This is a genomic window from Ligilactobacillus aviarius subsp. aviarius DSM 20655 (assembly GCF_001436315.1).
In the GTDB taxonomy this organism is placed as follows: Bacteria; Bacillota; Bacilli; order Lactobacillales; family Lactobacillaceae; genus Ligilactobacillus; species Ligilactobacillus aviarius.
Map to the genome: position 1 here is coordinate 139,532 of NZ_AYZA01000019.1, position 57,671 is coordinate 197,202.

Annotated in this window: 51 protein-coding genes and 1 riboswitch (2 of these 52 running past the window's edge); of the genes, 44 read left to right on the forward strand and 7 right to left on the reverse strand. The window is 40.2% G+C overall.

Annotated elements, in window-relative coordinates; all coding sequences use genetic code 11:
• Positions 1–15, reverse strand: the 5' end (the start) of a protein-coding gene (gene plsY, locus FC33_RS04475) for a glycerol-3-phosphate 1-O-acyltransferase PlsY (protein ID WP_057827421.1). Its footprint begins 612 nt before the window's first position; the window shows 15 of its 627 coding nt (coding positions 1–15); it begins with the start codon at positions 13–15; its stop codon lies beyond the left edge, outside the window.
• Positions 16–242: 227 nt separating this feature from the next.
• Here plsY and parE point away from each other — a divergent pair, with 227 nt between their 5' ends.
• From parE to FC33_RS04495, 4 genes are all read left to right on the forward strand, one after another.
• Entirely contained in the window at positions 243–2,297 is a 2,055-nt protein-coding gene (gene parE, locus FC33_RS04480) for a DNA topoisomerase IV subunit B (protein WP_057827422.1), read from the forward strand.
• A 48-nt stretch (positions 2,298–2,345) separates the two neighbouring features.
• Positions 2,346–4,751 (forward strand): DNA topoisomerase IV subunit A, encoded by a 2,406-nt coding sequence (gene parC / locus FC33_RS04485; RefSeq protein ID WP_057827544.1) that lies wholly within the window; start codon positions 2,346–2,348, stop codon positions 4,749–4,751.
• Between the two features lie 156 nt (positions 4,752–4,907).
• Entirely contained in the window at positions 4,908–5,660 is a 753-nt protein-coding gene (locus FC33_RS04490) for a LytR/AlgR family response regulator transcription factor (protein ID WP_057827423.1), read from the forward strand.
• An 87-nt stretch (positions 5,661–5,747) separates the two neighbouring features.
• Complete coding sequence (locus FC33_RS04495; protein WP_057827424.1) at positions 5,748–6,785, forward strand: ribonuclease H family protein; 1,038 nt, start codon at positions 5,748–5,750, stop codon at positions 6,783–6,785.
• 197 nt (positions 6,786–6,982) lie between these two features.
• Here the strand turns inward: FC33_RS04495 and FC33_RS04500 are convergent, their stop codons facing one another.
• Entirely contained in the window at positions 6,983–7,375 is a 393-nt protein-coding gene (locus tag FC33_RS04500; protein WP_057827425.1) for a hypothetical protein, read from the reverse strand.
• Positions 7,376–7,544: 169 nt separating this feature from the next.
• Here FC33_RS04500 and FC33_RS04505 point away from each other — a divergent pair, with 169 nt between their 5' ends.
• Positions 7,545–8,009, forward strand: coding sequence for a hypothetical protein (locus tag FC33_RS04505; RefSeq protein WP_057827426.1), 465 nt, complete (start codon positions 7,545–7,547; stop codon positions 8,007–8,009).
• 38 nt (positions 8,010–8,047) lie between these two features.
• On the opposite strand, the gene FC33_RS04510 is transcribed toward FC33_RS04505, so the two are convergent.
• On the reverse strand, positions 8,048–8,917 hold the full coding sequence (locus FC33_RS04510) for an MBL fold metallo-hydrolase (RefSeq protein WP_057827427.1): 870 nt from the start codon (positions 8,915–8,917) through the stop codon (positions 8,048–8,050).
• 4 nt (positions 8,918–8,921) lie between these two features.
• Positions 8,922–9,698 (reverse strand): sulfite exporter TauE/SafE family protein, encoded by a 777-nt coding sequence (locus tag FC33_RS04515; RefSeq protein WP_057827428.1) that lies wholly within the window; start codon positions 9,696–9,698, stop codon positions 8,922–8,924.
• A gap of 280 nt (positions 9,699–9,978) precedes the next feature.
• On the opposite strand from FC33_RS04515, the gene FC33_RS04520 reads away from it, so the two are divergent.
• The 20 genes from FC33_RS04520 to FC33_RS04615 all read left to right on the forward strand — a co-directional run bounded on the left by FC33_RS04520 (position 9,979) and on the right by FC33_RS04615 (position 33,082).
• Complete coding sequence (locus FC33_RS04520) at positions 9,979–11,421, forward strand: basic amino acid/polyamine antiporter (protein WP_057827429.1); 1,443 nt, start codon at positions 9,979–9,981, stop codon at positions 11,419–11,421.
• 15 nt (positions 11,422–11,436) lie between these two features.
• Positions 11,437–12,222, forward strand: coding sequence for a DNA repair protein RecO (recO, locus tag FC33_RS04525; RefSeq protein WP_057827430.1), 786 nt, complete (start codon positions 11,437–11,439; stop codon positions 12,220–12,222).
• Between the two features lie 77 nt (positions 12,223–12,299).
• Positions 12,300–13,889, forward strand: coding sequence for a bifunctional aspartate transaminase/aspartate 4-decarboxylase (locus tag FC33_RS04530; RefSeq protein ID WP_057827431.1), 1,590 nt, complete (start codon positions 12,300–12,302; stop codon positions 13,887–13,889).
• A gap of 24 nt (positions 13,890–13,913) precedes the next feature.
• Entirely contained in the window at positions 13,914–15,437 is a 1,524-nt protein-coding gene (gene gadC, locus FC33_RS04535) for a glutamate/gamma-aminobutyrate antiporter (protein WP_057827432.1), read from the forward strand.
• Positions 15,438–15,449: 12 nt separating this feature from the next.
• Positions 15,450–16,856 carry a glutamate decarboxylase gene (gene gad, locus FC33_RS04540; protein WP_057827433.1) on the forward strand — a complete coding sequence of 469 codons (1,407 nt, stop codon included), beginning with the start codon at positions 15,450–15,452 and terminating at the stop codon, positions 16,854–16,856.
• A gap of 75 nt (positions 16,857–16,931) precedes the next feature.
• Positions 16,932–17,618, forward strand: a complete 687-nt coding sequence (locus FC33_RS04545; RefSeq protein ID WP_057827434.1) for a DUF554 domain-containing protein — start codon at positions 16,932–16,934, stop codon at positions 17,616–17,618.
• A 296-nt stretch (positions 17,619–17,914) separates the two neighbouring features.
• The gene (gene glyQ / locus FC33_RS04550) at positions 17,915–18,832 is read left to right on the forward strand and encodes a glycine--tRNA ligase subunit alpha (protein WP_057827435.1); all 918 of its coding nucleotides are present in this window, start codon (positions 17,915–17,917) and stop codon (positions 18,830–18,832) included.
• 1 nt (position 18,833) lies between these two features.
• Positions 18,834–20,918: a glycine--tRNA ligase subunit beta gene (glyS, locus tag FC33_RS04555; RefSeq protein ID WP_057827436.1), complete on the forward strand. Its 2,085-nt coding sequence runs from the start codon at positions 18,834–18,836 to the stop codon at positions 20,916–20,918.
• A 156-nt stretch (positions 20,919–21,074) separates the two neighbouring features.
• The gene (gene dnaG, locus FC33_RS04560) at positions 21,075–22,964 is read left to right on the forward strand and encodes a DNA primase (protein ID WP_057827437.1); all 1,890 of its coding nucleotides are present in this window, start codon (positions 21,075–21,077) and stop codon (positions 22,962–22,964) included.
• Between the two features lie 15 nt (positions 22,965–22,979).
• The gene (gene rpoD / locus FC33_RS04565; RefSeq protein WP_057827438.1) at positions 22,980–24,113 is read left to right on the forward strand and encodes an RNA polymerase sigma factor RpoD; all 1,134 of its coding nucleotides are present in this window, start codon (positions 22,980–22,982) and stop codon (positions 24,111–24,113) included.
• A 72-nt stretch (positions 24,114–24,185) separates the two neighbouring features.
• Complete coding sequence (gene rpoD, locus FC33_RS04570) at positions 24,186–25,286, forward strand: RNA polymerase sigma factor RpoD (protein ID WP_057827545.1); 1,101 nt, start codon at positions 24,186–24,188, stop codon at positions 25,284–25,286.
• Positions 25,287–25,299: 13 nt separating this feature from the next.
• Positions 25,300–26,007 (forward strand): tRNA (adenine(22)-N(1))-methyltransferase, encoded by a 708-nt coding sequence (locus FC33_RS04575; protein ID WP_057827439.1) that lies wholly within the window; start codon positions 25,300–25,302, stop codon positions 26,005–26,007.
• Positions 25,994–27,112 carry a Nif3-like dinuclear metal center hexameric protein gene (locus tag FC33_RS04580; RefSeq protein ID WP_057827440.1) on the forward strand — a complete coding sequence of 373 codons (1,119 nt, stop codon included), beginning with the start codon at positions 25,994–25,996 and terminating at the stop codon, positions 27,110–27,112. Before FC33_RS04575 ends, FC33_RS04580 begins: the two co-directional genes overlap by 14 nt.
• Positions 27,113–27,231: 119 nt before the next feature.
• On the forward strand, positions 27,232–28,479 hold the full coding sequence (gene pepT, locus FC33_RS04585; RefSeq protein ID WP_057827441.1) for a peptidase T: 1,248 nt from the start codon (positions 27,232–27,234) through the stop codon (positions 28,477–28,479).
• A 159-nt stretch (positions 28,480–28,638) separates the two neighbouring features.
• Positions 28,639–29,421, forward strand: a complete 783-nt coding sequence (locus tag FC33_RS04590; protein WP_057827442.1) for a DeoR/GlpR family DNA-binding transcription regulator — start codon at positions 28,639–28,641, stop codon at positions 29,419–29,421.
• Between the two features lie 15 nt (positions 29,422–29,436).
• Entirely contained in the window at positions 29,437–30,204 is a 768-nt protein-coding gene (gene murI, locus FC33_RS04595; protein WP_162257619.1) for a glutamate racemase, read from the forward strand.
• Positions 30,205–30,216: 12 nt separating this feature from the next.
• The gene (gene yaaA / locus FC33_RS04600) at positions 30,217–30,993 is read left to right on the forward strand and encodes a peroxide stress protein YaaA (RefSeq protein ID WP_057827443.1); all 777 of its coding nucleotides are present in this window, start codon (positions 30,217–30,219) and stop codon (positions 30,991–30,993) included.
• Positions 30,993–31,790: an alpha/beta fold hydrolase gene (locus FC33_RS04605; RefSeq protein ID WP_057827444.1), complete on the forward strand. Its 798-nt coding sequence runs from the start codon at positions 30,993–30,995 to the stop codon at positions 31,788–31,790. The genes yaaA and FC33_RS04605 overlap by 1 nt, the downstream gene beginning before the upstream one ends.
• Before the next feature lie 67 nt (positions 31,791–31,857).
• Positions 31,858–32,619: a DUF1003 domain-containing protein gene (locus FC33_RS04610; RefSeq protein ID WP_057827445.1), complete on the forward strand. Its 762-nt coding sequence runs from the start codon at positions 31,858–31,860 to the stop codon at positions 32,617–32,619.
• Between the two features lie 256 nt (positions 32,620–32,875).
• Positions 32,876–33,082 carry a crAss001_48 related protein gene (locus FC33_RS04615; protein ID WP_057827446.1) on the forward strand — a complete coding sequence of 69 codons (207 nt, stop codon included), beginning with the start codon at positions 32,876–32,878 and terminating at the stop codon, positions 33,080–33,082.
• 89 nt (positions 33,083–33,171) lie between these two features.
• On the opposite strand, the gene FC33_RS04620 is transcribed toward FC33_RS04615, so the two are convergent.
• Together FC33_RS04620 and FC33_RS04625 are read right to left on the reverse strand one after the other, a co-directional pair.
• Positions 33,172–33,447: a hypothetical protein gene (locus FC33_RS04620; RefSeq protein WP_057827447.1), complete on the reverse strand. Its 276-nt coding sequence runs from the start codon at positions 33,445–33,447 to the stop codon at positions 33,172–33,174.
• A 6-nt stretch (positions 33,448–33,453) separates the two neighbouring features.
• A complete protein-coding gene (locus tag FC33_RS04625) occupies positions 33,454–33,780 on the reverse strand; it encodes a hypothetical protein (RefSeq protein WP_057827448.1) in 327 nt (108 codons plus the stop codon).
• 146 nt (positions 33,781–33,926) lie between these two features.
• Here FC33_RS04625 and FC33_RS04630 point away from each other — a divergent pair, with 146 nt between their 5' ends.
• The 6 genes from FC33_RS04630 to FC33_RS04655 all read left to right on the forward strand — a co-directional run bounded on the left by FC33_RS04630 (position 33,927) and on the right by FC33_RS04655 (position 41,840).
• Positions 33,927–35,405 carry a DUF5677 domain-containing protein gene (locus FC33_RS04630; protein WP_057827449.1) on the forward strand — a complete coding sequence of 493 codons (1,479 nt, stop codon included), beginning with the start codon at positions 33,927–33,929 and terminating at the stop codon, positions 35,403–35,405.
• A gap of 3 nt (positions 35,406–35,408) precedes the next feature.
• Positions 35,409–35,675, forward strand: a complete 267-nt coding sequence (locus tag FC33_RS04635) for a hypothetical protein (RefSeq protein WP_057827450.1) — start codon at positions 35,409–35,411, stop codon at positions 35,673–35,675.
• Between the two features lie 183 nt (positions 35,676–35,858).
• Entirely contained in the window at positions 35,859–37,607 is a 1,749-nt protein-coding gene (locus FC33_RS04640) for an ABC transporter ATP-binding protein (protein ID WP_057827451.1), read from the forward strand.
• Positions 37,588–39,462: an ABC transporter ATP-binding protein gene (locus FC33_RS04645; protein ID WP_057827452.1), complete on the forward strand. Its 1,875-nt coding sequence runs from the start codon at positions 37,588–37,590 to the stop codon at positions 39,460–39,462. Before FC33_RS04640 ends, FC33_RS04645 begins: the two co-directional genes overlap by 20 nt.
• Before the next feature lie 24 nt (positions 39,463–39,486).
• Positions 39,487–40,869 carry a class II fumarate hydratase gene (locus FC33_RS04650; RefSeq protein WP_057827453.1) on the forward strand — a complete coding sequence of 461 codons (1,383 nt, stop codon included), beginning with the start codon at positions 39,487–39,489 and terminating at the stop codon, positions 40,867–40,869.
• A 449-nt stretch (positions 40,870–41,318) separates the two neighbouring features.
• Entirely contained in the window at positions 41,319–41,840 is a 522-nt protein-coding gene (locus FC33_RS04655; protein ID WP_420864654.1) for a Bax inhibitor-1 family protein, read from the forward strand.
• Positions 41,841–42,188: 348 nt separating this feature from the next.
• Here FC33_RS04655 and FC33_RS04660 read toward each other — a convergent pair whose 3' ends face one another.
• Entirely contained in the window at positions 42,189–43,361 is a 1,173-nt protein-coding gene (locus FC33_RS04660) for an SAM-dependent methyltransferase (RefSeq protein WP_057827455.1), read from the reverse strand.
• A 159-nt stretch (positions 43,362–43,520) separates the two neighbouring features.
• A riboswitch (SMK box riboswitch) is annotated at positions 43,521–43,614 on the forward strand.
• Between FC33_RS04660 and metK the strand changes: the two genes are divergently transcribed.
• The 13 genes from metK to FC33_RS04720 form a co-directional block, all read left to right on the forward strand.
• The gene (gene metK, locus FC33_RS04665; protein WP_057827456.1) at positions 43,612–44,808 is read left to right on the forward strand and encodes a methionine adenosyltransferase; all 1,197 of its coding nucleotides are present in this window, start codon (positions 43,612–43,614) and stop codon (positions 44,806–44,808) included. It overlaps the preceding riboswitch by 3 nt.
• 179 nt (positions 44,809–44,987) lie before the next feature.
• Complete coding sequence (locus FC33_RS04670) at positions 44,988–46,292, forward strand: uracil-xanthine permease family protein (protein ID WP_057827457.1); 1,305 nt, start codon at positions 44,988–44,990, stop codon at positions 46,290–46,292.
• Between the two features lie 183 nt (positions 46,293–46,475).
• A complete protein-coding gene (locus FC33_RS04675) occupies positions 46,476–47,708 on the forward strand; it encodes a NupC/NupG family nucleoside CNT transporter (RefSeq protein WP_057827458.1) in 1,233 nt (410 codons plus the stop codon).
• 110 nt (positions 47,709–47,818) lie between these two features.
• Positions 47,819–49,201 (forward strand): DHA2 family efflux MFS transporter permease subunit, encoded by a 1,383-nt coding sequence (locus FC33_RS04680; RefSeq protein ID WP_057827459.1) that lies wholly within the window; start codon positions 47,819–47,821, stop codon positions 49,199–49,201.
• Positions 49,202–49,215: 14 nt separating this feature from the next.
• On the forward strand, positions 49,216–49,827 hold the full coding sequence (locus FC33_RS04685) for an NADPH-dependent FMN reductase (protein WP_057827460.1): 612 nt from the start codon (positions 49,216–49,218) through the stop codon (positions 49,825–49,827).
• 62 nt (positions 49,828–49,889) lie between these two features.
• Positions 49,890–52,766: a DEAD/DEAH box helicase gene (locus tag FC33_RS04690; protein ID WP_057827461.1), complete on the forward strand. Its 2,877-nt coding sequence runs from the start codon at positions 49,890–49,892 to the stop codon at positions 52,764–52,766.
• Positions 52,767–52,933: 167 nt separating this feature from the next.
• A complete protein-coding gene (locus FC33_RS04695; RefSeq protein ID WP_057827462.1) occupies positions 52,934–53,134 on the forward strand; it encodes a helix-turn-helix domain-containing protein in 201 nt (66 codons plus the stop codon).
• Between the two features lie 134 nt (positions 53,135–53,268).
• Positions 53,269–53,436, forward strand: coding sequence for a hypothetical protein (locus tag FC33_RS08295; RefSeq protein WP_155519394.1), 168 nt, complete (start codon positions 53,269–53,271; stop codon positions 53,434–53,436).
• An 87-nt stretch (positions 53,437–53,523) separates the two neighbouring features.
• Positions 53,524–54,027 (forward strand): YbhB/YbcL family Raf kinase inhibitor-like protein, encoded by a 504-nt coding sequence (locus FC33_RS04700; RefSeq protein ID WP_057827463.1) that lies wholly within the window; start codon positions 53,524–53,526, stop codon positions 54,025–54,027.
• A 149-nt stretch (positions 54,028–54,176) separates the two neighbouring features.
• Positions 54,177–55,289 (forward strand): ATP-binding protein, encoded by a 1,113-nt coding sequence (locus FC33_RS04705; RefSeq protein ID WP_057827464.1) that lies wholly within the window; start codon positions 54,177–54,179, stop codon positions 55,287–55,289.
• A gap of 159 nt (positions 55,290–55,448) precedes the next feature.
• Positions 55,449–56,222, forward strand: a complete 774-nt coding sequence (locus FC33_RS04710; RefSeq protein WP_057827465.1) for an ABC transporter permease family protein — start codon at positions 55,449–55,451, stop codon at positions 56,220–56,222.
• On the forward strand, positions 56,219–57,058 hold the full coding sequence (locus tag FC33_RS04715) for an ABC transporter permease family protein (RefSeq protein ID WP_057827466.1): 840 nt from the start codon (positions 56,219–56,221) through the stop codon (positions 57,056–57,058). The genes FC33_RS04710 and FC33_RS04715 overlap by 4 nt, the downstream gene beginning before the upstream one ends.
• Positions 57,059–57,084: 26 nt before the next feature.
• On the forward strand, positions 57,085–57,671 hold the 5' portion of the coding sequence (locus FC33_RS04720; protein ID WP_235803891.1) for an ABC transporter ATP-binding protein. Its footprint extends 4 nt past the window's final position; 587 of the gene's 591 nt are visible here — the first part of the coding sequence; its start codon is at positions 57,085–57,087; its stop codon lies off the right edge, out of view.

Genomic DNA, 57,671 nt, shown 5'->3' on the forward strand with positions numbered 1-57,671 from the left:
AATTTTCCAGCTCATTCGGTAACCTCCTTTTAAGAATATCAAACTCGATTTTAACACTTTCCAACACTTCCGGCAATTATGTTGAAAACAATTAGCTTAATAAAAAATGAACAATTTGAATTTGAATCATCATCCCGGAACGGCAGTGAATGTGCTATAATCTTTAGCGTGTCAATTTAACTAATTATTAGAATTAAAGAATAAAAAAGAAACTAGAAATCATTAAAGAAAGGTTGAAGCGCATGGCAAATAATAACTATGGCGACGATTCAATCCAAGTTTTAAAGGGACTTGAAGCTGTTCGGAAACGTCCCGGGATGTACATTGGTTCAACTGATTCACGCGGACTACATCACTTGGTCTACGAAATCGTTGATAATGCGGTTGATGAAGCATTATCAGGATACGGAAAAGAAATCGATGTGACGATCCATGCCGATGAATCAATTACCGTTTCAGACTATGGCCGGGGAATGCCGGTCGGAATGCATGAAATGGGGATCCCAACAGTCGAAGTTATTTTTACCGTTTTGCACGCTGGCGGAAAATTCGGTCAAGGCGAATATAAGACATCCGGTGGACTCCACGGGGTTGGGGCCTCGGTTGTTAATGCTTTGTCTGAAAAATTAACGGTCAATACGGTCCGCGATGGCGTTGAATACGAAGAAGACTTTGTTAACGGCGGCCAACCAGTTGGAACTTTGCGTAAAATCGGTAAAACTTCAAAGAAGAGCGGAACAACCGTTACCTTTAAGCCAGATCCAACGATTTTTTCAACGACCCATTATAATTACGATACGCTGGCTGAACGGTTGCGTGAATCAGCTTTCTTATTGAAGGGCGTTAAGATCACGTTAACGGATGAACGTGACGGCGGGGAACAGGATGTTTTCCATTTCGAAGAAGGAATCAAAGAATTCGTTACGTACTTAAATGAAGATAAGGATACATTGGGCGATGTCATGTACTTTGAAGGTTCAAAGGACGGCGTTGAAGTTGAAGTCGCAGCCCAATACAATGACGGCTATTCAGAAACGATCATGTCGTTCGTTAACAATGTGCGGACGAAGGATGGCGGAACGCATGAAGCCGGAATGAAATCAGCATGGACAAAGGCATTTAATGAATATGCCCGTAAAGTGGGATTGTTAAAGGAACGTGCGCGGAACTTAGACGGTAGTGACGTTCGCGAAGGCCTTTCAGCAATCGTTTCGGTTCGGATTCCAGAAGAATTATTGCAATTTGAAGGCCAGACGAAGGGAAAATTGGGAACTCCCGAAGCCCGGTCAATCGTTGATGGCGTCGTTAATGAGCAGTTGCAATACTATTTGATGGAAAATGGAGAGTTTGCCCAAGACCTTGTTCGAAAAGCAATGAAAGCGCGGGATGCCCGTGAAGCAGCGCGGAAAGCCCGCGATGAAAGCCGAAACGGAAAGAAACGGCGGAAAAAGGATCAATTGCTTTCAGGGAAACTGACGCCTGCGCAATCGAAAAACGCGAAGAAGAATGAATTGTTCCTTGTCGAAGGGGATTCTGCCGGCGGTTCAGCTAAGCAAGGCCGTGACCGAAAGTTTCAAGCAATTCTTCCGCTTCGAGGTAAGGTTTTAAATACTGAAAAGGCCAAGCTGCAAGATATTGTTAAAAATGAAGAAATCAATACAATGATTTATACGATTGGGGCCGGCGTTGGTGCTGATTTCAAACTTGAAGATGCCAATTACGATAAGATCATTATTATGACCGATGCGGATACCGATGGCGCGCACATTCAAACGTTATTACTGACATTCTTCTATAAGTACATGCGGCCGTTGATCAATGCTGGTCGAGTATACATTGCATTGCCACCATTGTATAAGTTGCAAAAGAAAGTTAAGAAGAAGTTAAAGGTTCAATACGCATGGACCGAAGATGAATTGCAACAGGCAACGAAAGAATTTGGCAAGGGTTATACGTTGCAACGGTTTAAGGGGCTTGGTGAAATGAACGCTGATCAGTTATGGGAAACGACCATGAATCCTGAAACGCGGACGTTAGTACGGGTAAAGATCGACGATGAAGCAGTTGCCGAAAAGCGGGTCACAACGTTGATGGGTGATAAAGTTGAACCCCGACGGAAATGGATCGAGCGCAACGTTAAGTTTTCACTTGAAGAAGATGGCAGTCTGTTAGATACGGTTGCTGCTGAAGGAGCTCACGGAACTGGAAATGCAGATTCGGCTAAGGAAGCAGAATATTATTCAGAATCCCTTTTTGATGATGATTTTCTTAACAATCCAGATGAAAAGGAGGACTAGCAGTTGAGTAAACAAAGCAACATTCAGGAATTATCCCTTGAAGCGGTTATGGGTGAACGGTTTGGCCGGTATTCAAAATATATCATCCAGGAACGGGCACTGCCTGATATTCGGGATGGATTGAAGCCGGTTCAACGGCGGATCCTCTATGCAATGAATGAAGATGGAAATACCTATGACAAAGCTTTCCGCAAGTCAGCGAAGTCGGTCGGAAATGTTATGGGGAATTTTCACCCGCATGGCGATTCCTCAATTTATGAAGCATTAGTTCGGTTAAGTCAGGACTGGAAATTGCGGGAACCGTTAATTGAAATGAATGGAAATAACGGTTCAATGGACGGCGATCCGGCGGCTGCAATGCGGTATACTGAAGCGCGGTTATCTGAAATCGCATCTGAAATGTTGAAGGACATTGATAAGGATACGGTTGAAATGGTTCTGAACTTTGATGATACCGAATACGAACCAACCGTTTTACCGGCGCGCTTTCCAAACTTATTGGTTAATGGAGCAACCGGAATTTCTGCCGGTTATGCAACTGAAATTCCAACCCATAATCTTGCCGAAACGATTCAAGCAACGATCTATTTAATGGATCATCCCGATGCAACCCTTGAAGATTTGATGAAATTCGTTAAGGGGCCTGATTTCCCAACCGGGGGAATTTTGCAAGGAATTGATGGAATTAAGAAGGCTTATCGGACAGGCCGGGGACGAGTTGTTCTTCGTTCACGGACTTCGATTGAAAAAATTAAGGGCGGCAAGCAGCAAATTGTTGTCACTGAGATTCCGTATGAAGTTAATAAGTCATTGCTAGTCAAGAAAATCGATGAAATTCGCCTTTTGAAGAAGGTTGAAGGAATCGCGGAAGTTCGAGACGAAAGTGACCGTGAAGGATTACGGATCGTGATTGAGTTGAAGCGCAATGCGCAAGCTCAAGGAATTTTAAATTACCTGTTTAAAAACACCGACTTGCAAATTTCGTATAACTTCAACATGGTGGCAATCAATAATAAGCGGCCGGAACATGTTGGCTTGAAGCAAATTTTAAGTGCTTACGTTGATCATCAACGGGAAGTTACTGGCCGCCGGACCAAGTTTGACCTTGATAAAGCTCAGGCCCGGAAACACATCGTTGATGGATTGATCAAGGCCTTGTCGATTCTTGATGAAGTGATCCATACGATTCGGCATTCTGAAAACAAGAAGGATGCAAAGGATAATTTAGTTTCAAAGTATGATTTCACTGAAAAACAAGCGGAAGCAATCGTTTCGTTGCAATTGTATCGCTTAACCAATACTGATGTAACGGCGTTAGAAAAGGAAGCTGCTGAATTAACCGAAAAAATTACGCGGTTCCAACAAATCTTGAATGACCCGCAAGAACTTGATGGGGTTATTAAAACTGAATTACAAGAAGTGGCTAAAAAATATGGTTCTGCGCGGTTGACCGAAATTCAGGATGAAATTTCAGAATTGAAGATCGATACCAAGGTTACGGTTGCCGAAGAGGACGTAATGGTCTTGATCTCGAAGCAAGGTTACGTCAAACGTTCATCGGTTCGATCATACACGGCTTCAGGTGAACAGGACAATGGGTTGCGTGACGAAGATCAGCCCGTTTTCCAAGGAAAAGTCAATACTTTAAATCATGTTTTAATGTTTACGAACAAGGGAAATATGATTTATCGGCCAGTTCACGAAATTACGGAAATGCGCTGGAAAGATACGGGCGAACACCTTTCCCAAACGATTGGCTTGGATGCAGATGAATTTGTTTTGCACGTTGAAGTTTTGAAATCCTTGAAAGCAGATGGCAAATTTGTAATTGCAACGAAGGAAGGGCTGATTAAACAGACCAAGTTAGCTGATTTGCAACCAGGGCGAACATATCGCTCACGGGCCAGCATGTATATTAAGTTAAAGACCCCAACGGATGAAGTTTTAACCATTGAATTTGTCAACGATGACCAACCACGGCAAGTCCTTGCGATTACTCATGGCGGTTATGGTTTACGTTATGATTTAAGTGAAGTCTCTGTTTTAGGGGCTAAGGCCGCCGGAGTTAAGAACATGGATCTGCGGGATGATTACTTGAGCGCAGTTAAGTTAGTCAATGACGATGCAGTAATCGGCATTATTACTCACCGCGGAGCATTTAAGCAAATGAAGGTCAGCGAAATTCCACAAACGACCCGGGCACGGCGCGGGGTTCAAGTTCTACGTGAATTGAAACGCAATCCGCACCGCGTTGCAGCGGTTGTACTGATCAAACCGGGTCAAGAAATTCACGTGATCACCGATCATAATGAGATTGTCTCAATTGATCCTGCTGATCATCCGTTAAGTGATCGTTACTCAAATGGTTCATTTGTTTTAGATACTGAAACGCAAGGAAACGTAATGCATGCTGAATGTATTTTAAAGGATGAACCTGAAGAAGATAAAGAATAGCAAGGTATTAATCTAATTGAAAGAGGTTGTGACATAAGAGTCGCAGCCTTTTTATTAGTTCAAGAATTTTAAAAATCTTAATCTTTTCTTATAAATTATTTTGTATAATAATCTTTATTGTTTGAATTCGAAACGAAGAGGAGCGTATTTGGAAACATGGAATATCCAATTATTCTTTGTGAAGATAATCCAGAACAATTAGCAAATTTGACCTCGATTATCAATGATTTTAATATGTTTCATCCAAACCAATATAAGTTGGTATTTAAATCATCAGATCCGCATGCGATTGAGGAATACATTAAAGAAAACTCAGTTGAAAAAGGGGTCTATTTCCTTGATATTGATCTTGGATCAGATATTAACGGGATCGATCTTGCTCAATGGGTTCGGAATCACGATATTAGCGGAAAAATTATCTTTGTTACAACCCATACAGAGATGGCGCCGTTAACCCTTCAACGCCAGGTTGAACCGCTTGGATTTATCACGAAAGATATGGGTTATGAGCAAATGCGCATCGAAATCGTTGATACGTTGAATTTGGCATATGAACGGATCGAAAAAAAGGCTCTTGAAAATGACAAGATGTATTCATTTTCAATTGGCAACCAAGTATTAAACTTCGAAGAAAAGAAAATTATTTATATTACATCATCAGATAAAGCTCACCGGGTAATTTTGGTTACGCAAGATGGGCAGTATGAATTTTTCGACAATATTGCTAATTTGGAAAAAGAAACTGGATTATTGAAAGTTTCACGTTCATTATTGGTTAATCCGAAAAATATTGAACGTGTCGACTACAAAATGCGCGTAGTCTATTTCAAAAACGGCGATGAAGAGGTCTTTTCATTAAGTAAGACGAAAGCACTGAAGCAAGCACTGTTAAATGAGAACGAAGAGTAAAAGGCTGACGAAAGTCGCCTTTTTTATTGATTATTATCGAACATGTGTTCTTTTTATGGTAAAATAATGCATGCGAGGTGAGAAAGAATGAAATATTATGCGGTTCGGCGAGGGCGAATCCCCGGAATTTATTCGAATTATCTTGATGCATGGAAGCAAACTCAAGGATTTTCGAATGCAAAAATGAAAGCTTTTAAAACTTTAGGTGAGGCCAAGGCGTTCGTCGGCAAGGTGCCAAATCGATCTCAGAAGAATATAACTGGCAATTTTTATGTGGTTGACTTTAAAGAACAGGAAACGGTTTTCCTTTCAACTGAACGAGTCGTGAATTTTTTAATTGGACATCCCGGAGCAACTCTGCGGCGGTACCTTGATTTTGGGGAATTATTACAAAATATTCGTAAAAAAGGAATTGTTTTATACACGGATGGTTCATTCATTGAAAGTTATGGTTGTTATAGCGGGGCGTTTGTTGCGGTTGATGCGGAGAAGCATGTTGTTCATGAAGAACGATTCACGGGACAGCAAACGCGATTTATTGAAGCGCGGAATAATGCTGGAGAAGCATTAGCAATCGTGCGCGCGTTAAAGTGGGCGGTTGCGAACCAGTATCAAGAAATAATGATCGTAACGGATAGTGATAATATCGTTCGGTGGATCAACGGCAATCGTTCAAACTTACCGATTTATAATTATTTTATCAATCAGCTTAAACATTTTCGCCAAAATTCGCAGATTGAAATTCATTTTAAAGTTGTCAAAGCCCACGCCCAAACATATTATAATAACTACGTTGATCAGCTTACCCGTGAAGTGATTTACAAGGAAAAGGCTGATAATCATTTATGTTACCAGTTGATGAATGATGATCAGTTTTTGCGTGACTTTTTAAATAATCATCCATCTGCGTTCACTGCTTTACAAACCGAAACATTTCATTTTTATCGAGCAAAAGAATTGAATACGCAAGCAATTAACTGGGTTCCAGCTGAACAGGCAGTTGTGATGATTGGAGATCTTCCAAATACATATGGCACGTATTTAATGTTGTTGTATAATCAAGGATCCCGGTTAAAACAGATGGTGGGGAAGATCCATTCCCGAAACTTATTTGTTAAAAATTGAATGTTTGGAAATATAAAAAAGAATAAGGTGTGATAAAACGTTAAAACGAGCGTGATGGAAGCAGAAAAGCGAACGAATCGCGCCAGCATAGATTCGGAGGTTTCGAACTTCCAAGTAGCTCGTTTGTTTTGGAACCCGATTATGCGGAAATAACAAAGAGACTGCAACTTATGTCACAGTCTCTCCTTAATACTTAATTATTTGCTGAATTCTTTGATGATTGATTTGATATCACCAATCACTTTCTTTTGTTCAACATAACTTTTGATTTTTGAATCATCATCGCTGACATTTGAAAGGGTTCCAATCAAATCATCAACTTTACGTTCAATTTTGTTAACGGTGCTGTTTTCGTCATTGATCCAATTTTGGACTTCTTTTTCGGATTGCTTTTCGGCCCGTTCTTCGACATGGTCAATTTTCTTTCCATCGCGAATGATGCTGTGCAGATCATGTAACGCTTTTTCTTGATCGGCGAAATGAGCAAGCTTATTTTCAGCACTTCCCATCTTGGATAAATTGATATCAAGTTTTTCAATTTGATCATTGATCTTCGTTAATAACTTTGCTTCTTCCTTTGCGTAATCCATAAGTGATAACCCCTTATAATTAGTTTATTTGTAAAATTCTCTTTACAAGTTTATTGTAATAGCTATTGAATTTAAAGTATAAGAAAACGGCTTTAAATAATTACGATTGGCGGTTTCTTAAGCAAAAAGCAAAATAATTTAGTAAGATTTACAAATCTGGAGGTTAAAAATGGGCGAAATCGATTTTAAAAATGTAGATATTGAAGGGTTAGAAAGTTCACCATTTACTGAGGAGCTTGCCGGATTAAGGGCCAATGAAGCCCGGTATTATTGGAATCATTTTAAAACAAAGTTTGTTACTTTCCCAGCATCTGAGCGACCAGACATTATTCAAATGATTGATCGAATCGTTGCTGAACGGGATTTGAAATTTAATTATCAACCACTTGAAGTGGCTGACTTTACGACTGAACGTGTCCGTCACTTATACGTGTTTTATCAAAATGGATTGTCGATCAATGTAATGTATGATCTCGATGATCCGCAAAAGCGGGCCGTGGGCTTTAAATTAAGCGACCACATGGACGTTCCGAAAGAGTTTGAAGGTAAATTCAAATTTGCGAAAATGCGGTCCAAACTGGCGGGGACGATTCGCGGCAGTTACTTTAAAATTAAACAGGAGTATCCACTTTAAACAAAACGGGGTTGTATCCTTGGACCACAACCTCGTTTTCATTTAATCACCGTTAAAATATCAGATAAATAAAAATAATCGTTTAAACGTGGAAAGTAACTGTAAATCTCACGAACTGCTGAATCATAGTCAGAAAATGAAAAAGATTGAGTGATTCGTTGATGAATCAGTTGTCGAAGTTTTTGGTATTTGTGGTTGACCTTAACTAAACTCGAAAGGTTCATTGAATCGCCATGCCCCGGGCACCACGTTTGGATTTTAAACGTCGTTAAAATCTTCTTGATATTCTGTTCGTATTCCTGGTTCAAAAGGCAAAGTTTTTGGTTAACCGGATCAATGTCTAAAAGAACGTTAAAGTAAATTCCTTTTAAAATCAGGTCCCCGCCAAAAAAGAAATTATCCTTTTGAAAAACAATGTCGGCCGGTGAATGACCGCGTAAACGGTGAATCCGAATAGAAGAAACAGGTAACCGATTCAAATCTTTAAAGTTAACGTTTTCTAGGAAAGGTAAAAAACGCTTTTGAAGCTGAGCCTTTATCTGATCAATGGCATGCGGCGGAATGCCCAAGATTTGCAGTTGTTGGGTTTGTTCTTCAATTGCATTTAAATATGCAGTTGTTCCGTAGTATCGGACTCCTGAATCAGCATAGACTGCGGTTTCTTCAGGAAAGTACTTTAACAATCCGACATGATCTGGATGGTGGTGGGTTATAACCACGGATACCTGTTTAAGGTTGATTCCAAGGCTTTTCAAATTTTGTTGTAATTCCAAATAACATGGGTAGTTATCAGGACCTGCATCAATTAATAATTTTTCATTTTTGAGAAAATAAACATTAACTTGTGGGGCACGGGAATCTGTTTGAGCCATTTTCATTAAATAGACGTCAGATGTAATTTGTTTCATTGAATTAACCTACCATTTGCACAAGCATGATAATGCCGATAATAATGAAGAAAATATCAAGGAAAACAGCTAACTTTTGATCATTGATCTTGTTGGCATACTTTGATCCGAGCATTCCGCCGATAACAGCACCGATAGCTAGTAAGATTCCATAAAGGAAATTAATGTGTCCATGCGTAAAATATCCTACGTCAGATGAAAGGGCCGTGATGGCCATGATCAAGGTCGATGTTCCAACCGCTGTATGCATTGGGTATCCAAGAATTACAACCAACGCAAGCAAAATCATGACGCCGCCACCAGCACCGAAGATTCCGCTAATAATTCCGATGGCGATCCCGATTAAAACGGCGGTTAAAATCTCAGTCCATTGATGTTTAAAATTGATTTGTTTTTGCGGTTTTTGATTTCCTTTTTTCGCTTTCCGCAACTGACTGATTCCAGAAAAAATTAATAAAACACCGAACAGGCCGGAAAGGGTAATGCCTTTAGTTTGGTTGGCGATGGTTGCTCCAATTTGCGCTCCGATAATTGACGCAATTGCGATCCAAAGACCGGATTTTAATTCAACATGGCCCTTCCGATAATAATTGTACGATACAACGATCGAGGTTACGATATCAACGAAAAGACTGGTTCCAATTGCAGTATGAACATCAACGTGAAAGAGCATTGAAAGGGTTGGTACAATCAGGGTAACCGCGCTGGCACCAACAAGACTCGTGATTCCGCCAGTGATCAAACCGATAATAATTAGGACCCCGTATAACAGATAAGTCATTTAATTCACCCCAATAATTATTGTTTTCTATCGAGTAAGTCTAGCATAACTGCGAGATGAAGGTTAATAATTCGGTTGGTTTCGAAATTAATAGGTGTAATCTTGATTAATAATTGGTATAATTTGAAATAAAGTATTGAAAGGACTGTGGATGACATGAAAATTTTTCTTCAACAAATTCAAATAAAACGCCTTGTTTTCGCCCATCGACATCCACGAATGCATGAAATTGAAAAATAATGAACCAGAAAGAAAAATTTGAAAGAATGGACGAAGTTAAATGGAAAACAACAAAACAAAGAAACTCGGATTATTAAGCCTGGCAAGTGTCGTTTTGAGTGCGATGCTTGGGGGCGGAATTTTTGATTTACCGAAAAACATGGCATCGGTTGCAGGAGCAAAAGCTCAAATTATTGCTTGGATCGTTGTCGGAATTGGAATGTGGTTTGTAACCTCAATGTTTTTGAAACTGACGGAATTAAAACCGGATTTAACGACGGGGTTATACAAGTATGGCGAAGCCGGTTTTGGAAAGTTTACAGGCTTTTTTGTTTCATGGGGTTACTGGATTTGTGAGTGTTTCTCAAACGTTGCATATGCGGTTTTGATTATGAGTACGCTGAATTATTTCTTCCCAGAAAAGTTTAGCGGCGGAAATAATTGGCCATCAGTTATTGGCGCCACGATTATTTTGTGGGGAATGACGTTTATCATTGCATACGGAATTGAACAAGCCGGCTGGGTAACGGTTGTTGGAACGGTTGTCCGGGTGGCAGTTATCGTATTGATCATCGTTGCATTGGCAATTCACTTTAAGTGGGTCACGTTTACAACCAACTTCAGTGCATCCCAATCAATTCCAGCGTTGCATGATCAATCGTTGGGAAGCATCCCCCACCAAGTTTTGAAGACCATGACCGTTACACTTTGGGCGTTCGGTGGAATTGAAGGCGCGGTTGTCTTATCAGATCGAGCCAAATCGCAGCTTGAAGTTAAGCGGGCAACGGCAATTGGTTACTTTATGTGTCTTGCATTGTACTTCATTGTTTCATTGTTGCCGTTAGGATTATTGTCATATGGTGAGATTGCCCGAATGGTATCACCATCAACGGCTCAATTGTTGACGTTGGCGATGCACTGTTCAGCCGGCCGGTTGATCATTGCAGCCGGGCTGATCGTTTCAGTTTTGTCATGCTGGTTGTCATGGACAATGATGTTAGCCGAAATGCCGTTTGCTGCTGCCAAGGATGGAGCATTTCCAAAGATTTTTGCAAAGGAAAATAAGAAGCATGTTCCAGTCTTCTCGCTTTTTGCGGCAACGGTCGTGATGCAACTGATTATTCTGCTATCACACTTTGCAAACGATGCCTTTCAAATGGCATATACGATCGTGGCAACAATGACGGTTCCGCCGTACTTTATCAGTGCACTATATTTGATCAAACTTTCAATCAAGCAAGCAAATTATCCGGGACAAAAAGGACGGATCAGTGCATTAATAACTGGGATTTTGGCAGCTTTGTTTACCTTGATCATGGGAATTTCAGCTGGAATTAATTACGTGACGATTGCGTTTATTGCATACGTGATTGGAATTCCGTTGTTTGTCAAAGCCCGGAAAGAACAAGCTCCTGGGGAACCGATTTTCACCCGGTATGAAAAATGGTTTGCCGCTGCAATTGTTGTCGTTGCCATCGGCGGGGTTATTTTACTTTTGAAATAGTAAGCAGGTGAATTAGTGGGAAGTTATTCAGACGAAGAGTTTACGGGAATTGTTGTTAGTCGACAAGATTACCGGGAACGCGACATGTTAGTAACGATTTTAACTGACCGCTTTGGCTTTAAGACGTTTTTTATTCGGGGAGCGCGAAAACGTGGTTTTCGAATGCAAGCTGCCATTTTACCGTTTACTCACGGAACTTATATTGGAAAAATCAATGATGATGGGTTGTCATTTATTACGACGACGAGGGAAGTTGCTCAGTACCAAGAAATTTCGCAAGATATTGAGCTTAACGCGTATGCCTCATATATTCTTGGATTAGCTCGCCAAGCATTTGGTAATCAGCCAGACTTGGCGAGTTTATGGTTTACTCAGCTTGCAACCGCGTTACAATTAATTGACGAAGACTATGATCCAGCCATCATTACCAATATTATCGAGGTTAAGTTACTTGGATGCTTTGGAGTCCAACCGAACTGGCAGGCATGTGCAGTTTGCGGGCGCGATGATCTTCCGTTTGATTATTCTGAAATGTATGGCGGACTGTTATGCCAGGAGCACTGGCATTTAGATGAGCACCGGTTACATTTAGATAAACGGACGATTTACTTTTTGCGGCAATTTAGCGTTGTTGATCTAACGAAATTGAATTCGATCAGCTTAAAAGAAACGACGAAGCATAATTTACGGCGGGCGCTGGATGAAATTTATAACAGTCAAGTCGGCGTTTACGTCAAAGCGAAAAAATTTATCGATCAGATGGGATCATGGGATAAAATTCTTAAAAATAAAAATAATTAAAAACTTATTTATTTTATTTTAAACACTGGTATAATTTCTAGGTGTATTTTAAAAAGGCAGAAGGGATAGATTTTAATATGGATGCTGGCCAAGAAAAAGCTTTAGAAAAACTTGGGGCTTTTGAAATCAGTAGTCTAATGCTTAAATTAGCAAAGAAAAACAATCATAAATTTTTAAATGCAGGGAAAGGAAATCCAAACTGGATCAATACCAAGGCGCGATTAGCGTTTGCCCGGTTAACGGAGTTTGGAATCGATGAATCGCAACGGACGATCAACCGGCGTGATTTAGCAGGTTTCGTTGAAAAGAAAGGAATCACTGAGCGCTTAAAAGATTTTCTTGATCCGCAAGCTCATGAAAATGACCAATTTATTTTGGACATTTTGGACTATGTTTCACAAAAGTTGAACTTGGATTTGGATGATTTCGTTGCTGAATTAACAAACGGAATCATGGGAAATACTTATCCAACGCCGAACCGGATTTTGAAAAATACCGAAGTTATTTTGAATAAGTACCTCGAATCAACGTTATATAACGGCGTGCAACTTGCAGATTCAACGAAGTTAATGGCAACTGAAGGCGGAACGGCTGCGATTGTATATCTTTTCCACTCATTGGCTGAAAACCATTTGATCAAGCCCGGGGATAAGATTGCAATCAATACACCGATCTTCACGCCGTATTTGCAAATTCCAAAGTTAAACGATTATGAATTAGTTGAAGTTAAGCTTCAAGCTGATCCAAATAATGATTGGAAGGTTAATCCGGACGAATTGGATAAATTAAAAGATCCTTCAATCAAAGCATTATTTATCGTTAATCCAACTAACCCAGCTTCACGGGCATTTGACGACGATGTTTTAAATAAGATTCGGGAAATTGTAACGGAAAATCCAAACTTAATGATCATTACCGATGATGTATATGGCACGTTTGTTGATGGCTTCCAAACCGTTTACAGTGTTGCGCCAGAAAATACGTTATTGATTTATTCATTTTCAAAACTTTACGGCGCAACCGGTTGGCGGTTAGGGCTGCTTGCAATGAATGAAAATAACATTTTTGACCGGTTGATTCATGAATTGCCGGCGGATGAACAAGCTGCAATCAATGACCGGTACCGGTTAGTTGAAACTGATCCGGATAAGTTGCCGTTTATCGAACGGATTGCCGCTGATAGCCGTTCAATTGGACTTTATCATACTTCCGGACTTTCAACGCCGCAACAAATGATGGAAGTTCTGTTTGCATTGACCCACTTAGTTTATGCAAACGGCTCAACGGATGCGTATATCGATGAATGTCGGTACGTGGTTAACCGGCGGTATACTGATTTAGTTAAGGGCCTTGGAATTGAAGCGGACAATTCACGGACAAATGCTAAATACTATACTTTGATCGATATTTACAAGCTTGCCGAGGAGAAGTACGGCAAGCAATTCAGAAAGTACTTTGAAAAATCATTTGCTCAAATTGATTTCTTGATGAAGCTTTCTGAGGACAATGGGGTTATTTTAATGGACGGAGTTGGTTTCGGAACTCAACCAGGGATTATCCGGGTTTCAGAAGCCAACTTACCAAGCAAGGCCTATGGGGTTATTGCTGAAAAGATCAACGAATTGCTTGAAGAATACTATGAAAAGTATTTAAAGACCAAGAAGTAATTCATTTTAGGGGAAGATTTTGATATGGGAAAAAGTCGAAAATTATCGCTGTTTGATTTTCTTTCGTTAACGGCGTTGATGGTATTAACGGTTTACGAGTACCCGACCTTTGCGACGGCTAAATTACATTTATTATTTTTTGTAATCATTTTCGGAATTTTTTGGTTCTTGCCGATTTCACTGGCAGCAGCAGAAATGGCAAGTGTAAAAGGATGGGAAGATGGTGGCGTCTATGGTTGGGTTAGCAATGCGTTAGGCCAGCGATGGGGTTTTGCCGCCATCTTTTTTGAATGGTTTCAAGTTACGGTCAGTTTTGTAACGATGAGTTACTTTATTTTAGGTGCTTTAGCATCCATTTTTAACTGGTCAGCGCTAAATACCGATCCAGTAATCAAGTTTATTGGGGTCTTAATTATCTTTTGGGGATTGACGCTGACGCAATTGAAAGGCACCAAGCGGACGGCCCAGATTGCTCAAGGAGGATTTGTTGCCGGAATTTTGGTTCCATCAGTTATTTTTTTAGGGCTTGCCATTTTATATTTAGTAAAGGGCGGGCATAGTCAGATTCCAATTAGTTGGCATGCGTTTGTGCCGAATTTTACGCAACTTTCAACGCTGGTTGTAGCGTCTTCATTTATTTTAGCGTTTGGCGGCATTGAGGCCTCAGCCCCACATGTTAATGAATTGAAAAATCCGCAACGAAATTATCCGTTAGTGATCATTATACTGGTGGTATTAACGATTTTTCTGGACGGAACTGGCGGCTTAAGCGTTGCGATGGTTGTTCCACAAAAACAGCTTTCATTAAGTGCGGGTGTCATTCAGGCGTTTAATACGTTGATGCAGCATTTTACAAGTCAAATGACGTGGTTTGTAAAGCTGATGGCATTCTTGATTGCCTTTGGGGTTGCAGCTGAAATTGCATCGTGGATCATTGGCCCGTCAAAGGGAATGTACGTCGCTGCGCAAAAAGGGATGTTACCGCAGACCTTCCGTAAATTGAATTCGAATGGGGTTCCTGTTCCAGTTTTGATTATGCAAGGAATAATTGTTACCGTTTGGGACGCAATTTTAACTTTTGGTGGCGGAACGGATAACGTTTCATTTTTGGCGGCTGTTTCACTGACCGTGGTAATTTACCTGTTGTGCTATATTTTGATTTTTATCAGTTACTTTAAACTGATTTACCGGTATTCAACGAAAGAACGGACATATAATGCTCCCGGCGGTAAAATCGGTAAAACGATGCTTGCCTTTTCAGGATTGGCATTGTCGATTTTCGCACTGATTGTTTCGTTCGTTACGCCGGCAACATTATCACCGCTTCAGGGGCGGAAGTATCAAGTTGTACTGACTGTAAGTTTTGTGATCGCGGTCATTATTCCATTTGTAATTTATGCGTTTCGTCATCGGTTTGGCGAAGCCAATCATCAATTCAAACTGCATCATGTTCGCAGTGAAGACGTCAACCGATTTATTCATCCGATTGGCCGGGGTGAATTTTTGACAGAACATGATTTAAAATTAAAACGTCAGCAAAAGAAATAGGAGGAATGTTTTATGTTATTTGGAAAGAAAGATCAGGAAGAGTCAAAGTACTTGGATCCCATTTTTGGGAATCCAAATGAAGATGCTGATTTACCGAAATATAAACTTGCGCGGAAATCAATGCAGGCCGACGTGGCATACCGGATGGTTAAAGATGAACTGGAAGATGAAGGAAATGCCAGGCAAAATCTTGCAACTTTTTGTCAAACGTACATGGAACCTGAAGCAACCCAATTGATGGCGGAAACGCTTGAGAAAAACGCAATTGATAAATCTGAGTATCCGCGGACAACGGAAATCGAAAACCGGTGTGTCAATATTTTGGCTGATTTATGGCATGCTCCGAAAGATGGCAATTATCTTGGAACATCAACGGTTGGTTCATCTGAAGCATGCATGCTTGGCGGCCTGGCAATGAAATTTGCTTGGCGGAAACGGGCTGAAAAGCTTGGACTGGATTTGAATGCTCACAAACCGAACCTTGTAATTTCTTCAAGCTATCAGGTTTGCTGGGAAAAGTTCTGTACATACTGGGATATTGAATTACGAGAAGTTCCATTGGATGAAAATGATCTTTCGTTGAATATGGATACCGTAATGGATTACGTTGATGAATATACGATTGGGATCGTCGGCATTATGGGAATCACCTATACGGGACGCTACGATAACATTAAGAAACTCAACGATTTAGTTGAAGAATATAACAAACATACTGATTACAAGGTTTATATTCACGTTGATGCGGCTTCAGGCGGTTTTTACACACCGTTTGTTGAACCTGAAATCGAATGGGACTTCAAGTTGAAAAATGTCGTTTCAATCAATTCATCGGGACACAAATACGGCTTAGTTTATCCTGGAATTGGTTGGGTATTATGGCGGGATGCAAAGTTTGTTCCGCAAGATTTGATTTTTAATGTTAGTTATCTTGGCGGTGAAATGCCAACGATGGCAATTAACTTCTCACGCAGTGCCTCACAAATCATCGGTCAATACTATAATTTTGTGCGTTACGGGTTTGACGGTTATCGTGAAATTCATCAGCGGACGCATGAGGTAGCAAAGTATATTATTAAAGAAATCAAGAAGACGGGCAGATTTAAGGTTGTCAACGGCGCACAGCATTTACCGATCCTGTGTTACGCATTGAAAGATGACCACGCTCAAGAATGGAATTTATACGATTTATCTGACCGGTTACGGATGCGCGGCTGGCAAGTTCCAACGTATCCAATGCCGGATAACCTCAACAATCTGATCGTGCAACGGATCGTTTGCCGGGCAGATTTAGGAATGAACGTTGCCATTGAGTTTATTGAAGACTTTAAGGCCTGTCTGGAAGAACTTGATCACGCGCACGTTTTAGCTCATCACAGCGATGAACAGAAGAAAACGACCTATGGCTTTACCCATTAATTAAAAATTAGCTTGCATTTATTGCCAATTAACTTGATAATTATCTAAGAATAAAAAATGATTTAGGTGAAATAAATGTTTTATGTTTTTCTGGATCTAGTCGGAATTACAGTCGGCGGATTATTGAGTAAACCGTTACAACGGTTCTTGTCGGATAAACAAATCAGTTCGATGATGGAAATTGCAACGTTATGTGTTGGCATCATCGGAATCCAGGGCGCAATTGCAACGAAACAGCCGCTGCTAATGCTTGTCAGTTTAGTTGTCGGTTCGGTTGTTGGTGTTTGGCTGGACATTGATGGCAAGTTCAATCATTTTGGTGATTGGATGAAAACGAAATTTAAAACTTCTGACCCGCATTTTGCGGAGGGATTTATTACCGTTTTCATGATTGAATGTGTGGGTTCAATGTCGATCGTCGGGCCGCTCGACGTCGCGCTTGCGGGAAAAACAAGCCTAATGCTCTTTAAGGTGATTTTAGACTTGATTACTTCCTTAGTCTATGGCGCGATTTTTGGATACAGTGTATTGCTGTCTGGACCATTTGTTTTTCTGTATGAAGCAATCATTTACGGATGCGCTTCGTTTATTCAACCATTGTTGAATGCAGGCACGATCAATGAAATCAGTGCCGTTGGTTCGCTTTTGATCGTTGCATTGGCATGTGATATTTTAGAGATCAAACACTTTAAAGTCGCGAACTTTTTACCTGCGCTTTTAGGGCCAATTATTTATGAAGCAGTTTTAATGTTCTGTAAGTAAGATTTGACAAGCTATTCGAATTAGACTATGATAGCGACAGGATATAAGAGAAGCATTGATGAAAAAGGGTCATTTAAGTTCAAAAGACAGCGAGTCTGGCAGGTGAAAGCAGACATGCGAATTTTAATGATTGGCATTTTCGGAGTTTCTTACGAATTAAGCTGCTAGGATCTCCTAGAAATAGGGTGGAACCGCGATTTGAAGAAGTCGTCCCTATGTAACCGAATTGGCGTTGCATAGGGATTTTTTTGTGCGCTGATTCGTTTCTTCAAAATTTTGAATGGAGGAGCATTGAAATGGCAAAGAAATTATCAATGCAAGATATTATTTTAACTTTGCAACAATTTTGGGCAAAGCAAGGTTGCATGATCATGCAATCGTATGACACTGAAAAGGGTGCTGGAACGATGAGTCCATATACATTCTTACGGGCAATCGGACCAGAACCATGGAACGTTGCGTACGTTGAACCATCACGCCGGCCGGCTGATGGACGGTATGGTGAAAACCCGAACCGGTTATATCAACACCACCAGTTCCAAGTTTTGATGAAACCAAACCCAGATAACATTCAAGATTTATACTTGGATAGTTTGCGGGCATTAGGAATCGAACCTAAGGAACACGATATTCGATTTGTTGAAGATAACTGGGAAAACCCTTCAATGGGATGTGCCGGTGTTGGTTGGGAAGTTTGGCTTGATGGAATGGAAGTTACCCAATTTACATACTTCCAACAAGTTGGCGGTCTCGAAGTTAAACCGGTTGCTTCAGAAGTTACATACGGTCTTGAACGGTTATCATCATACATTCAAGATGTTAACTCAGTCTTTGATTTGGAATGGGCTGACGGGGTAAAGTATGGTGACATCTTCAAGGAGCCTGAATATGAACACTCAAAGTATGCCTTTGAAGAAAGTAACCAAGAAATGCTTTTAGATGCCTTTGATACGTATGAAAAGGAAGCTAAGCGGTTGATCAAGGAAGGCCTCGTTCACCCGGCATATGATTACATTTTGAAATGCAGTCATACATTTAACCTGTTAGATGCTCGTGGAGCTGTTTCAGTAACCGAACGGGCCGGTTATCTTGCACGGATTCGGAACATGGCAAAGGCGATTGCCAAGGTCTTCGTTGAAGAACGGAAGAAGTTAGGCTTCCCATTGATTAAGGACGAAGAATTACGTCAAAAATTATTGAAGGAGGATAAATAACATGTCACATACATTTTTAATGGAAATTGGCTTGGAAGAAATTCCAGCGCATGTTGTCACTCCAAGCGCAGCCCAATTAGTTGAAAAAACTGAAAAATTCTTAAAAGAACAACGGATGGATTTTGATGAAGTCCAAACATATTCAACTCCGCGGCGGTTGACGGTTAAGGTTACAGGCTTAGCTGATAAGCAACCTGATATCCAAGAAGAAGCTAAGGGCCCGGCTAAGAAGATCGCTTATGATAAAGACGGCAACTGGTCAAAGGCTGCTCAAGGATTTGCGCGTGGCCAAGGCGTTTCAGTTGATGATATCTTCTTCAAAGAACTGAAAGGCACAGAATACGTTTATGTTAAGAAGTTTATTGAAGGTAAAGCGGCTGCCGATGTAATGCAAGGCATGCGGGACGTTGCAATGGACTTGAAATTCCCAACCATGATGCGGTGGGGAACCAATGATTTCCAATATGTTCGTCCAATTCGCTGGATCGTTGCGATGTTAGATGATCAAGTTATCCCATTCAAGATTTTGAACATCGAAAGCGGTAACGTTTCTCAAGGTCACCGGTTCCTTGGAAAACCAGTTGAATTAAAGAGTGCTGATGACTACGTTGAAGCATTGCGAGCAGAAAAGGTGATCGTTGATGCTGCCGAACGGAAATCAATGATTCGCGGTCAAATCAATGACCTTGCCCAAAAGAATAACTGGAAGATCGTGATTGACGAAGACTTGCTTGAAGAAGTCAATAACCTGGTTGAATACCCAACGGTCTTTGCCGGATCATTTGATGAAAAGTACTTAAGTGTACCGGATCAAGTTTTGATCACTTCAATGAAGGATCACCAACGGTTCTTCTACGTGACTGATCAAAACGGCAAATTATTGCCAAACTTTGTTTCAGTTCGGAACGGGAATACAGAATACTTAGAAAACGTCGTTCAAGGGAACGAAAAGGTGTTAACTGCCCGGCTTGAAGATGCAAAATTCTTCTATGAAGAAGACCAAAAGCAATCAATTGCTGATTACGTTGAACGTTTAAAGAAGGTTATGTTCCACGATAAAATCGGGACAATTTACGAAAAGATGGCTCGGGTTCGCTTGCTTGCAGCTCAAATTGGAAAGTTTGTTGGCTTAAACGACCAAGAATTAGCTGATTTAGACCGGGCAGCTCAAATTTACAAGTTTGACCTGGTAACCGGTATGGTTGGCGAATTTGCTGAATTGCAAGGGGTCATGGGTGAAATCTATGCCCGTTTGCAAGGTGAGAATGACAATGTTGCAGCTGCAATCCGTGAAGAATACATGCCAACCAGTGCGGAAGGCGAATTGCCAACAACAAAGGTTGGAGCGGTATTATCGATTGCAGATAAGATCGATAGTATCCAAGCATTCTTTGCTGCTGGAATGATTCCAAGCGGTTCAAATGATCCATATGCATTGCGGCGTCAAGCTTTAGGAATCGTTCGCATTGCCCTTGCTCGCAATTGGAAGTTATCTGTTCCGATGATGCTGAAATTCGTTGAAAATGCAATGAACGAACGGCCAGATCTGTACAAGAACATCATGCCGGGCGATGAACAAAAAGACATGCAACAATTTATCATCGATCGGCTTGCCCAAATCATGAATGGCGATAAGCAACTCCGTCACGATGTGCTTGATACGGTGGTTGCTAATCCTGAAAATGCGTTCGTTGATATTGAAGAAGCTGCAAAGATCCTTGGCAAGCACCTTGAAGACGACGACTTTAAGGAAACAATCGAAGCTTTGACCCGGGTTGGCCGGATGGCAAAGAAGGCGCCAAACTTTGAAGACGATGCTGTTTTGAAAGCTGAATTGTTTGAAAACGAATCTGAAAAGAAGCTTGCCGAAGCGGTTAAGAAAGTTGCAACGGCCTTTGAACAGGCTGATTTAGAAGAAAAATTCAATCAATTAGCATCATTAAAAGATCCAATCACCGATTACTTCGATTCAACCATGATCATGGCAAAGGACGAAGATGTAAAGCAAAACCGGCTCTTGCAATTAAAGCAAATTGCTGATTTAACAAAAGATTTTGGTGAATTAGATAATTTGAACGTTAAATAAAATTAATCATTAAGTTTGAAATTCCGATGGTAGCCGCCATCGGAATTTTTTTGGCTAAAATGCCTTAAACTTGCAACCGACAGCAATTCGCGGTATCATTTTATTTGACTGTAAACAGTGGGTGTTTTTTACCCTTTTTTAGAGAGGAGAGGTCAAATGCGGATTCCACCAGAGCTGATTGATCAGGTGCGATCAGAGGTTAATATCTTGGATGTTGTTAGTCAAAAAGTGCAGTTGCACAAGTCTGGGAAAAATTGGTTCGGCTTTTGTCCTTTCCATCCGGAAACGACACCATCGTTTTCGGTTAATGAACAAAAACAAATTTTCAACTGTTTCTCGTGCCATCGGGGTGGTAACGTCTTTAAGTTCGTGATGGAAACGGAAGGATTAACTTTCCCAGAGGCTTTTCAAAAGGTCGCCGAAATGAGTGGAATCTCACTTGATCCGAAGTATACGCAACTTGGATCATTAAATGCCGCTGAATCATCTGAAAACGGGAAAATCATCAGTTTATATGCGCAAGCCACACAACTGTACCATCATATTTTGGTAAATACTGAGCTTGGTGAGGAAGCGTTGAATTACCTGCACGATCGCGGGTTAAACGATGACATGATCAACGAATTTAACCTAGGATTTGCACCGACAACCGATATTTTGAAAAACTTTGTAAAGGAAAAGCAAATCGATTATCAAGTTTTACGCAAATCAGGATTATTTGTTGAGCGGCCGCTGAACGCCGATGATCCGGTCGATAACTTAAATGACCGGTTTAAAGATCGGGTAATGTTTCCAATCAACGATGCAAACGGTCATCCAATCGCTTTTTCAGGAAGAGCATTACACACTGAGGATAAGACGGTTCCGAAGTATTTGAACTCACCTGAAACCCCAATTTTTAATAAACGACGGGTTCTTTTTAACCTGGATAAGGCAAAGGCAACGATTCGCCAAACTAAATCAGTAATTCTTTTTGAAGGGTTTATGGATGTCTTGGCCGCTTATCGGGCTGGAGTTAAGAATGGCGTTGCGTCAATGGGAACGAGTTTAACGGATGAACAAATTGGAATTTTAGCGCATCAGGCGCGGAAGCTTTCGATTTGTTACGACGGGGATGATCCCGGTCAAAACGCGACGAAACGGGCGTTAGAAATCATTCGTCCAAGTGAACGCTTTGATCTGGAAGTCATTAATTTACCGGATAAACTTGATCCGGATGAAGTCGTTAAAAAGTATGGCGAAGAAAAGTTTCGTGAAATCGTGCAGAATCAGCATGAAACACCGTTAAGCTTTTTCATGCACTTTTATGCGCGCAACCGCAACCTTGAAAATGAAAACGACCAGTTAGCATATATTTCCGATATTTTGAAAGAACTGGTAACGGTTAAAGATCCAATCGAGCGTGACTTGTATTTAAACCGGTTAGCATCGAAGTTTGGCGTTGAATACCGCAACCTTGAAAGCCAACTGCAATCTTTGATGGCTGAGCAACAGGCGCGGGAAAAGACCAATCTGAGGGCGAATGCTCAAACACCGGAACAGGAATTTGCAAATTACCAAAAAACGATTACAACGGTTACCGAATCCTTTGAAAAGCCGAAGTATTCGCGCGTAGAACGGGCTGAACGGTTATTGCTTTATCGGATGCTGCATGAACGGGATGTGTGGTTTAAGGTCCGTGAACTGGAAGACTTTAATTTCATTCATCAAAGTTACCAAACCCTTTACCTGCTCGCGGAAGAGTATTTTAATCATGATGAAGAATTTGATGATGCAAAGTTTTTGGAAATGGTAAGTGATGATCAATTACATTCCTTAGCAACTGAGCTTTTGATGGAAGAGTATCAAGGAATGGCAACTGATCAAGAAATTGAGGATTGCATTTCGCTAATTATGAATGAGTATCCGCTTGATGAGAAAATTAAACGGCTTGATGAAAAGATCAAGAAGGCCAAACGGATGAATGATAGCGATAACTTAATGTCATTGATTATGGAAAAAACAAATCTTTTGCGCCAAAAAGATTTAATGAAATCAGAGAACTAATAGGAGGAATTGAGAATGCCTGCAAAGAAGAAAGTTCAAGCTGAAGAACCAGCATTTGATGAAAAGACATTTAAAAAAGAAGTTAATGCTTTAATTAAAGAATATAAGAAAAAAGGTCAAATTCAATATGATGAATTAAGCAAACGGATTGCGGAACCGATGCACCTTGACGCTGATCAAATGGATAAGCTGATCGAACGAGTTGAAGATGCTGGGGTTTCAGTCGTTGATGAAGACGGTGAACCAAGTAAGGCAAGTTTGAAAGCCGCTAACCACACTGCTGAAGAAGCAAAAAAGGACGTTTCAGCTCCATCTGGTGTTAAGATCAATGATCCGGTTCGGATGTATTTAAAGGAAATCGGCCGGGTAAACCTGTTAACGGCGGATGAAGAAATCGACCTGGCTTTAAAGATCGAACAGGGTGATGAAGAGGCGAAAAAGAAATTGGCTGAAGCCAACTTACGGTTGGTGGTTTCAATCGCTAAGCGGTATGTCGGCCGCGGAATGTCGTTTCTTGATTTAATTCAAGAAGGAAACATGGGCTTAATGAAGGCGGTTGAAAAATTCGATTACCGGAAAGGATTTAAGTTCTCAACCTATGCAACCTGGTGGATCCGGCAGGCGATTACGCGGGCAATCGCTGACCAAGCGCGGACAATTCGGATCCCAGTTCATATGGTTGAAACGATCAATAAATTGATTCGGATTCAACGGCAAATGCTGCAAGATCTCGGCCGGGAACCAATCCCAGAAGAAATTGGGGCTGAAATGGACATGCCAACGCAAAAAGTGCGGGACATTTTGAAAATCGCGCAAGAACCAGTTTCACTTGAAACGCCAATTGGTGAAGAGGATGACTCCCACTTGGGAGATTTCATTGAAGATCAGGATGCAACGAGTCCTGCTGATCATGCAGCTTATGAATTATTGAAAGAACAATTGAATGACGTTCTCGATACATTAACCGATCGGGAAGAAAACGTTTTGCGGTTGCGGTTCGGTCTTGATGATGGGCGGACCCGGACCCTTGAAGAAGTTGGAAAAGTCTTTGGCGTAACGCGGGAACGGATTCGGCAAATTGAAGCTAAGGCATTACGGAAGTTACGGCATCCATCACGGTCGAAACAATTAAAAGACTTTCTTGACTAGGGAATAAAGTGAACTAAGATATTTCGAATGGGATCGAAACTAAAGGAGGAATCCAACTTGGCAGATTCAAAAATGAATGAAAAAGAATTTAAGAACAAATTGAATTCACTGATCAAAGAATACAAGAAGGCAGGAAAAGTTCAATACGACGAACTCAACAAACAGTTTGCGGAACCAATGAACTTGAATGCCAACCAAATGGATAAAATCATTGAACATGTCGAAGACGCCGGCATTTCAGTGGTTGATGAAAATGGTGAACCAAGTAAGGCCAGTTTAAAAGCTGCTGACCACGCTGCTGAAGAAGCAAAGAAGGAAACTTCATCATCATTATCATCCGGGGTTAAAGTTAACGATCCGGTTCGGATGTACTTAAAAGAAATTGGTCGGGTGCCATTGCTTTCAGCTGATGAAGAAAAGGAACTGGCATTAAAAATTGAACAGGGTGATGAAGAAGCTAAACAACACCTTGCAGAAGCCAACTTACGGTTAGTCGTCTCAATTGCTAAGCGGTATGTTGGCCGCGGCATGTCATTGCTTGACCTGATTCAAGAAGGAAACATGGGCTTGATGAAGGCGGTTGAAAAATTCGATTATCGCAAAGGGTTCAAGTTCTCGACATACGCAACCTGGTGGATCCGGCAAGCAATTACCCGGGCGATTGCTGACCAAGCGCGGACAATTCGAATTCCGGTTCACATGGTTGAAACGATCAATAAGTTGATTCGGATTCAACGGCAAATGTTGCAAGATCTCGGCCGGGAACCAATTCCAGAAGAAATTGGGGCTGAAATGGATATGCCAACGCAAAAGGTCCGGGATATCTTGAAGATTGCGCAAGAACCAGTTTCACTTGAAACACCAATTGGTGAAGAAGATGATTCGCATTTAGGAGATTTCATTGAAGACCAAGATGCAACTAGTCCCGCCGATCATGCGGCTTATGAACTATTGAAGGAACAATTGAATGACGTTCTCGATACATTAACCGATCGGGAAGAAAACGTTTTGCGGTTGCGGTTCGGTCTTGATGATGGGCGGACCCGGACCCTTGAAGAAGTTGGAAAAGTCTTTGGCGTAACGCGGGAACGGATTCGGCAAATTGAAGCTAAGGCATTACGGAAGTTACGGCATCCATCACGGTCGAAGCAGTTAAAAGACTTTATGAGATAAACGAGGTTTTATTTTGGACACATATCATTTATCAAAACGATTAGCAAAAGCTGCGGCATATGTTCCTCAGGGAGCCCGGTTGGCTGACATTGGGTCGGATCATGCATATTTACCCGCAAATTTAGCAATTAATCATATAATTGATTATGGAGTTGCTGGCGAAGTCGTAAAGGGACCGTACGAAAATGCGGTTCATGAAATTCAACGTGAACATTTAGAAGGAAAAATCTTTCCTCGCTTTGCTGATGGTTTGAAGGCTATTGAAGATGATGATCAAATTGATACGATCACGATCTGCGGCATGGGGGGAACCTTGATCCGAAACATTTTGGAAAAAGATAAATCCAAGTTGCAAAACCATCCGTTATTGATCTTACAACCAAATGTTGGAAGCAACGTTTTAAGACAATGGCTTCAAGCAAATCATTATCAGATTACGCATGAAGATATTCTTGAGGAAGATGATCACATTTACGAGATTATTGTTGCTAAATATGCTAATCAACCAATGCAATTGAGTTCTGAAGATCTCTTTTTCGGTCCGATTTTGAGAAAACATCAAAACAATGCTTTTTTGAAAAAATGGGAAAAGGAAATTGAGAAGAATGAAAAGGCAATTCATCAAATGCAAAAGGCAACGAATCCGCCAACCCAGCGACTTGCTCAGTTGAAAACTGAGAACGAATTAATTAGAGGGGTGTTAGCTAATGGTAAAAGTTAAAGATATTGTTTCCCGGTTTGAAGAATTTGCACCAAAATGGATGGCTGAAGATGGCGACCCAGTTGGACTTCAACTTGGTGATTTAAATCAAGAAGTTCACAAAATGATGGTTACGTTGGACGTGCGCCCGGAGACGGTTCAAGAAGCAATCGACCAGCACGTTGATTTCATTTTTGCCCATCACCCAGCAATGTTTCGGCCAGTCCAACCGTTTGATTTGTCAATTCCACAAAATCAAATGTATGCTGAATTGATCAAGCATAACATTACGGTTTATGGAGCCCACACTAACCTTGACAATGCTAACGGTGGAATGAATGATTGGTTAGCTGCTTTATTTGATCTTCAAGACACGATTCCAATGATGCCAACCCGGGAAGAAAAGATGTACAAACTTGCAGTCTTTACCCAATCAAACACAGCGGATTCAATGCGGCATGCATTAAATGCTGCCGGAGCCGGCAATTTGACTAACTACCGCGATTGTTCATACTCATTGACGGGTACTAGCCGCTTCGTCCCACGCGATGATGAACATTCTTACAGTGGCGATGATAAGGATGAAATGGTCGAAGTTGTTCAAGAAAAGATCGAAGTTTTCTTCCCTGCACGAATTAAAGATCGAGTTTTAAAGGCCATGAAAGATAATCATCCGCAAGAAGACTTTATGTATGATTTGCATGAAGTTAACGGTCTTGGTCAAGAATACGGCATGGGTCGGGTTGGTAATCTTCCTGAACCAATGACGGTTAAAGAATTTGCACTTAAATGCGAAGAAGTTTTTGACATTCCAGGCGTTCGCGTTATTTCAAAGGATATCGATCAGAAAGTTCAACGAATTGCATTGCTTGGGGGTTCAGGGGCACGGTTCTATCCGCAAGCTTTGAGTAAAAATGCTGATTTATATTTAACGGGTGATGTGTCATACCATGTTGGTCACGACATCTTAGCTTCCGGGATGAGTGCTGTTGACGCAGGGCACTACATTGAATCCGAATGCAAGCCGCATTTAACAAAGCTGTTCCAAAAGTGGAGCCAGGAAAATGACTGGCAAATTGATATTTATCAGTCGAAATTAAATACAAATCCATATCAGTTTATGTAAAGATTATGAGAGGTTGCGGTCAATACAACCTCTTTTCATGTTAGAAAAGTTGACAATAAAAGAACAAAAACGGTATCATTAAACCATATTAAAATCAATCAAAGAAAGGCCTGAAAAAGATGGCAAAATACGAAACCTTAATTCCACGGTTTGTTTCATACGTTAAGAAAAACACGCGGTCAGATGAAAATTCAACAACGATTCCATCAACTCAATCACAAGTTGAATTTGCAAAGGATTTAATGGCTGAATTAAAGAAAATTGGAATGCAAAATGTTCGGTTAAACGATCAAAGCGGCTATGTTTTTGCAACGTTGCCAAGCAATCTTCCAGCAGGGAAAATTGCTAAGAAAGTCGGCTTTATTTCACACATGGATACGGCTGATTTCAATGCTGAAAATGTTCAACCACAAATCATTGAAAACTATGATGGCGAATCAGATATTAAATTAGGCGATACAGAATATTCATTATCACCAAAGGAATTTCCAAACTTGAAGAAGTCAAAGGGCCACACCGTAATTACAACAAGCGGTGATACTTTACTTGGGGCCGATGACAAGTGCGGGATTGCTGATATTATGACAGCAATGGAATACTTGATCAATCATCCAGAAATCAAGCACGGCGAAATTGAAGTCGGCTTTGGCCCGGACGAAGAAATTGGAACGGGTGCTGATCACTTTGATACTAAAGACTTCGGGGCAGACATTGCTTACACCGTTGATGGCGGTCCAATTGGCGAACTTGAATATGAAACATTCAACGCTGCCAGTGCAAAGATCACATTTAAAGGGAAAGATGTTCACCCAGCAACCGCAAAGGGCGTAATGGTTAACGCTTTGAAGCTTGCAATGGAATTTGACCGTCAATTACCAGCTGACGAAGTTCCTGAAAAGACTGAAGGACGTGAAGGATTCTTCCTCTTACTTTCGTTAGATGGGGCAATTGATGAAGCCCATGCCGCTTACATCATCCGCGATCATGATCGTGAAAAATTCGAACAACGCAAACAAATGATGTTAGCCATCGCCAAGAAGATGAATGATGAACTTGGTCAAGAACGTGTAATTATTGATATGAACGATCAATACTACAACATGCGTGAAGTCATTGAAAAGGACATGACGGTTGTTGACGTTGCCAAGAAGGCCATGGAAAACTTAGACATCAAGCCGGATATTTATCCAGTTCGTGGTGGAACAGACGGCTCAAAGATCTCATTCATGGGCATCCCAACACCTAACGTCTTCACTGGGGCAGACAACATGCACTCCCGGTTTGAATTTGCCGACGTCAATACAATGGAAAAGGCAACAGACCTTGTAATTGAAATTGCCAAGTTGCTCGGTGAAGAGGCTGAATAGGTCATTTAAAATCAGATAGAAATCTTAAAAAGATTGTGATTGGATATCACAATCTTTTTTTATCCATGAAATTTAAGGATTTACTTATAATTATTGAATATCCGTGATGTTAAGATTATAATTGAAATGTTACCGATTAGAACGGAATGAGGTGTCATTTTGATTCAGGAAAAAAGAATTGAGCTAATTAAACAATTACTAGAGGAACGGCAAGAACTGACAACAAAGGATATTATGGATGAATTCGACGTTTCTCAAGATACTGCGCGGCGTGATATTGTGCTGCTTACGGAACGCGGAGAAGTTCGCCGGACTCACGGTGGAATTTTACCGTTGGATTTTGGACGGAGTGTCCCAAATTATCAAAGCCGGTTAGGACAATTTACCAAGGAAAAAACGCGGATCGCGATGGAGGCGTTAAAATATTTTAAGCCGCATCACGTTTATTTTATTGGCTCCTCAACAATTTTATTGAAGACATGTCAGAATTTGAATATGGCCCTTACTGTTCATACGCACTCGCTTGATAACTGTATTGCGTTATCGGATCATAATATAACAACGGTTAAGATTTCAAGCGGAACGCTTAACCACGAAAACCGTTATTTCTATTCAAACTTAGCGGTCAAAGAACTTCAAAATATCGTTTTTGATACGGCGTTTATTGCGGCTTCCGGAATCGATAAGAATGGGGTTTACCTGCTTGATCAGGGAGATGCCGAAATTGTAGGGGTTGCTGCTCAACAAGCGCGCAAAGTTGTTTTGGTTGCTGAACACCAAAAATTCGTCAATAAATCATACTACCGGATCTGTCCGTTGGATATCATTTCAACGTTTATTACGGATCGGGAACCAACCGCTGAGCAACGAAAAATGTTTAGTCCACATACACAGATCATTGTTGCGAATGGACGCTCAAAAAAGAAATCAAGTAAGAAATAATTAGAGGTAAGAACTTTGAACACGAAAGCTGAAAAACAACCAATCGGGGTGATGGATTCCGGGTTGGGAGGATTAAGTGTCCTTAAAGAAATCATTAAGTTGATGCCGAACGAAGACTATGTTTACTTTGGCGATTCCGCCAATGCACCATATGGGACCCGCACCGCGGAAGATGTCTATCGACTTACAAAGAATGTTGTCGAGATGTTTATTGATCAATACAATGTCAAAGCCATTGTGATTGCTTGCAATACGGCAACCAGTGCGGCAGCGGCTCGACTACGGGAAGAATATGATCTGCCGATTATCGGACTGGAACCGGCAATTAAGCCAGCGGCAATCGACTATCCGCACGGAAAAATTATTGCAATGGCAACGGAATTAACGTTGGCAGGGAGCAAGTTTGAAAACCGGGTTCGCGAGTTAGGTTCGAATGCTGAAATCATTAAGGTCCCAGCACCGGATTTAGTTGAATATGTTGAACACGGCGAACTCGATTCAACTAACGTAAAGAATTATTTACATCAAATTTTAGATGATAAGTTGCCCGTTGATGCCGTGGTTTTGGGATGTACTCATTTCCCGTTTGTTCAAGCGGCAATTCAGGAAGTTGTTGGGCAGGATGTTGCGATTTATGATGGCAGTAGTGGGGCTGCACGGCAATTAAAACATCAGCTGGAAGCAATTCATAAATTATTAACGGCATCTGATCAAGGAACGGTCAACTTAAATAACAGCGATCCATCACAAATCAAGTTAATGGAGAAACTGCTGGCAAAATAGAAGAGGTGCAGAATGAAAATTATTATTTCACCTGCTAAGCAAATGCAGGTCGATACTGATACCTTTGATGTCTTATCCGAGCCGCAAATGCTGTCGCAAGCCGAAGAAATTATGAATTACATGAAATCGTTGACGACTGATGAACTCAAAAAGTTGTGGCATACAAGCGATAAGCTGTTTCAATTAAATGCTGAACGGCTAAAGTCAATGGACCTGAAGAGTGAATATCAGACACCAGCAATTTTAGCGTTTTGCGGTTTGCAATATCAGTATATGGCCCCGGATTTGTTTACGCAGCCTGCATTAGATTATATTCAGCAAAACATGCGGATTCTTTCAAGTTTTTACGGGGTGTTGCGCCCGTTCGACGGCGTTGTCCCATACCGGCTTGAAATGAAAGCAAAGGCTCATGTTAACGGGACGCGGAATCTGCATGAATTTTGGAACCGAACTTGGTTTGATTTATTGACCAAGGATGATGATTTGATCATTAACTTGGCATCAAAAATGTACGCTCATCAAGTAGACCGATACATGAAGAATACGGACGTTAAAATGATTTCATGTGTCTTTGGTTACTATAACGAGCAAAAAAATAAGGTAATTCAGGATAATACGTATGCCAAAATGGCCCGGGGTGAAATGGTTCGTTACATGGCTGAAAATGATATTCACGATTATCATGAAATCGTGAATTTCAATGATTTCGGCTATCAGTACACCCCACAATATTCTGATGACGAAACGTATGTCTTTTTAAGAGATCCAAAACAGAAAAGGAAATTGTAATGAAAATTAAAATGCGTGATGGCGTCGCTTTAGATTGCCACCGATACGGAAAAGGCCAGCCGGTGGTTCTAGTTCACGGGTTTGGCGGAATTCAAGAAATTTGGGTTGGTCAAGTCAGTTGGCTTGTCGCTCATGGATATGAAGCAATCGTATATGATCAACGAAACCACGGTGCTTCCCAGCCGATTGCTGGGCCAGTTCAGGTAATGGGCTTGGTGCAGGACCTGCATGATCTAATTACCCAATTGCATTTGAAAAAACCGTTTTTGATTGGCCATTCAATGGGTGCGGGAGCCGTTTACGGCTTTCTCGGATACTATCCAAGTTTCAAATTAAGCGGTGCAATGGGTATCGATCAACCGCCAAAAATGTTGAGCAACTCTGAATGGCCGTATGGTTTTTTGGATGTAACGGATGATAATTATCGGACTAACTTATTAAAAAAGCGCAAGGTTCACGAAACGTTGAACGGACTTGATGACCGGATTTGGCAACGATACCATCCGGCAAAGAAGCAAAAGCCGTTTCGGTTAAAGGAAAATCTGGGATTATTAGTTAATGAAGCACGGGCAGATTGGCGCAGCGCGTTGGAGCATACCCAAGTTGACACACTGCTTGTTAGTTCAGTCCAAAGTCCATTTTTCGATTATCGATTTGCTGAAACAATGGAACGCCTTAATCCGCAACACATTCATGCGTTGGCAGTTGAAGGCGCCGGTCACGATGTTCAAGCAGAAATTCCAGACAAATTTAATCAAATCATGGGTGCTTTTTTGAAAAACCCGGCAACGTTTTAATTTACTTTTCGAACAACTGTGTTAAAATTCAAATGTTATAAATTTTTTCAAGGAAAAGGGTGGTAAAATGGCAGCAAAGATGAATGCGACGTGCATTATTTGCGGAAAACACTATTCAGTGATGGAAGGTTTTTACCTGCGAAGTTTAGGTCGCGATTTAACTCAGCAAATTAAAGAAGAGTATTCAAATGTCAAACCATCCTCGTTTATTTGTTTAAACGATTTGCAACATATTCGGTTAAGCAACCTTGAGAACATGATCAATGAGGATTTAGATTCTAACCGGAAAATCAATGATGCCCTTGAGAAAAACCTCAACAGCAACCACTACGTTGTTAAGAACACCAACAGTATGAAATTGACCCGCGGGCAAAAGATTGCGGATGCCTTAGCGAAATATGCCGGAAGTTGGGGCTTTATCATTGCCTTTTGTATTTTCCTGTTTGTTTGGATGTCGGCCAATACATTACATATTTTTGGAATTCACTTTGATCCGTATCCATTCATTTTGCTGAATCTTTTCTTAAGTTGTTTGGCAGCCTTACAAGCGCCGGTCATCATGATGAGTCAAAACCGGCAAGCTGAACGTGATCGGTTCGATGCTGAAAACGACTATAAGACGAATCAAAAAACAGAAATGGAATTGCGGAACTTGCATAAAAAGGTCGACCAGTTGAATGAAGTTCAATGGCCACACTTATTGGATATCCAAAAAACAGAAATTGAAGTTTTAACGGAAATTGAATCAGAATTGCAACAAATGAAAATTAAGCAGAACGAATTGATTAAGGCACGACAACATCAGACACGTCATCGCTCGCGACAATAGATAAAAAGGATTGCGCCAAATGGCACAATCCTTTTTTTAGCAGTGAGTGATATTATAAAAGGTTTTAAGAATTTAATTAGAATAAGAAAAGGTAGCCACTGCATAACGGTTATTTTATCTCAAAAATGAAAAAATTCAATAGAATTTAATAACTATTGTGAAAGTTATGGGAAAATCATATATTTAAAAGGCTTTTTATTATGATATTCGGGTCAAATAGGATATACTTAAGGTGTAATCAAGGAGGAATTGGATTATGAATAAAGATTATAAAGAATTAATTTCAGATTTAACAGCAGATGTTGAACATGTAAATCAACGCATCAAAGAACTTGATAATATCACTGATAAAGAAGATTTACCTGAAGATGAAATGGAATTAATCGATCGTCAAGAAAAGGTAATGAAAGATTACGCTGACGTAATGATGGAACGGATCGAATTATACAAAACACGTGATTAATTTGAGCGGTTAAATCATAAAAGACGAACTTTCACAAGTTGAAAGTTCGTCTTTTTTATTTTAATATTCGGATAATTGTCAAAAGTTGACTATTTCTTGGCTTTTGATGAAGAAAAGTAAACTTTATGGCTTCGCGGAAATTCTCTTCCGAATGAAGTCTTGATTTGACGCTTAGCGTTTTGATCATTGAGTTCAATATCAAGTTCTTTGTAGCCAGTTTCAACTAACCGGGCTGAATCTTCCGTTAACTTAATGGTTACGGAACGGTCTTTTTTGAAGGTATAAAACTCAAGCAGGTCAAACCGTCTTTTCTTTAAATTGGTAACCGCAGTCTTTTGGGCCTGTTTTAATTCGACTAATTTCATTTCGTATTACTTCCCACCTAAAAAATGTTCTAAGTCATGCGTAAAGTCTGCCTTTACGATGTTGGTCGTTAAGTAGACGATTTTAACTTGGTTTTCGTCCCGAATAAACGCTACCCGTACTGGTGGTAATTGAGGGGGATTAACGCGGCATTCGTAACACTTATTGCCTTCGACTTCGATCCGGGTTGCAAGTTTAACCTTTGCGAAGTCCGTGTCCATTTGCCGGGTTAATTGTTTTTCAATTGTTTTTTTGATTATCTTTTCTTGATGCCGGTAGGTCTTAAAAACTTTCCGGCAGCCTTTTGAATCATAGCTGAACTGATAATTTGCCATGAAAATCCTTCCTTTATTAACTGATACTTCAATTTTAGCATTGATTTTAAAATTTAACTATTGATACCCCTTTTAATGCGATAAGGCTTTTTAATAACATAATTGAAATTTTTCAATTAAAATGGAGGTGAAAGTAGGGAAAATTAATGAATAATTTATTGAATCAAATCAAAATACTTACCGAACAAGTAAGTCAGAAATGGAATGAAACGGATAGCCTTGTGAGTCAAACCGTTACTCAAATGGCCAAATTGAATTTGGAACTAACGGAAAATTTCTTTGAATTGCTTGAAAAAGGGTATCCGATCGCTGCGCGGATCGTTGCCCGGCCCGTTTATGAACGCAGTATGTTTTTGCAATACATTTTGCATGATCGCCGCGAAATCAGCTCGCGGGCATTGCTATTCTACCATTCAAGTCGGTTACGGCAATATTTGTGGTTAGGTTATATTTTACGTGACCCCGAGTCATTTAAGGATTACTCGCAAGAATACCAAACTTATCAAAAACAAAACCAAAAGATGATCCGCAGTCAAAAGAAATCGATGAAGAAGTGGGTCAGTGAGCAGATCGAAAATGAAAAACAGGCATTCAACCGGATTGAAGAGCTTGTTAAATATTGCGATATTGAACATTTTGATAAGGATGAACGGCGGAAAACGTGGTACCGGCTTGATCCGGAAGTCTTTGGCGGAAAATTAAAGATTTCAACGTTGTCGGACGTTTCAAAATATGTCTTAAATGATAAGCAAAATTACTATTATAATCTGTTTTACGGGATCGATTCGTTATTCACTCACGGGTATTTAATCGCGGACATGCTTGATGCTCAGGTCAATGAATTTAAGGTAGCGTTGCTGACGATGTGTCTCGGAAATTTGAACAGTTTGACGAAGTTTCTTGAACTCGATGACGCCCAAGCACAACAGTTAAAGACGCTTAATCGAAAAATTAAGCAGTTGCGGATCGCAAAGACTCCAATGAACTTGAATGAGTTTAAGGAGAAACTGGATGATCAAAAGTTAGCCGCCAAGTTTAAAACTCAGATTCAACAAAACTTTGATGCTTACCGTTATCTTGCAGATCATCAACACAACTATGCATTGCACGTGCTTTTACGGACAATCAATGAACAGATTATGAGTTGGAAATGGATGAATCAAGATCATCCTGAAAATCGGATCAAGATGTTCACGCTGACAAGTCAGATTCAGACAATTTCTGACTTGTACCGGTTAAGTATTCCGAATTCTACGGAGCAGGATACTTTATCGCATTTGCGGCGGGATAAGAAGGACGAGTATGATGAACTTGCTCAAGATGTAATGCGCGAACGGTCATACCGGAAAGATAAGCAAAAGCGGCGTTGGTTTGTCCTTGAAAGTGACCAGCAAACTGTACATTCAATGCATCAACTGGAACATGTTGTTCTTGAAAACGAAGGAGAATTTGCATACTTGTATGCTAATGGTTTCTTATCGGTTCACGTTCATGGAATTAACCTTGAACTCCCATTTATCCTTAATAAAAAGCCGGTATTCCTCTTAGGCGGGGCTGATGAAACGCATACGTGTCACCAGGTTGCTCAAAAATTATGGCAGTTATTTCAATCAAAGGATGATTAATTAATGAAAGTTGTTAGTCGGACGGCGGTTCGCGTTCAGCTTGAAAAAAGCTTTAAGGCGTATTCGAGTTGTCACGCAACGTTGACCAATTACAAGCAAGATCGGCGAATCGATATCATCAAGAATAAAGACGATTTTGTTTATCGCGAAAGCGGATTTGAACGGATTCGCAAAAAAAATTTGAACAAGGCGAAGGTGATGAATCTTGTTCAAAAACAAATGGAAGTTGAATTCCCGAATAGTAAGAAGATTTACTATTTAATTAAATAGCGGTTTTCGAATCTCACGGTTTATTTTTAGAACTAAGTTATTCGGAAATAGTTAATAGGTTATGACGAACGTCATAACCTATTTTTTGATCCCTTTGTAACCTAAAATGTGCTAGCGAAAATTTTTAATTCGTGGTACGGTCAAAATATTAAGTAAAAAATTTATTATGAAAGGAGCTATTTTATGATTCGGATTTTAGCAAAATCGATTCGTGAAAATAAAAAGTACTCGATCATTGCACCAATTCTGGTATTTTATCAGGCAATGACGAACGTTGCGGTTCCATTTTTGATGGGTGATTTGATCGATAAGGGAATCATGAAGGGCAATCTAACTTACATCTGTCATCTTGGACTGGTGTTGTTGCTGCTTGCCCTGACGGGAATCATCACCGGAACAACTGCTAGCTGGCTTGCCGGAAGGGCAGCGGCTGGTTTTTCGAAGAATCTGCGGCATGATTTATTCGAACATATTCAGCAATTTTCATTTGAAAATATCGATAACTTTTCAAGTGCAAGTTTAGTAACGCGGCTGACAACCGATACCAACAACTTGCAGCAGGCGTACCAAGGAATGTTGCGGATCGCCGTGCGGGCTCCATCCGTAATGATTTTTGCCTTCGTGATGGCTTTCGTTGTCAGTGCAAAGATGGCATTGATTTTCGTTGTTGTCATTCCAATTCTGACGCTTGGATTATTCGCAATTATTAAAAAGGCGCGGCCGTTATTTCATCAAGTTTTCCAACGTTACGATGTGTTAAACCAGGTCGTACGAGAAGACGTTCGGGGAATTCGGGTGGTTAAATCTTACGTTCGGCAAGAAACCGAAAAGCAGAAGTTCAATGATGCGGCTGATGGAATCTACGATGTTTTTTTGAAAGCTCAACGGACAATGGCCTTGAATGCACCGTTAATGCAGTTTGTCGTTAATGCAACGATGCTGCTTTTATGCTGGTTCGGCGCAAAATTGATCGTTGGTAATCAACTTCAGGACGGACAGCTGATCAGTATGTTTTCATATACCATGCAAATTTTGATGAGTTTAAACATGTTGTCAATGATCTTCAACCAATTATCAATGGCTGAAGCATCGGCATCGCGGATCGTCCGGGTTCTGAAAGCGCAACCGTCGATCGAATCACCTGCAAATGGTGTTCAAACCGTTAAGGATGGCACGGTTGATTTTGATCACGTTAACTTCAGTTATGACCATGATCCGCAAAAGCTGCAGCTGCAGGATATTAACTTACACCTTAAAGCAGGCGAAACGCTGGGAATCATTGGAAAAACCGGTTCGGGAAAGTCAACTTTAGTTTCATTACTACCGCGATTATATGATGTAACTTCCGGTGAAGTTCAGCTTGGCGGAATCAACGTGCAGGATTATGATTTGAAGACACTTCGGGACAATGTTTCCGTTGTATTGCAAAATAACGTTTTGTTCTCCGGTACCGTAAAGGATAATCTGCGGTGGGGTAATCCGCATGCAACGGATGAACAAATCGTTCAAGCATGCAAGTGGGCCCATGCCGATGAGTTTATTCAAAAGCTCCCGGATGGCTATGATACAATGCTGGAACAAAACGGGACCAACGTTTCTGGCGGGCAAATGCAACGGTTATGTATTGCGCGGGCGTTGCTTAAAAATCCGCAAGTTTTGATTTTGGATGATTCGACAAGTGCGGTTGATACGAATACAGATGCGCAGATTCGGCAAGCCTTTCGTGACGAGCTGCCGCATATCACAAAGATTATTATTAGTCAGCGAATTTCATCGATTTCAGATGCTGATCAAATCATTGTGCTTGATCACGGGAAAATCACTGCCCAAGGAACGCATGCAGAACTGTTGAAATCAAGCAAACTTTACCATGACATTTATGAATCGCAAAATTATCAAGGAGGTGAGCACCATGGCGAAGCCAATTCGTAAACGCGGAACGTTGAGGGAAAACTTGCCAACGTTGAAGCGGCTTTTAAAATTGATTTTTACTTCGCACCCGGTGATTTTGCTGATGGCGTTTGTTGGAATCATTGTTAACGCTGCCGCCGGGGTATGGGGCTCACTGTTTTTACAACGGTTATTCGACGATTACATCACACCGCTTGTCAAAAGTAGTAACCCGAATTTCATTCATTTGATCCATGCGTTGCTGATCATGGGCGGAATTTATCTGCTGGGCGTCTTGGCGGCCGCTTTATACACCCAACTGATGGCGGTTTTAGCGCAAAAGATTCAATTAAGTTTGCGGAAAGAAATGTTTGCCCACATGCAAACCTTAGCGATCAGCTATTTTGACCGTAATAATTTTGGCGATTTAATGAGCCGGTATACTAATGATATTGATGCGTTGTTGCAAATGATCATGCAAAGTTTCCCGCAATTTGTCAGTGCGCTGTTCAACATCGTGTTTGTTACTGCCGGGATGCTTTATTTGAGTCCATTTTTGACGATCGTTTCATTCGTGATCTTTGCGATCAGTATTGTTTTCTTAAACTTCTTAAGTAAGCGCAGTTCGAAATACTTCAATCAGCAGCAGGAAACCATTGGGGCGCTTGATGCTCAAATTGAAGAAATCCTGAACGGCCAAAAAGTTGTCAAAGTCTTCTCGCATGAAAAGCAAGTTGAAGACCAGTTTAATAAGTTGAACGATGATTGGGCCGAAGCTTCTGGAAAAGCAAATGGCTATGCAACAATGCTGTTCCCGTTTATGGGCAACTTAGGGACGATCTTATACGTCTTGATCGCAATCATTGGCGGTTTCTTGACGTTAAAGGGTTATTCAGCTCTAACCTTGGGAACGATTGCGGCCTTCTTACAGCTTAGCCGATCATTCAGTCGACCAATTGCTCAGATTTCACAACAGTTGAACAACATTATTTTGGCGCTTGCCGGCGGAAAACGGATTTTTGAATTATTAGATGCGCGCCCGGAAGTCGATGATGGAACCGTTGACCTTGTGCGGGTGACCCGACGAAACGGCCAATTAGTTGAAACTACCGATTCAAGTCATGATGAATGGGCATGGAAAGATGGGACTAAGTACATTCCGTTACAAGGCAAAGTTGATTTTCAGCACGTTGATTTTGGCTATTTTAAGGATAAAACGATTTTGCATGACGTTAACTTAAAGGTCAAACCGGGACAAAAGGTTGCGCTGGTTGGTCCAACCGGAGCGGGTAAAACCACAATCACCAGCATGTTGAATCGGTTCTATGAAATCGATCAAGGACAGATCACCTACGATGGAATCAACATTCAGCGAATCAAGAAGGAAGCGTTGCGCCGTTCACTTGGAATCGTTTTGCAGCAAACCAACCTCTTTACGGGAACGGTCATGGAAAATATCCGTTACGGGCGGTTAGATGCAACCGATGATGAAGTCATGGCGGCCGCCAAACTGGCGAATGCCGATTCATTTATTCAAGAATTGCCGCACGGGTATCAAACCGTGATTACCGGCGATGGCTCAGATCTATCACAGGGTCAACGACAAATGTTATCGATTGCACGGGCGGCCTTAGCTGATCCGCCAGTCATGATCCTTGACGAAGCCACTTCAAGTATCGATACCCAGACCGAACGCAAGGTTCAAGGAGCAATGGATAACTTGATGAAGGGACGGACAAGCTTTGTAATCGCCCACCGCTTATCAACGATTTTTAACTCAGATTTGATTGTGGTTGTTGAAGATGGAAAGATCATTGAACAGGGCAGTCATGAAGAGTTGATTGCTCAACGCGGAAAATATTTCCAATTATATACTGGTGCGTTAACATTAGAATAGATGATTAGAAAGGGAGAATTGAAAATGGCAGACTATCGAATTGAGGCTGATACGCTTGGTGATGTTAAGATTCCGCAAACGGCATTGTGGGGTCCGCAAACGGAACGGAGCCGGCATAACTTTCCAACAGGGGCTTTAATGCCGTTGGACGTGATCAAGGCAATGTTAAGCATCAAGAAAGCCGCCGCCTTGGCTAACCTTGAACAGGAAAATATTGAAAAAGAAAAGGCAGACCTAATCGTTAAGGCCGTAGATGCTTTACTGGCTCAAAATGATGATGAATTACGGCAGGAATTTCCGCTTCACGTTTACCAAACGGGTTCCGGAACGCAAACAAACATGAACGTCAACGAGGTTGTAGCGCATAAAGCGGCTCAAATTGACGATTCAATTGAAATTTTACCCAACGATGATGTTAACCGCAGTCAAAGTTCAAATGACACGTTCCCAACCGCAATGAATATTGCAGCGCTTGAAAAGGTTAATGAGCTTGAAAAAGCTGCGCACCATTTGATCACGGTGTTGGACGAGAAGCAACGTGAATTTTGGGACGTTGTTAAAATTGGTCGGACGCACCTGCAAGACGCAACCCCGTTAACGTTTGGTCAGGAAGTCAGCGGCTGGAAGAGTATGGTTCAGCATGACGTTGACTACTTAGCTGAATTGAAACCAACCTTGAACGAATTGGCGATTGGCGGAACGGCGGTAGGGACCGGCTTGAATACCCCTGACGGATTTGCCGATCAAATTACCAAGCACCTAAATCAGATCTATGGCGGTCACTTAACGGCCAAGTCAAACAAGTTTTATGGATTAGCTGCTCATTCGGGACTTAACGTGGTTCATGGCGCAATTAAGACATTAGCCAGCGATCTATTGAAGATTGCAAATAATGTCCGTTTCCTCGCAAGCGGTCCACGTGCAGGTTACAATGAACTGAATATTCCAGCAAACGAACCGGGATCATCAATTATGCCCGGAAAGGTCAACCCAACTCAAGCTGAAGCCATCACGATGGCAGCCGCGCGGGTCATGGGCAATGATACGACGATCACGATTGCCTGCTCGCAAGGTAACTTTGAAATGAACGTTTATAAACCGATCTTGATTGCCGCATTCCTTGAATCATGTGAAATTCTTGCCGGAACGATTATGGGCTTTGCAGATAAGATGGTTGCCGGGTTAACGGTCAACCGGGAACGGATGCAAGCCTTAGTCGACAATTCATTGATGACTGTCACTGCATTATCACCGCATATCGGTTACCATGCAAGTGCTGAAATTGCCCAGATGGCGGAACGCGAAGGAACCACCTTGCGCGAAGCCGCATTGAAGTCTGGCAAAGTAACTGCTGAACAATTCGATCAGTGGGTTGATCCGTTAAAGATGACGAATTATGATAAATAAAAATTAATTGAATTAGGACCATTCTGAGAAGGATGGTTCTTTTTTGTTTTAATTTTGGGATAATATTTTTTAAGTCCAAAAATTTGATTGCTATTTAAGATGATGAATTTTATCAATAATTATTAAAAAGCAAGATGATTTTGTTGATTAAATTTGATATTATATTATACATATTAAGTTAAAGCATTTAATTTAAATGAATCGGGTTTTTGATATAAAAAATCAATTAAGGATATAAAATAAAGAATTGGATAAGGATATAAAATGGAACATAGTAGAAATTACATTTTGTCAGTGTATACTGTATTCATCATCGAATTGTTAACTTTAATTTGTTCAATGGCTTTTTGCGAAAGATTTTTAGGATTTAATACTCTATCAATAGGTGAACTTCAATCTAATAGAGATTCTATTTTAATTGTCGCTATTTTTTTATATTAATAGATTGCATAATTGAGTGGCGATGGATAGATAAAAATAAGGGTGGAATCATTGTAATTTTGCTTTATATATTCACTATTTCATGTGAAAATTTAATTTATGGCATGATGGTAGCATGGTTAGATTGCATGTTTAAGGATGTCGGGTGGAATAATATAATTCAATACACTTTCTGGATCACCGTTGTGGTTTTTATAAGTATAACAATTTGGGGATTTTTAACAAAACGAAAAGACTATGATCATCCAATTTTAAATTATTGCTTTATTGGTTCAATCGTTGTGGGAATATTTAATATTTTTTGGGGCTGGAGTTGGCTTAATATTATATTGGATATTATTGATATAATCATTGTTTCATTGTTTATATATTTTGATACGATTAAAATTAAACAACATGCGAGAAAAGTGATGACTTTTAGTAAAAGGGTTAAGTTTTTAAATATACTAAAAGACGCTGGAAATATTTATTTAGATTTTCTAGTGATTTGGTCAAGTTTATTTGACTTAATGGCGGAATCTGAAGATTAACCTTTATGAAGGAGAATGAATAGCTACCTATCGGATCAGTAGTCAAATTAAAAAGCTTTGATCTATTAGTGATGATTGTTCTGTTATGTATACCAACCGGAAAATTTAAACATTAAATTAAAACAGGTTTTATTACAAATTGATAGTTCCATCTATTTATGATTTAATCTTTATAGCTTATATTGAGGATAGAACAGGCAGTTATCGCACCCGTGAGGTATCCAAAAAAGATGTGGGAAGGCCGTCCCACCAATGGATTGGTAATGAAGTCTAATTTTAATTAGTCTTCTTTTTAGTATAAAAAATGACAAGGTTCTTGACCTTGCCATTTTGTTATCTTTATTCAATTTAGTTCATGTATTCGCGGGTCATTGGCATGTTGATTCCGCTTGGTCCCTTAGTTAATTGGAACTGCATGACATCAATGTTGCCGGATTCAAATGAAGCGGCACATGCTTGCAGGTACAAATCCCACATCCGTGCGAACCGTTCGCCCATTTTCGCAACGATTTCTTCACGGTGCGCGTTAAAGTTCTTGTCCCAGATTTCAAGCGTCTTTTGGTAATGCCGCCGCAAACTTTCAAGATCAGATAATTGAAGTTCAGCTTCGACAATGTTAGTCATGTTTTCAACCAATCCTGGAATGTAGCCGCCAGGGAAGATGTATTTATCAAGCCAGGCATTGGAAGCCCCGCCTTGTTGCCGCGTAATTCCATGGATCAAGGCAATCCCGTCATCTTTGAGGTACTTATTAATAATCTTAAAGTACCGTGGTAATTCATCATGGCCGACATGTTCGAACATGCCGACGCTTGTAATGTAATCAAACGGTTCGTGTTTCAGTTCACGGTAGTCTTCAAGGATTACTTCAGCTTGACCTTCAAGTCCAAGTTCCTTGATTTGTTGGTTAACGTAGTTGTACTGTTCCTTACTCAAGGTAATTCCAGTAACTTTCAGGTTATATTCCTTGGCGGCCGTCAACATCAACGTTCCCCAGCCGCAACCAATATCAAGCATTGTCTTGCCCGGTTGCGGATCGAGCTTCTTTAAAATGTGGTGAACCTTATTCATTTGTGCTTGTTCCAAGGTATCATCTGGATTTTCAAAGTAGGCACATGAGTAAGTCATCGTTGAATCCAGCCATAACTTGTAAAAGTCATTTCCGATGTCGTAATGGCTTTGAATATCCGCCTTATTTTTGTTTTCAGAATGATCTTGGTGAGGGTGGTACTTTTTCAGTTTGGCACTGCGCAAAAAGCTGCCTTCTGAACGATATGCAGAGGCAATGATCTTCTGGATCGAGCCTTGGATATCAATAATGCCATCCATATATGCTTCGCCAAGACAGACGGATGGATTCTTGATCAATTCCTTGACAGAGATATTATCGCGGAAGGTGATCACTGCTTCGGGAGTTCCTTCGCCACCGTATTGTTTGCTTGAACCATCGGCATAGTTGACCTTGACTGGAAAATCAAAGGAATGCTTCAAAATGGTTTTAAAAAGCATGCTATCAAGCATATAAATGCCCCCAATATATAATAATTAGCAATTATAGATATCAAATTATATCTAATTGTTTAAATTTTACCATTCCTGACATTTGGATACAAATAAACCGTCACCGGATCTTCTTATTGCGCGTTTCGTTAAAAATGATAGAATAGCATAGTACACTTAAATAGTTACAATTCATTCCCGATAGGATTCACATATGTGAAGATGCCTTGTAACCATTTAAAATTATTAATTCAAATGGGGGACGTTTTTTATGTCAGAAAAATACTTATTTACTTCAGAATCTGTATCTGAAGGGCATCCAGATAAAATTGCTGACCAGATCAGCGATGCAATTTTGGATGCGGTCTTAAAGCAGGATCCACAAGCCCGGGCTGCGATCGAAACGACCGTTACAACTGGATTAGTGGTTGTTGTCGGTGAAATGTCAACTTCCGCATACGTTGACATTCAAAAGATTGCCCGTCAAACGATCAATGATATTGGTTACGTTGACGGTAAGTTTGGGTTTGACGGTGATTCATGCGCAGTCTTAACGGCTATTGATGAACAATCACCTGATATTGCGCAGGGGGTTGATGAATCAATTGAACGGCGCGAAGGCGATCAAGACGAATTTGATGAGATCGGTGCCGGCGACCAAGGAATGATGTTTGGTTACGCCATTAACGAAACACCGGAGTTAATGCCAATGCCGTTAATGTTAAGCCACAAGTTGATGCGTAAACTTGCTGAAATCCGGAAGAACGGAATTTTAACTTACCTTGGACCGGATGCTAAAGCCCAAGTTACGATCGAATACGATGAAAACCACAAGCCAAAGCGGGTTGACACGGTTGTTCTTTCAACCCAACACTTGGCTGATGCTTCACTTGAACAAATTCGGAAAGATGTTATTGAAAAGGTAATTAAGAAGGTTATTCCAGCTGACCTGTTGGATGACCAAACCAAGATCTACGTTAACCCAACTGGCCGGTTCGTAATTGGCGGCCCTCACGGGGACTCAGGATTAACTGGCCGGAAGATCATCGTTGATACGTATGGTGGGGCTGCTCACCACGGCGGCGGAGCCTTCTCTGGAAAAGACGCAACCAAGGTTGACCGTTCAGCAAGTTACGCTGCCCGGTATATTGCCAAAAATATCGTTGCTGCCGGTTTCGCCGATGAAGTTGAAATCCAACTTGCATACGCCATTGGAGTTGCGCGTCCGGTTTCAATTTCAGTCAACACCTTTGGCACTGGTAAAGTCAGTGAAGACAAGTTAGTGGCCGCAATTCGGAAAGTCTTTGACTTGCGTCCAGCCGGCATCATCAAGATGTTAGACTTGCGCCGGCCAATTTACAAGCAAACCGCTGCATACGGTGCATTCGGCCGTGATGATCTTGATCTTCCATGGGAAAAGACGGATAAGGTCGATGAATTAAAGAAAGTAATCGCTAACGAAAAATAATTAATTTGACAATCACTCAAATGCCAAGTATACTGAATGACAGTTTAAAAGAGTCCTTTAATTTGGTCCTGTGAGGCCACAAAAGACATTCGGGTTTATTTGAGAAAATCAAATTTGAAAATAGCTTTTGTGTATCACAGGGTATGCAAAGGCTATTTTTTGTTAGGAGGAAGTTTTTGATGGCTGAAAAGAAACACGATGTTGTCTTAGATGTCAATGAACGGCCGAAACCCGGGCAATGGGTCGGACTTTCAATTCAACATATGTTTTCAATGTTTGGCTCAACCGTTTTGGTTCCAATTCTGGTTGGACTAAATCCAGGAATCGCCTTATTCAGTTCCGGAGTCGGAACGTTGATGTATATCCTGATTACGAAGGGTAAGATTCCCGCATACATGGGATCAAGCTTTTCATTCATCGTGCCGATGGTCGCTTTAATGAAGACAGTCGGCTATCCTGGAATTGCCCAAGGGACAATTGCCGTTGGGTGTGTTTACCTAATCGTATCGCTGATCGTCAGCAAGATCGGTTCGGATTGGATCGATAAGATTTTACCGCCAATCGTCGTTGGCCCGATCATCATGGTAATTGGGTTATCACTTGCGGGAACAGCTGCAAAGGATGCAACGATTAACGCTGCTGGTCACTATGACTTGCGGTACTTCTTGGTTGCATTGTTGACCTTGATGATCACGATCTTCTTTAACATGTATCTTAAAGGATTCATGGGATTGATTCCGATTCTTTTAGGAATTGTCTTTGGTTACGGAATTGCATGCTTATTCGGCCTGGTCAACTTTGCACCAATTGCTAAAGCGCACTGGATCAGTTTGCCAGCATTCCAAATTCCATTTGTGACGTATCACCCGCACATTTTCTGGGGTGCGATTTTGAGTATGGCACCCATCGCGTTCGTCACAATGACCGAACACATGGGCCACATTATGGTCTTGAATGAGTTAACTGATCGGGATTTCTTCAAGGATCCCGGCTTGAACCATACGCTTGCCGGTGATGGGACAGCATCAATTATTGCCGGTCTTGTCGGTGGTCCGCCCGTTACAAGTTACGGTGAAAACATCGGGGTCCTTGCGATTACCAAAGTTCACAGTGTTTACGTTCTTGGCGGCGCAGCGTTATTTGCAATCCTATTTAGTTTTATCGGAAAGTTAAGTGCGTTGATCCAATCAATTCCAAGTCCGGTAATCGGCGGAATCTCATTCTTGCTTTTCGGGGTAATTGCCTCAAACGGATTAAAGGTTTTGATCGATAACAAAGTTGATTTAGGAAAGAAGCGCAACTTAATGGTTGCCTCAACGATTTTAGTTATTGGGATCGGAAATGCTTACCTTCAACTTGGGCAATATCAATTCTCTGGCTTAGCTGTTGCATCAGTCATCGGGGTTATTTTGAACTTGATTTTGCCAGATAAAGCCAATAGCGAAAAAGAAGTTGAAGCCAAAGCGGCCAAACGCAATGACTAAAAATTAAATTGGAGCTTACCAATTAATAAAATTAAACGAATGATTTTAGATATTAGAACCGATTTACAAACAATAAGGTATTATTTTTGATTAATGTTAATAATTTAATTGAATTATCGAATTTAATTGGGTACAATTAGACTGTTATAAATTTACTAGCAATTATATTGAGGAGGAGAACAATTGTATCTCGCAGTTAATATTATTGGTTTACTTATCTTCCTTCTGATCGGCTGGCTCTTTTCAAAGGACCGCAAGAAGATCGATTGGAAGGGTATCGGTATTATGGTAGTCTTCAACCTTTTGATGGCGTTCTTCTTGGTTAAGGTTCCGTGGGGACGTGACATCGTTAAGGGCTTGGCTGCCGGATTTGACACATTGATTCAAGTCGCATACAAAGGAATCGCATTCTGTATCCCAAGTATGGTTCACGTGAAGAACATGGACTTCTTTGTTAGTGTCTTGTTACCAATTCTTTTGATCGTTCCGTTATTTGATATCTTAACTTATATTGGTTTCTTACCATGGGTTATCAAGTGGATCGGAAAGATTTTAGCATTCATCACGCGGCAACCGAAGTTCGAATCATTCTTCGCCGTTGAAATGATGTTCTTAGGAAACACTGAAGCCTTAGCCGTTTCATCCCTTCAATTAAAACAAATGAAGGCATCCCGGAACTTGACGCTTGCGATGATGTCAATGAGTTGTGTTACAGCTTCAATTTTAGGTTCATACATGCAAATGATGCCGGCGCAATTCATTTTAACCGCTGTCCCGATCAACGTGATCAATGCCTTGGTCGTAACTGCAATGCTTAACCCGGTTGAAGTTTCAGAAGCTGAAGATACAATTGCCACGATGAAGGGCTCAGCAGCCAAAGAATCAGGCGATGTTGAAGCTGACGGTAAGAAAGAACCATTCTTCTCATTCTTAGGCGATTCAATTTTGGGTGCCGGCCGTTTGGTATTGATCATCGCTGCGAACGTTATCACATTCGTTGCTTTAGCTGCCTTGATCGATAAGATTCTTTCATTAGTACATATTTGGTCAATGGAAAAGATCCTTGGCTACATCCTTTATCCATTTGCATGGCTCTTAGGGGTCGGCGGCGATCCGCATACTGTCTTACAATTAAGTCAGTACATGGGAACGAAGTTGATCACCAACGAATTCGTTGTTATGGGGAAGGTTTCACCAATCATTCATACCTTTGCACCACACTTTAGAGCTGTCTTAACAGTCTTCTTAACATCATTTGCTAACCTTTCAACAATCGGAATGATCATCGGTTGCTTCAAGGGAATCGTAAATCGTGAAAAGAACGACTTGATTTCAAAGAACGTTGGATACATGCTTCTTTCAGGAATTCTTGTATCACTTCTTTCAGCCGCAATGGTTGGATTATACGTTTGGTAAAAGATTAAAATTAAAGATCAAAGAAGGTCGCATGCAGTGCGGCCTTTTTGTTTTTGCTACTTTGTTTGCTATAATAATCAACTGTGATATTTTTTACGGAGGATTATTGGATGAATTCAAAAACTTTACGAGCGGTTACCGCAACGGGAATTTTATCGTTTGCTGGGATTGTCGTTGAAACCGCAATGAACGTTGCTTTTCCAACGCTCATGCGGGATTTTCACGTTTCAACGTCTGCGGTGCAATGGTTGACGACCGGATACTTACTGGTCCTTGCACTCGTAATTCCAACGTCATCATTTTTAAAACGCAGCTTTAAGACGAAAAGTTTATTTGTAATTTCAAACTTATTCTTTATTTTAGGAACGGTGGCAGCCATGCTTGCGCCATCCTTTGCAATTATTTTACTCGGACGGTTAATTCAAGGAATCGGAACCGGGATTGCATTGCCATTGATGTTTAACATCATTGTCGAACAGGTGCCGATTTCCAAAACCGGAACGGTAATGGGCTTTGCAAACTTAATTATTGCAATCGCGCCGGCAGTTGGCCCGACAATGGGCGGTTTCATTGTTAAAATGTTTGGTTGGCGGGTCATTTTCCTGGTGTTATTGCCATTACTAGTAATCTCGTTGATTCTTGGAATGACGTCCATTACCCAGAAATCAGCGATTGAACATTTGAAATTTGACTTCATCAGTTGGATCATTTTAGCAATTGCGTTCAGCAGCCTCGTATTTGCAACGAACCAGGCTTCAATTTCTGGGTGGCTTGATTGGCGGGTCATTGTTCTGTTGCTGGTAAGTGTGCTTGCTATTCTGGGATTTTACAAGTATTCAAAGAAGCCACACCATCCGTTGATTCGGACCAATGTATTACTGAATTGGCGGTTTGATTTAAGCACGATCGCGCTGATGATCTCCCAATTCAGTATTTTGGGAACAAGTTTCTTATTACCAAACTTTGCGCAATTATCTCTTCATCAAAACGCGTTCGTTGCCGGTTTACTGCTTTTACCAGGAACAACGCTCGGAATCTTTTTGTCATTGCTTGGCGGAAAGATGTACGATGTTTTAGGAGCGCGAAAACCGATCATGCTTGGCTTTAGTCTGTATGCCATCGCAACCTTGCTTTTCAGCATCTTTATGCCAAAAATGACAATTTGGATGATCATTATCTTCTTTGCGATTGCAATTATGGGACAGGCATTTAGTTCCGGAAACACGATGACAAGCGGGCTTCATCAAGTTGAAGATCAATTCAGTACCGATGCAAATGCAGTTTTGAATACCGTGCAACAGTTGGCCGGAGCTTTAGGGACCTCAATTGTTGCGACAATTGTTGCGGAACACCAGCGTGCAGCCCATCACATTGCTTTTGGAACCATGACCGGCGTTCGAACGGCATTTTGTTTGTTGTTCATCTTACAGTTAGTTGCATTGTTATTTACATTTTTAGTTACGCAAAAAGCAGCAAAGAAAAATAAAAGATGAAATGAGGCGATAAAATGGTTACAGTCAATGTTATTTTAGGAAGTAACCGGCAAGTGGCGATTGGCAAACGACTGTTTAAATACCTTGAAAATCAAATTGCACCGTTGGTCGGTGAACGCGATGAAATCACCTTCAAGTTCATTACGTTAGATCAATATCATTTAGACTTCTTCCATGAAGATTTACCCCCAATCAATAACCCGGAACGGAAACTTGCCACTAATGAGCAACAATGGATCGATGACATGCAGGCTGCTGACGGGTATATCTTCATTACTCCAGAATATAACCATTCAATTCCGGCCGTTTTGAAGAATGCAATTGATTATTTGGCATTTGAAGGCAATCGGAAGCCGGCTAAAATCATTAGTTATGCCGATAGTATGCGGGCCGGTCAATTTGGTGGCGAAGCTTTGCGCGAAGTAATCAATCGGTTAGGCTTTATCACTTTGCCAATGATCACCACGGTCGGTAAGGTTACGGCAAACTTTTCAGCAGATGGCTTTTTGCTTGAAGACGCGCCATCTGGAGCATATTACCAGAAGAAATTGCTGGAAACCTTGCATGAAATTGGCTTTTACAGCCGTGTTTTAAAGGATCATCCATACCAGGAGTTTAATGATTAAAAGGAAAGGAGGTTGTGATATAAATCACAATCTCTTTCTTACTACCAAGAGGAGTGATTGAGTTGGAAAAACAATTTTTTAATCAAATTTTGGCTAACAGTCTGATTCAGGAAAATTCAAATCATTCTAATCAATACCTTGCACCGCAAATCATTACTAATCAGCCGCATGATTGTTTGTGGCAGCATCTTAAATATGAACTGCTGCACTGTAAAGAATTTAAATGGGCGGTCGCTTTTATTACCCGCGATATGCTGACGCCGTTGAAAGTGGTTTTAAAGGAACTGGCAACCAAGGGCGTGCACGGAACCCTGATCACTGGAACGTATCTAGGGTTTAATGAACCTGCAGTTTTTCGGGAACTGATGAAAATTTCAAACCTTGATGTTCGAATCGTAACCGCTCCAGGATTTCATGCAAAGGGGTATTTCTTTGATTATGATGAATATCAAACGGCATATATTGGAAGTGCTAATTTTACGCGCAGTGCGCTGATTCAAAATCAAGAATGGAATTTACGGCTGACATCAATGCAGCAGGGACAGTTTATCAAGCAACTCAATACAGAATTTGAACGGTTGCAGCAGCAAAGTGTCCCGTTAACTTATGATTGGATCGATGAATATCAAGAAGGCTACGTTAAACCGCAACGGCCGGGTTCATCATCACGAACCGATCAGGCAGCGCCAATTGCACCTAATAAAATGCAGGCAGCTGCCCTTAATGAATTGGACGATTTGTACTATCAGCAACATGCTTCCCGGGGACTGATCGTTTCAGCGACGGGAACTGGGAAAACTTACTTAGCGGCTTTATGGACGAAGAAATTTAAGCCGCACCGCTTTTTATTTGTCGTTCACCGCGAACAGATTTTGTTAAAGGCCAAGGATAGTTTTTATAGGGTGATTGGCGGGGCTAAAGATGATTTCGGAATTTTAAGCGGAAACCAGCACCATGCGGAAGCTAAGTACGTTTTTGCAACGGTTCAAACCATTTCGCAAATGGAAAAGATGAAACAATTTGCTCCCGATGAATTTGACCTCATCATTATTGATGAAGCGCACCATGCCGCTGCCAAGAATTATCAATCATTACTGAATTACTTCAAACCGCAATTTTGGTTGGGCATGACCGCAACGCCTGAACGGATGGATAATCAAGATGTTTTTCAGCTTTTTGATTATAACTTGGCGTATGAAATTCGGTTGCAAGATGCCTTGGGAAATAACATGTTATGTCCGTTTCACTATGTTGGGGTCGCCGACTATGAAATTAACGGACAGTTGATCGATGATACGGCATCATTAAAGTATTTAACGGCAACCGACCGGGTCGATTATGTTTTGGAACAGTTGGACTATTACGGCGATAACGGACAACCGACTGCCGGGTTGGTTTTCTGCAGTCGCACAGCCGAAGCAACCCAGCTTGCAGAAATTTTTACGCAAAAAGGGCATCCGGCAAAGGCATTGACCAATCAGTCAAGTGCAACGGAGCGGGCAAGGGTGATTGCGCTTCTTGAAAAGCATCAGATTGAATATATCATTACGGTCGATTTGTTTAATGAAGGGGTTGATATTCCGTGTTTAAATCAAATCGTAATGCTGCGCAGCACGCAATCCAGCATTGTCTTTACCCAGCAACTCGGCCGTGGTTTGCGGAAGTATCCGGGAAAAGATTTCGTAACGGTCATTGATTTCATCGGAAATTACCGGAATAATTACCTGATCCCGATCGCCCTTTATGGCGACAACGATGGCGATCCGGATCGTTTGAAGACCGAATTACTGACTGAGGATCTTGTCGGCGTTTCAACGATCAATTTTACGTCCATTTCAAAACAGGTTATTTTGGATTCACTAGCCAAGGTCAAACTTAATTCGCTTCAAACATTGAAAACCGAGTATCTGAACTTAAAACAGCAACTTGGACGTGCGCCATTATTGATGGATTATCAAAAATTCGGAACGGTTTCTGCCCGGCCATTTATTGAAAATCCCCGGCTGAATAACTATGCAGAATTTTTAGGGAAAATGGGAGCGAAAGTTCAACTTTCGGAATATCAGAATCAAGTTTTGACGTTTATTACGAAGGAACTGGCCAATGGTAAGCGGCCGCATGAACTGATCGTGTTGCGGGAGCTGATCGAACACGGACATATTGCATTTGACCAGTTGAAGCGAATCTTTAATTCGCAGCATATTTATGTTAACGATGCGGTCATTCAATCGGTCATCCAAGTCCTTTCACTGGCATTCTTTGATGTTAAAGCGGGAAAGACGACCCGTAAGGCCCAATACGGCGATCATTCATTGATTCAAACGGATTTGTTGGAAATCAGCTTAAGTTCAGCATTTAAACAAGCATTGACCCAAAGTGGAACCGATTTTAAGCGGCTCGTAAATGATGCAATCAAGGTTGGATTAGATTTCAATCAAAATTACAACAATCAGGCGCAATTTACGCTGGATCAGTCATACTCGCGGAAGGATGTTTGCCGGCTTTTGAACTGGGAAAAGGATGTCAGCGCACCGCTTTACGGTTACCGGGTAACGGATGAAGTATGTCCAATCTTTATTACGTACCATAAAAGTGATGATGAGCATCAACGCAGTGCCCGTTATCAAAATGATTTTACGGCGAACTCCGTAATCAAATGGTATACGCGTAGTCCGCGACATTTAACTTCAGATGAAGTTCAAAAATTACTCCGGGGAGTTGATCAAGGAAATCAGCAAACCCGCATCGAAATTTTTATCAAACGCAATGACGCAGCGGGAAAAGAATTCAACTATGTTGGTGAAGGGGAAATCATTCCCGGCTCCGTGCATGAAGAAAAAATCGCTTCAAATCGGGGGCGTGAAAAGGCGGTCGTCGCAATGGAAATTCGATTAAAAACGCCGTTAACACTGGCCGCAGCGCAGAAAATAACCGATTAGTTCATATTATTTATGAATGGTTGTTCATAATAAAATTCGTATAGAAATTATAATAATATATTTTGACGCAATTTAAAAAAATCGATACAATGAAAGTGTGAATAGGAGATCGGTGATGATAGCAAAGAACTACAAAGCAATCTCAAAAAGAAAGGCGATGTAGGAGGATGCAGTTAGGAAAAAACCTGAAAATTGCTCGTCAAAATTCGGGATACACCCAAGAAGAAGTGTCAAATATCTTATTTGTTTCCCAACAAACGATTTCAAATTGGGAAAAGGAGATCAGCACTCCGAGTGTAAGTGACTTGGTCAAAATCAGTAATTTGTATCAAGTCTCAGTCGACACGCTTTTGAAGGATCAATTGTAGTGCACATCAAAATTGTATCCAAAATATTTTCTATTAATTGGCGACTTTTTATGGCAAAATAAAGAAAAGGGTTAAGCGAATTGGAGAATGAATCAGGGAGATTTGGGGAATTTTAATTAGAAAGAGTGATTGAAATGTGGTTAATGGTCGGATGTCAGTCAGGAAAAGTATATTTGAAAGCGTCAACAAAAGCTGAGCTTAACCAGCTTGCAATTACCAAGTACAAGCGGACAGACAATGCAACAACCCGTTTCCGTCAAGAATTGTATCCGGAACCGATGCGTTATATGAAAAAAGCATAATAATCAAAGAATCGTGCAGTCCGCACGGTTCTTTTTTGTCCGTGATGTTATAATAATGACAGAGTTTAAAAGAAATAGGGTGAAAAAATGAAAGTTAATGTTCCATTAGATCACGGCTTTTTGCCTGACAAATATGCAAAGAAAGCAGCGCCCGAATTCCAATTGAAAGATCATCCAATTGTTTCTTTCCCAATTGATATTCAGGATGCACCTGCTGGCACCCAGACCTTTGCGTTAACGTTAGTTGACTTTGATGCGATTCCAGTTTGCGGATTTGCATGGATTCACTGGACAGCAGCTAATATCCCAGTTGAATTAAATCATTTACCTGAAAATGCTAGTCGTGAATTGCATGACTTTATTCAGGGAAACAATAGTGCTGCCGGTTACCTTGTTGGCGGCGATCAAACAATTAGTCGCAACTATCTTGGACTGCGGCCACCAGAAGGCGTTCACAACTATACATTGACCGTTTATGCCCTCGATACCGAACTTCCACTGGAAAATGGCTACTGGATGAATGAACTGTTAGATGCTATGAAGGGGCATGTTTTGGAAAAGGTAAAGGTTGAATTACCTTATGGGGAGTAATTTGAATTAAAGAATTAAGATGGATGTCTTAGTTCTCTTTTTTTTGCAAAAAATGCAAAAAATGCAAAATCAAAATTTTATGCAAAAAATGCAAAATTTGCAAAAAATGCAAAAAGTAAATAAAATAATTAGTAGAAAGGATGAGGACATTGGCAGATCGATCACCATTTAACCCTAACTTTGGAAAAGTCCCGCGTTTATTTCTTGATCGGGAAAATATTATTGATGACTATATTGATGAACTGACAAATTCCGGTGATCACATTGATACTCCATATCAAACAACGATGATCTACGGTGTTCGGGGTTCTGGGAAGACATCAATGTTAACGGATATCATCAATCGTGTAAAACAACTAGATGATTGGATCGTAGTTGACCTATTAAATAACCGGTCGATCATTGATAATTTAATTGAAAGTATCCAAATGCAGTCAAAACTTAATTTGTCAAAACTGATTCAAAAGATTAATGATATTAAAATCAAAAACTTTGAAATCAAATTGAATAGTCAAAATACGCATCAGATGCAATTGTTGCTTGGAATTTTTGAAAAACTTAGTCAGCAAGGAAAGAAAGTTTTGATTACAATTGATGAAGTTTCATCGACTCCTGAAATGCGTGATTTAGCAATGATGTATCAACTATTAATTCGGCAAAACTTCGGAATTGCGATGATCATGACCGGTTTGCCTGAAAATGTTTCGGAATTAAAACATAATAAGGTATTAACGTTTTTACTTCGAAGTAGTCAACTTGAATTATCTTTTCTGCAAGGCCGATCAATTGAAGACGCATTTCGAACGAATTTTGAAAAGGGAAGTCGCCAAATTTCAGATTCAACGGCTGTTAAACTAACCCAAATGACAAAAGGGTATGCCTATGCGTTTCAATTACTTGGATATTTGATTTGGAAAAAAACGAACCCCGGCGACTCGATTGATGAGAAAGTAATTGATCAGGTGATCGATGATTACCAACAAAAGCTTTTTGATAATGCCTACGCGTTGATTTATCAGAAACTGACAGCAGTTGATAAACAATTTTTGAAAGCAATGGCGCAAAATAATACCGATGAAGTTAAACTGGCCTTTATTGCTGATCAGACAGGCAAGCCATCAAACTATTGGTCGACGTATCGAAAGCGGCTTGTCCGAAGCCAAATTATCAAAAATGGTTCATATGGATTTGTTTCGTTTAAGTTGCCGTTCTTTAAAGAGTTTTTACTTGAAGAAGAAAGTTTTGAAAAATACGATTTTTAAAAAGAAGCTGAGACTAATGTTTTGGCTTCTTTTTGTTTATCTACGGAAATGATTTATTTTTTAACGTTTATGCGGATTTTGGTTGTAGTAAGAATGATTAGGATAGAATACGAATATTAAACAGTCATTTAACTAAAAGAAAAGTAGCAGGTTGTTAATATGAAAATATTTTATACTTCTTCTTACATTGTTAAAAAGAACACATCCAAGCCATTGTTTTGGACAGTGTTTATTTGGCCAATTACTTTATTGATGGGATTAGAAGTGATTATAACGGAAAAGGATATCCAAACATTTGGATTAATTATGAAAGAAGGATTGTTTAGCATTGGAATTCCATTATATGCATTGATTGCAGTTGTGTTCTTTTCACAAATGGTCGCAAGAGAATTTTATATCGGAAAATCGGAAAGAGTATTGGAATTTTTGATAGCAATGAGTAACAATAAAACACAATTCTATGGTCGCTTATTAGGTACAAGTATGATTGTATTGATATCAAATTTGTTTTATGTTGCCATAATAGTGATCTTTAAGGAAAAATTATCCCAGATTGGCAAACTATTACGTCAATTTAGTTTTCTGGATACTAAACGATTTTTGGAATTTTTAATAGCTTTATCTTTGTTTAGCATATTTGTAATTTTATTTTCTGTTTTGGTCGGAATTGAAACCCGCGACGTTTCAAAAATTAGTCAACATTTAGGAAGTGTATATTTATTGATCGTTTCCGCGCCAATCATTAATTTGATTTCGAATGATTTTATTCAAAAGAAAGTGTTGTTATATGTTCCTTTTTTTAACATTCCAGGTATTGATTTACAAACTAGTTTAACAGATATCCTAATCATATTTGGAACAAATATTTTTACACTTATATTTTTTGTAATTGGATTGCAAAAGTTATTTAAAAAGAGAGTTGAAGTTCAATGAATAAAACATTAATTGTAGCTAGGCATACTTTTATAACTAATTTTGCGACTAAGTGGTTTTTAGTGACAACATTGATCCCGATATTTACTGAGTTTTTTATATTACATTCGAATAGAATGTTTAATTCTTTTCTTTTATTTACGAATCACTTAAATCCTAGAAATGTAATTGCTTTAATTATTCCCGTTATCGCCGCATATTTTTGCATTTTATACTCATCAATTATTGCAAATGAAGTTGTGAATGATCGAACAACTCGAATAAACGAGCTATTATTCGCGATGTCGAGTGCGCGAATTCAATTGATTGGAAAGATTGTTGGTTTATACGTATTGCTGATTATTCAATTAGCAATGCTAACAGTTGCAACCATTTTTTTAACAGAATGGCAAAGAAATCTTTTTCTATATGTTCCAACAATATTCGATGCAATATATTTTACTTTTAATATTTTATTTGCAACTTTCTTTGGGTTAATATGGACGGTTCAAATTGCTGTATGTATCGATGATAATACTCAAACCGCTCTTGCAGTTATTCCGGTTACCTTAATATATCTTCAGGCGGCAGGTTTAGCATTTTCGTTTGCACTTATTCCTGGGAAAATGAGCTTAGGAATTGCAAGGATAGTTCTAGACTGTGTTGGAATCATTCCAGGAATTGGTTCAATTCTAATGCCTGTTTTATACTATGCTCAAAATTTTTCCTTAATTGAGGTTATTGTTTCGGTAATTGGTGAAATTTTGATTGGTAAATTTTTATATAAAAGAGCAATAAAAAAGTATTCTGTAAAAGCACTGGATCATAGTAACAAAAAAACAAATAAATGGATCTAATTTAAAAGAGATGGGAGATATATTTTATGATTGAACTTAAGCACGTAAGTCGTAATTTTAATGATAAAACAGCAGTGGATGATTTAAATTTTAAATTATTTCCGGGAGAAACATTAGGAATCATTGGGCAAAACGGTGCTGGGAAATCAACGACTTTTAGAATGATCATGGGCTTTATTGCGCCATCTAAAGGTCATATATTAGTAGACAATAAATTGATTGATGAAAAAGTAAGAAGAAATTTTGGGTTCATGCCCGAAGAACGTGGATTATATCAAAATGAGACTATAATCAATCAAATGATTTATTTCGGAGAATTACATGGAATGAGCCACTTTGATCTAAGGATAAATTTAAGAAAATGGATGAAAAAATTAGCTATTGTCGGCAATTTTAATGATAAAATAAAGGATTTATCGAAAGGAAATGCTCAAAAAGTTCAATTAATAGCTGTTCTTATGTTTGAGCCCAAATTAATTATTTTAGATGAGCCTTTTTCAGGCCTTGATCCAGTAAATGCTGAGTTATTAAACAATGCGATTTTAGAATTAAAAAGAAAAGGTTCAATGATTGTATTTTCAAGTCATAGCATGGATAATGTAGAAAAAGTTTC

Coding starts and splice junctions, on each gene's coding strand:
- gadC (WP_057827432.1), top strand. CDS start 13,914: ATGGGAAAAAGTCGAAAATTATCGCTGTTTGATTTTCTTTCGTTAACG.
- FC33_RS04670 (WP_057827457.1), top strand. CDS start 44,988: ATGGCTGAAAAGAAACACGATGTTGTCTTAGATGTCAATGAACGGCCG.
- parE (WP_057827422.1), top strand. CDS start 243: ATGGCAAATAATAACTATGGCGACGATTCAATCCAAGTTTTAAAGGGA.
- FC33_RS04515 (WP_057827428.1), bottom strand. CDS start 9,698: ATGACTTATCTGTTATACGGGGTCCTAATTATTATCGGTTTGATCACT.
- parC (WP_057827544.1), top strand. CDS start 2,346: ATGGGTGAACGGTTTGGCCGGTATTCAAAATATATCATCCAGGAACGG.
- FC33_RS04520 (WP_057827429.1), top strand. CDS start 9,979: ATGGAAAACAACAAAACAAAGAAACTCGGATTATTAAGCCTGGCAAGT.
- FC33_RS04500 (WP_057827425.1), bottom strand. CDS start 7,375: ATGGATTACGCAAAGGAAGAAGCAAAGTTATTAACGAAGATCAATGAT.
- FC33_RS04545 (WP_057827434.1), top strand. CDS start 16,932: ATGTTTTATGTTTTTCTGGATCTAGTCGGAATTACAGTCGGCGGATTA.
- yaaA (WP_057827443.1), top strand. CDS start 30,217: ATGAAAATTATTATTTCACCTGCTAAGCAAATGCAGGTCGATACTGAT.
- metK (WP_057827456.1), top strand. CDS start 43,612: ATGTCAGAAAAATACTTATTTACTTCAGAATCTGTATCTGAAGGGCAT.
- FC33_RS04695 (WP_057827462.1), top strand. CDS start 52,934: ATGCAGTTAGGAAAAAACCTGAAAATTGCTCGTCAAAATTCGGGATAC.
- FC33_RS04580 (WP_057827440.1), top strand. CDS start 25,994: ATGGTAAAAGTTAAAGATATTGTTTCCCGGTTTGAAGAATTTGCACCA.
- rpoD (WP_057827545.1), top strand. CDS start 24,186: ATGAATGAAAAAGAATTTAAGAACAAATTGAATTCACTGATCAAAGAA.
- pepT (WP_057827441.1), top strand. CDS start 27,232: ATGGCAAAATACGAAACCTTAATTCCACGGTTTGTTTCATACGTTAAG.
- FC33_RS04660 (WP_057827455.1), bottom strand. CDS start 43,361: ATGCTTGATAGCATGCTTTTTAAAACCATTTTGAAGCATTCCTTTGAT.
- FC33_RS04620 (WP_057827447.1), bottom strand. CDS start 33,447: ATGAAATTAGTCGAATTAAAACAGGCCCAAAAGACTGCGGTTACCAAT.
- FC33_RS04680 (WP_057827459.1), top strand. CDS start 47,819: ATGAATTCAAAAACTTTACGAGCGGTTACCGCAACGGGAATTTTATCG.
- dnaG (WP_057827437.1), top strand. CDS start 21,075: ATGCGGATTCCACCAGAGCTGATTGATCAGGTGCGATCAGAGGTTAAT.
- glyQ (WP_057827435.1), top strand. CDS start 17,915: ATGGCAAAGAAATTATCAATGCAAGATATTATTTTAACTTTGCAACAA.
- rpoD (WP_057827438.1), top strand. CDS start 22,980: ATGCCTGCAAAGAAGAAAGTTCAAGCTGAAGAACCAGCATTTGATGAA.
- gad (WP_057827433.1), top strand. CDS start 15,450: ATGTTATTTGGAAAGAAAGATCAGGAAGAGTCAAAGTACTTGGATCCC.
- FC33_RS04490 (WP_057827423.1), top strand. CDS start 4,908: ATGGAATATCCAATTATTCTTTGTGAAGATAATCCAGAACAATTAGCA.
- FC33_RS04505 (WP_057827426.1), top strand. CDS start 7,545: ATGGGCGAAATCGATTTTAAAAATGTAGATATTGAAGGGTTAGAAAGT.
- FC33_RS04495 (WP_057827424.1), top strand. CDS start 5,748: ATGAAATATTATGCGGTTCGGCGAGGGCGAATCCCCGGAATTTATTCG.
- glyS (WP_057827436.1), top strand. CDS start 18,834: ATGTCACATACATTTTTAATGGAAATTGGCTTGGAAGAAATTCCAGCG.
- FC33_RS04685 (WP_057827460.1), top strand. CDS start 49,216: ATGGTTACAGTCAATGTTATTTTAGGAAGTAACCGGCAAGTGGCGATT.
- FC33_RS04605 (WP_057827444.1), top strand. CDS start 30,993: ATGAAAATTAAAATGCGTGATGGCGTCGCTTTAGATTGCCACCGATAC.
- FC33_RS04715 (WP_057827466.1), top strand. CDS start 56,219: ATGAATAAAACATTAATTGTAGCTAGGCATACTTTTATAACTAATTTT.
- FC33_RS04645 (WP_057827452.1), top strand. CDS start 37,588: ATGGCGAAGCCAATTCGTAAACGCGGAACGTTGAGGGAAAACTTGCCA.
- FC33_RS04610 (WP_057827445.1), top strand. CDS start 31,858: ATGGCAGCAAAGATGAATGCGACGTGCATTATTTGCGGAAAACACTAT.
- FC33_RS04615 (WP_057827446.1), top strand. CDS start 32,876: ATGAATAAAGATTATAAAGAATTAATTTCAGATTTAACAGCAGATGTT.
- FC33_RS04625 (WP_057827448.1), bottom strand. CDS start 33,780: ATGGCAAATTATCAGTTCAGCTATGATTCAAAAGGCTGCCGGAAAGTT.
- FC33_RS04650 (WP_057827453.1), top strand. CDS start 39,487: ATGGCAGACTATCGAATTGAGGCTGATACGCTTGGTGATGTTAAGATT.
- FC33_RS04510 (WP_057827427.1), bottom strand. CDS start 8,917: ATGAAACAAATTACATCTGACGTCTATTTAATGAAAATGGCTCAAACA.
- FC33_RS04700 (WP_057827463.1), top strand. CDS start 53,524: ATGAAAGTTAATGTTCCATTAGATCACGGCTTTTTGCCTGACAAATAT.
- FC33_RS04635 (WP_057827450.1), top strand. CDS start 35,409: ATGAAAGTTGTTAGTCGGACGGCGGTTCGCGTTCAGCTTGAAAAAAGC.
- FC33_RS04640 (WP_057827451.1), top strand. CDS start 35,859: ATGATTCGGATTTTAGCAAAATCGATTCGTGAAAATAAAAAGTACTCG.
- FC33_RS04530 (WP_057827431.1), top strand. CDS start 12,300: ATGGATGCTGGCCAAGAAAAAGCTTTAGAAAAACTTGGGGCTTTTGAA.
- FC33_RS04710 (WP_057827465.1), top strand. CDS start 55,449: ATGAAAATATTTTATACTTCTTCTTACATTGTTAAAAAGAACACATCC.
- FC33_RS04630 (WP_057827449.1), top strand. CDS start 33,927: ATGAATAATTTATTGAATCAAATCAAAATACTTACCGAACAAGTAAGT.
- FC33_RS08295 (WP_155519394.1), top strand. CDS start 53,269: ATGTGGTTAATGGTCGGATGTCAGTCAGGAAAAGTATATTTGAAAGCG.